59 protein-coding genes (1 of these 59 running past the window's edge) are annotated in these 57671 nt (G+C 34.0%); 18 read left to right on the top strand and 41 right to left on the bottom strand.

All coding sequences use genetic code 11. The annotated features are described in order from the left end of the window. The 11 genes from rsmD to QQZ16_RS05185 all read right to left on the bottom strand — a co-directional run. Nucleotides 1-540 carry the 5' portion of a 16S rRNA (guanine(966)-N(2))-methyltransferase RsmD gene (gene rsmD, locus QQZ16_RS05235; RefSeq protein WP_031534257.1) on the bottom strand. It extends 27 nt beyond the left edge of the window, so only the first 540 of its 567 coding nucleotides appear in the window; the start codon lies at nucleotides 538-540; its stop codon lies beyond the left edge, outside the window. A gap of 557 nt (nucleotides 541-1097) precedes the next feature. Then, entirely contained in the window at nucleotides 1098-1373 is a 276-nt protein-coding gene (locus QQZ16_RS05230; protein WP_031534255.1) for a YlbG family protein, read from the bottom strand. 154 nt (nucleotides 1374-1527) lie between these two features. Further along, on the bottom strand, nucleotides 1528-1974 hold the full coding sequence (locus tag QQZ16_RS05225; RefSeq protein ID WP_031534253.1) for a YlbF family regulator: 447 nt from the start codon (nucleotides 1972-1974) through the stop codon (nucleotides 1528-1530). Between the two features lie 76 nt (nucleotides 1975-2050). After that, entirely contained in the window at nucleotides 2051-2479 is a 429-nt protein-coding gene (locus tag QQZ16_RS05220) for a hypothetical protein (protein WP_235252614.1), read from the bottom strand. A gap of 94 nt (nucleotides 2480-2573) precedes the next feature. After that, complete coding sequence (locus QQZ16_RS05215; RefSeq protein ID WP_031534251.1) at nucleotides 2574-2813, bottom strand: YlbE-like family protein; 240 nt, start codon at nucleotides 2811-2813, stop codon at nucleotides 2574-2576. 14 nt (nucleotides 2814-2827) lie between these two features. Beyond that, the gene (locus QQZ16_RS05210; protein ID WP_031534249.1) at nucleotides 2828-3247 is read right to left on the bottom strand and encodes a YlbD family protein; all 420 of its coding nucleotides are present in this window, start codon (nucleotides 3245-3247) and stop codon (nucleotides 2828-2830) included. A gap of 228 nt (nucleotides 3248-3475) precedes the next feature. Continuing rightward, nucleotides 3476-4534, bottom strand: coding sequence for a CAP domain-containing protein (locus QQZ16_RS05205; RefSeq protein ID WP_235252615.1), 1059 nt, complete (start codon nucleotides 4532-4534; stop codon nucleotides 3476-3478). 203 nt (nucleotides 4535-4737) lie between these two features. Then, nucleotides 4738-5205, bottom strand: a complete 468-nt coding sequence (locus QQZ16_RS05200; RefSeq protein ID WP_235252612.1) for a DUF420 domain-containing protein — start codon at nucleotides 5203-5205, stop codon at nucleotides 4738-4740. Between the two features lie 123 nt (nucleotides 5206-5328). Beyond that, the gene (cyoE, locus tag QQZ16_RS05195; protein ID WP_031534243.1) at nucleotides 5329-6246 is read right to left on the bottom strand and encodes a heme o synthase; all 918 of its coding nucleotides are present in this window, start codon (nucleotides 6244-6246) and stop codon (nucleotides 5329-5331) included. A 410-nt stretch (nucleotides 6247-6656) separates the two neighbouring features. Further along, on the bottom strand, nucleotides 6657-7895 hold the full coding sequence (locus tag QQZ16_RS05190) for an FtsW/RodA/SpoVE family cell cycle protein (protein WP_031534241.1): 1239 nt from the start codon (nucleotides 7893-7895) through the stop codon (nucleotides 6657-6659). A 225-nt stretch (nucleotides 7896-8120) separates the two neighbouring features. After that, nucleotides 8121-8402 carry a YlaN family protein gene (locus tag QQZ16_RS05185; protein WP_031534239.1) on the bottom strand — a complete coding sequence of 94 codons (282 nt, stop codon included), beginning with the start codon at nucleotides 8400-8402 and terminating at the stop codon, nucleotides 8121-8123. Between the two features lie 249 nt (nucleotides 8403-8651). On the opposite strand from QQZ16_RS05185, the gene QQZ16_RS05180 reads away from it, so the two are divergent. Continuing rightward, nucleotides 8652-9140: a hypothetical protein gene (locus tag QQZ16_RS05180; RefSeq protein ID WP_031534237.1), complete on the top strand. Its 489-nt coding sequence runs from the start codon at nucleotides 8652-8654 to the stop codon at nucleotides 9138-9140. A 62-nt stretch (nucleotides 9141-9202) separates the two neighbouring features. On the opposite strand, the gene QQZ16_RS05175 is transcribed toward QQZ16_RS05180, so the two are convergent. Beyond that, entirely contained in the window at nucleotides 9203-10531 is a 1329-nt protein-coding gene (locus tag QQZ16_RS05175; protein ID WP_035415906.1) for a PhoH family protein, read from the bottom strand. Nucleotides 10532-10754: 223 nt separating this feature from the next. On the opposite strand from QQZ16_RS05175, the gene QQZ16_RS05170 reads away from it, so the two are divergent. Next, nucleotides 10755-11363 (top strand): YhcN/YlaJ family sporulation lipoprotein, encoded by a 609-nt coding sequence (locus QQZ16_RS05170; RefSeq protein ID WP_031534233.1) that lies wholly within the window; start codon nucleotides 10755-10757, stop codon nucleotides 11361-11363. Between the two features lie 81 nt (nucleotides 11364-11444). Next, entirely contained in the window at nucleotides 11445-11645 is a 201-nt protein-coding gene (locus tag QQZ16_RS05165; protein ID WP_031534230.1) for a YlaI family protein, read from the top strand. 394 nt (nucleotides 11646-12039) lie between these two features. Here the strand turns inward: QQZ16_RS05165 and typA are convergent, their stop codons facing one another. Further along, nucleotides 12040-13872, bottom strand: a complete 1833-nt coding sequence (gene typA, locus QQZ16_RS05160) for a translational GTPase TypA (protein ID WP_031534229.1) — start codon at nucleotides 13870-13872, stop codon at nucleotides 12040-12042. Between the two features lie 340 nt (nucleotides 13873-14212). Here typA and QQZ16_RS05155 point away from each other — a divergent pair, with 340 nt between their 5' ends. Next, a complete protein-coding gene (locus QQZ16_RS05155; protein WP_031534228.1) occupies nucleotides 14213-14407 on the top strand; it encodes a DUF5325 family protein in 195 nt (64 codons plus the stop codon). 4 nt (nucleotides 14408-14411) lie between these two features. Here QQZ16_RS05155 and QQZ16_RS05150 read toward each other — a convergent pair whose 3' ends face one another. Next, nucleotides 14412-15212 (bottom strand): inositol monophosphatase family protein, encoded by an 801-nt coding sequence (locus tag QQZ16_RS05150; RefSeq protein WP_031534226.1) that lies wholly within the window; start codon nucleotides 15210-15212, stop codon nucleotides 14412-14414. Between the two features lie 290 nt (nucleotides 15213-15502). Further along, nucleotides 15503-15697 (bottom strand): hypothetical protein, encoded by a 195-nt coding sequence (locus tag QQZ16_RS05145; protein WP_284561175.1) that lies wholly within the window; start codon nucleotides 15695-15697, stop codon nucleotides 15503-15505. Nucleotides 15698-15957: 260 nt separating this feature from the next. Between QQZ16_RS05145 and QQZ16_RS05140 the strand changes: the two genes are divergently transcribed. Further along, complete coding sequence (locus tag QQZ16_RS05140; RefSeq protein ID WP_031534223.1) at nucleotides 15958-16578, top strand: DUF1054 domain-containing protein; 621 nt, start codon at nucleotides 15958-15960, stop codon at nucleotides 16576-16578. Between the two features lie 159 nt (nucleotides 16579-16737). Here the strand turns inward: QQZ16_RS05140 and QQZ16_RS05135 are convergent, their stop codons facing one another. Next, entirely contained in the window at nucleotides 16738-17010 is a 273-nt protein-coding gene (locus QQZ16_RS05135; RefSeq protein ID WP_031534221.1) for a UPF0223 family protein, read from the bottom strand. Between the two features lie 380 nt (nucleotides 17011-17390). Between QQZ16_RS05135 and QQZ16_RS05130 the strand changes: the two genes are divergently transcribed. Both QQZ16_RS05130 and QQZ16_RS05125 read left to right on the top strand, forming a co-directional pair. After that, nucleotides 17391-18860, top strand: coding sequence for an aminotransferase class I/II-fold pyridoxal phosphate-dependent enzyme (locus QQZ16_RS05130; RefSeq protein ID WP_031534219.1), 1470 nt, complete (start codon nucleotides 17391-17393; stop codon nucleotides 18858-18860). 111 nt (nucleotides 18861-18971) lie between these two features. Beyond that, entirely contained in the window at nucleotides 18972-19307 is a 336-nt protein-coding gene (locus QQZ16_RS05125; protein ID WP_251627357.1) for a hypothetical protein, read from the top strand. A 208-nt stretch (nucleotides 19308-19515) separates the two neighbouring features. On the opposite strand, the gene QQZ16_RS05120 is transcribed toward QQZ16_RS05125, so the two are convergent. The 6 genes from QQZ16_RS05120 to QQZ16_RS05095 all read right to left on the bottom strand — a co-directional run bounded on the left by QQZ16_RS05120 (nucleotide 19516) and on the right by QQZ16_RS05095 (nucleotide 26271). Then, nucleotides 19516-19761 (bottom strand): hypothetical protein, encoded by a 246-nt coding sequence (locus tag QQZ16_RS05120; RefSeq protein ID WP_031534215.1) that lies wholly within the window; start codon nucleotides 19759-19761, stop codon nucleotides 19516-19518. Between the two features lie 217 nt (nucleotides 19762-19978). Next, nucleotides 19979-21388 (bottom strand): dihydrolipoyl dehydrogenase, encoded by a 1410-nt coding sequence (gene lpdA, locus QQZ16_RS05115; protein WP_031534213.1) that lies wholly within the window; start codon nucleotides 21386-21388, stop codon nucleotides 19979-19981. A gap of 3 nt (nucleotides 21389-21391) precedes the next feature. Then, on the bottom strand, nucleotides 21392-22672 hold the full coding sequence (locus QQZ16_RS05110) for a dihydrolipoamide acetyltransferase family protein (RefSeq protein ID WP_251627358.1): 1281 nt from the start codon (nucleotides 22670-22672) through the stop codon (nucleotides 21392-21394). A 90-nt stretch (nucleotides 22673-22762) separates the two neighbouring features. Further along, nucleotides 22763-23740, bottom strand: coding sequence for an alpha-ketoacid dehydrogenase subunit beta (locus QQZ16_RS05105; RefSeq protein WP_031534209.1), 978 nt, complete (start codon nucleotides 23738-23740; stop codon nucleotides 22763-22765). Nucleotides 23741-23743: 3 nt separating this feature from the next. After that, nucleotides 23744-24859, bottom strand: a complete 1116-nt coding sequence (gene pdhA, locus QQZ16_RS05100; protein WP_031534208.1) for a pyruvate dehydrogenase (acetyl-transferring) E1 component subunit alpha — start codon at nucleotides 24857-24859, stop codon at nucleotides 23744-23746. Between the two features lie 728 nt (nucleotides 24860-25587). Then, a complete protein-coding gene (locus tag QQZ16_RS05095; protein WP_031534207.1) occupies nucleotides 25588-26271 on the bottom strand; it encodes a YkyA family protein in 684 nt (227 codons plus the stop codon). A 295-nt stretch (nucleotides 26272-26566) separates the two neighbouring features. Between QQZ16_RS05095 and def the strand changes: the two genes are divergently transcribed. From def to rnjA, 3 genes are all read left to right on the top strand, one after another. Further along, on the top strand, nucleotides 26567-27121 hold the full coding sequence (gene def / locus QQZ16_RS05090; protein WP_031534205.1) for a peptide deformylase: 555 nt from the start codon (nucleotides 26567-26569) through the stop codon (nucleotides 27119-27121). A gap of 816 nt (nucleotides 27122-27937) precedes the next feature. Further along, nucleotides 27938-28150: a DNA-dependent RNA polymerase subunit epsilon gene (locus QQZ16_RS05085; RefSeq protein WP_031534203.1), complete on the top strand. Its 213-nt coding sequence runs from the start codon at nucleotides 27938-27940 to the stop codon at nucleotides 28148-28150. Continuing rightward, nucleotides 28150-29817 (top strand): ribonuclease J1, encoded by a 1668-nt coding sequence (gene rnjA / locus QQZ16_RS05080; RefSeq protein WP_031534201.1) that lies wholly within the window; start codon nucleotides 28150-28152, stop codon nucleotides 29815-29817. Before QQZ16_RS05085 ends, rnjA begins: the two co-directional genes overlap by 1 nt. A 172-nt stretch (nucleotides 29818-29989) precedes the next feature. Here the strand turns inward: rnjA and QQZ16_RS05075 are convergent, their stop codons facing one another. Continuing rightward, entirely contained in the window at nucleotides 29990-30649 is a 660-nt protein-coding gene (locus QQZ16_RS05075) for a potassium channel family protein (RefSeq protein ID WP_031534199.1), read from the bottom strand. Between the two features lie 228 nt (nucleotides 30650-30877). Continuing rightward, nucleotides 30878-31333, bottom strand: a complete 456-nt coding sequence (locus QQZ16_RS05070) for a TlpA family protein disulfide reductase (RefSeq protein WP_284561174.1) — start codon at nucleotides 31331-31333, stop codon at nucleotides 30878-30880. Between the two features lie 130 nt (nucleotides 31334-31463). Between QQZ16_RS05070 and QQZ16_RS05065 the strand changes: the two genes are divergently transcribed. Beyond that, nucleotides 31464-32315: a mechanosensitive ion channel family protein gene (locus QQZ16_RS05065; RefSeq protein ID WP_251627364.1), complete on the top strand. Its 852-nt coding sequence runs from the start codon at nucleotides 31464-31466 to the stop codon at nucleotides 32313-32315. Nucleotides 32316-32395: 80 nt separating this feature from the next. Here the strand turns inward: QQZ16_RS05065 and QQZ16_RS05060 are convergent, their stop codons facing one another. The 5 genes from QQZ16_RS05060 to QQZ16_RS05040 form a co-directional block, all read right to left on the bottom strand. Continuing rightward, nucleotides 32396-33523, bottom strand: a complete 1128-nt coding sequence (locus QQZ16_RS05060; RefSeq protein WP_031534193.1) for an N-acetyldiaminopimelate deacetylase — start codon at nucleotides 33521-33523, stop codon at nucleotides 32396-32398. Nucleotides 33524-33620: 97 nt separating this feature from the next. Continuing rightward, on the bottom strand, nucleotides 33621-34331 hold the full coding sequence (dapD, locus tag QQZ16_RS05055; RefSeq protein WP_031534191.1) for a 2,3,4,5-tetrahydropyridine-2,6-dicarboxylate N-acetyltransferase: 711 nt from the start codon (nucleotides 34329-34331) through the stop codon (nucleotides 33621-33623). A 99-nt stretch (nucleotides 34332-34430) separates the two neighbouring features. Continuing rightward, a complete protein-coding gene (locus tag QQZ16_RS05050; RefSeq protein WP_031534189.1) occupies nucleotides 34431-35324 on the bottom strand; it encodes a LysR family transcriptional regulator in 894 nt (297 codons plus the stop codon). Between the two features lie 107 nt (nucleotides 35325-35431). Then, nucleotides 35432-35878, bottom strand: a complete 447-nt coding sequence (gene cbpB / locus QQZ16_RS05045) for a cyclic-di-AMP-binding protein CbpB (protein WP_031534187.1) — start codon at nucleotides 35876-35878, stop codon at nucleotides 35432-35434. A gap of 329 nt (nucleotides 35879-36207) precedes the next feature. Next, nucleotides 36208-36444 (bottom strand): YkuJ family protein, encoded by a 237-nt coding sequence (locus QQZ16_RS05040; protein WP_016200943.1) that lies wholly within the window; start codon nucleotides 36442-36444, stop codon nucleotides 36208-36210. Nucleotides 36445-36856: 412 nt separating this feature from the next. On the opposite strand from QQZ16_RS05040, the gene QQZ16_RS05035 reads away from it, so the two are divergent. Further along, nucleotides 36857-37090, top strand: coding sequence for a glutaredoxin domain-containing protein (locus QQZ16_RS05035; protein ID WP_031534183.1), 234 nt, complete (start codon nucleotides 36857-36859; stop codon nucleotides 37088-37090). Between the two features lie 97 nt (nucleotides 37091-37187). Here the strand turns inward: QQZ16_RS05035 and QQZ16_RS05030 are convergent, their stop codons facing one another. Together QQZ16_RS05030 and QQZ16_RS05025 are read right to left on the bottom strand one after the other, a co-directional pair. Then, entirely contained in the window at nucleotides 37188-37790 is a 603-nt protein-coding gene (locus QQZ16_RS05030) for a DUF3993 domain-containing protein (protein ID WP_048717754.1), read from the bottom strand. Between the two features lie 92 nt (nucleotides 37791-37882). Beyond that, the gene (locus QQZ16_RS05025) at nucleotides 37883-39100 is read right to left on the bottom strand and encodes an EAL domain-containing protein (protein WP_031534180.1); all 1218 of its coding nucleotides are present in this window, start codon (nucleotides 39098-39100) and stop codon (nucleotides 37883-37885) included. 353 nt (nucleotides 39101-39453) lie between these two features. Here QQZ16_RS05025 and QQZ16_RS05020 point away from each other — a divergent pair, with 353 nt between their 5' ends. Beyond that, a complete protein-coding gene (locus tag QQZ16_RS05020) occupies nucleotides 39454-40173 on the top strand; it encodes a C39 family peptidase (protein WP_031534178.1) in 720 nt (239 codons plus the stop codon). Nucleotides 40174-40493: 320 nt separating this feature from the next. On the opposite strand, the gene QQZ16_RS05015 is transcribed toward QQZ16_RS05020, so the two are convergent. Next, nucleotides 40494-42593 (bottom strand): sensor domain-containing protein, encoded by a 2100-nt coding sequence (locus tag QQZ16_RS05015; RefSeq protein WP_031534176.1) that lies wholly within the window; start codon nucleotides 42591-42593, stop codon nucleotides 40494-40496. Nucleotides 42594-42883: 290 nt separating this feature from the next. On the opposite strand from QQZ16_RS05015, the gene QQZ16_RS05010 reads away from it, so the two are divergent. Beyond that, a complete protein-coding gene (locus tag QQZ16_RS05010; RefSeq protein WP_031534174.1) occupies nucleotides 42884-43351 on the top strand; it encodes a YkyB family protein in 468 nt (155 codons plus the stop codon). 154 nt (nucleotides 43352-43505) lie between these two features. Here QQZ16_RS05010 and QQZ16_RS05005 read toward each other — a convergent pair whose 3' ends face one another. The 3 genes from QQZ16_RS05005 to QQZ16_RS04995 all read right to left on the bottom strand — a co-directional run bounded on the left by QQZ16_RS05005 (nucleotide 43506) and on the right by QQZ16_RS04995 (nucleotide 46628). Continuing rightward, a complete protein-coding gene (locus QQZ16_RS05005; RefSeq protein WP_031534172.1) occupies nucleotides 43506-44411 on the bottom strand; it encodes a chemotaxis protein in 906 nt (301 codons plus the stop codon). 309 nt (nucleotides 44412-44720) lie between these two features. Further along, entirely contained in the window at nucleotides 44721-46025 is a 1305-nt protein-coding gene (locus QQZ16_RS05000; RefSeq protein WP_031534170.1) for an MFS transporter, read from the bottom strand. A gap of 78 nt (nucleotides 46026-46103) precedes the next feature. Further along, nucleotides 46104-46628, bottom strand: a complete 525-nt coding sequence (locus QQZ16_RS04995) for an RDD family protein (RefSeq protein ID WP_031534169.1) — start codon at nucleotides 46626-46628, stop codon at nucleotides 46104-46106. A gap of 287 nt (nucleotides 46629-46915) precedes the next feature. On the opposite strand from QQZ16_RS04995, the gene QQZ16_RS04990 reads away from it, so the two are divergent. Both QQZ16_RS04990 and QQZ16_RS04985 read left to right on the top strand, forming a co-directional pair. Further along, entirely contained in the window at nucleotides 46916-47089 is a 174-nt protein-coding gene (locus tag QQZ16_RS04990) for a hypothetical protein (protein ID WP_155986730.1), read from the top strand. Nucleotides 47090-47214: 125 nt separating this feature from the next. Then, nucleotides 47215-48369, top strand: a complete 1155-nt coding sequence (locus QQZ16_RS04985; RefSeq protein WP_031534168.1) for an aminotransferase A — start codon at nucleotides 47215-47217, stop codon at nucleotides 48367-48369. Between the two features lie 38 nt (nucleotides 48370-48407). On the opposite strand, the gene QQZ16_RS04980 is transcribed toward QQZ16_RS04985, so the two are convergent. From QQZ16_RS04980 to QQZ16_RS04965, 4 genes are all read right to left on the bottom strand, one after another. Then, nucleotides 48408-49283 (bottom strand): NAD(P)-dependent oxidoreductase, encoded by an 876-nt coding sequence (locus tag QQZ16_RS04980; protein ID WP_031534167.1) that lies wholly within the window; start codon nucleotides 49281-49283, stop codon nucleotides 48408-48410. Between the two features lie 180 nt (nucleotides 49284-49463). Further along, on the bottom strand, nucleotides 49464-52109 hold the full coding sequence (locus tag QQZ16_RS04975) for a cation-translocating P-type ATPase (RefSeq protein WP_031534165.1): 2646 nt from the start codon (nucleotides 52107-52109) through the stop codon (nucleotides 49464-49466). Between the two features lie 688 nt (nucleotides 52110-52797). Further along, nucleotides 52798-54519 carry a phosphoenolpyruvate--protein phosphotransferase gene (gene ptsP / locus QQZ16_RS04970; RefSeq protein WP_031534163.1) on the bottom strand — a complete coding sequence of 574 codons (1722 nt, stop codon included), beginning with the start codon at nucleotides 54517-54519 and terminating at the stop codon, nucleotides 52798-52800. Beyond that, nucleotides 54519-54785, bottom strand: a complete 267-nt coding sequence (locus QQZ16_RS04965; RefSeq protein ID WP_031534161.1) for a phosphocarrier protein HPr — start codon at nucleotides 54783-54785, stop codon at nucleotides 54519-54521. The genes ptsP and QQZ16_RS04965 overlap by 1 nt, the downstream gene beginning before the upstream one ends. An 869-nt stretch (nucleotides 54786-55654) precedes the next feature. Between QQZ16_RS04965 and QQZ16_RS04960 the strand changes: the two genes are divergently transcribed. Further along, on the top strand, nucleotides 55655-56023 hold the full coding sequence (locus QQZ16_RS04960; RefSeq protein WP_251627367.1) for a PilZ domain-containing protein: 369 nt from the start codon (nucleotides 55655-55657) through the stop codon (nucleotides 56021-56023). Between the two features lie 328 nt (nucleotides 56024-56351). On the opposite strand, the gene QQZ16_RS04955 is transcribed toward QQZ16_RS04960, so the two are convergent. After that, complete coding sequence (locus QQZ16_RS04955) at nucleotides 56352-56546, bottom strand: hypothetical protein (protein ID WP_251627368.1); 195 nt, start codon at nucleotides 56544-56546, stop codon at nucleotides 56352-56354. Between the two features lie 479 nt (nucleotides 56547-57025). Here QQZ16_RS04955 and QQZ16_RS04950 point away from each other — a divergent pair, with 479 nt between their 5' ends. Then, nucleotides 57026-57199: a YkvS family protein gene (locus QQZ16_RS04950; RefSeq protein ID WP_065429081.1), complete on the top strand. Its 174-nt coding sequence runs from the start codon at nucleotides 57026-57028 to the stop codon at nucleotides 57197-57199. A gap of 91 nt (nucleotides 57200-57290) precedes the next feature. On the opposite strand, the gene QQZ16_RS04945 is transcribed toward QQZ16_RS04950, so the two are convergent. Beyond that, nucleotides 57291-57395, bottom strand: a complete 105-nt coding sequence (locus QQZ16_RS04945; protein ID WP_251627369.1) for a DUF6254 family protein — start codon at nucleotides 57393-57395, stop codon at nucleotides 57291-57293. Nucleotides 57396-57671: the final 276 nt, after the last annotated feature.

Genomic DNA, 57671 nt, shown 5'->3' with positions numbered 1-57671 from the left:
ATAAATAGAAACTCCAATTATTCCATATTTTTCATGTCTCACTTGTTGAAGTCTATTTACTGCCACAGGTAAAGAAATATCCGAACCATGCTCACATACAATGACTCCTTCATCCTTTAACAGACCTGCTTCATCAATAAATGTTAACATATTTTCTAATTGTTGCTTTTTATATGGCGGGTCTAGGAAAATATAATCAAAGCTTTTTTCTCTTTTTTGCAATGCTTTTAAAGCACGATTCGCATCATTGCGAAATATTTCGGCTTGGCTGTCCAATTTACATGTAGAAAGATTTTCTTTAATCGTATGTATTGCTTTTCCTTCTTTATCTACAAAAATAACAAGATCTAACCCTCTACTTAAAGCTTCAATGCCAAGTCCGCCGCTTCCAGCAAATAAATCAAGGCCTTCTCCTCCTTGAAAGTAAGGACCTATCATATTAAAAATAGCCTCTTTCACTTTATCTGTAGTTGGTCTAGTCGAGTTACCAGGAACAGCCTTTAATGGAATCCCCTTATTCTTACCGGAGACAACTCTCATTTCAATCACCACAACCCTATTTTACTTAAAGTTATTTTACCTTCCCTATCCTACCATAAACCTATTAGAGAGCCAACATTTTAACGATTTATTCCTTTTATCTGTCAATTTTTATTCGTAAAAAGATAATCAAATCGGAATATTATTACCATTGCATCCTCTTTATATGGTATAGATTAAACCTAATAAATTTTGTTGCCTCTAAAAAATAATTTGTTTTTATGTATAAGTGGTCACCGTATGGGGATAATGTAAGTAACAGCATCTATTCGAGGATGTTGTTGCCAACCGCGGAGAAGACTTACGTTTCCCCATAAGTTCTTCCTCCGGTTTCTCCTCTCCCTTTACCTTCTGTTCTTATGAATAATAAGAACGTAGAAGGACCCTGCAGGCATATGCTTGCAGGCTTTTTTTGTCTTTTTCATAGAAAAAACAGTATTCAATGAAGGGCATGGCGGATTCCACCTTTCCTTTACATAAAATACTGCTTTTGTTTTTCTTCAACTACTTATAAGGGATTGTCCTTAGAATGAACATTCCAATAAAGAACAATTTTCTTAAATCCCCATTTTATAATCATATTCTTTCGCTTTATCTGGTCGCGAATTTTCAAATTCCACTTTTAAAAATGGCTTATAGGAAGGCTCTACCTTTTTAACGAAAGAATGAGCATTAATTTTTTCCATTATGCCATCCACATCACTTTGATTCGTGTAGAGCACAACATATTTTAATCTTTTGGAAATAAAATGAACATTTCCATATCTTCTTAACATTTTTGCTTGCTTTAGTGAAAATAGCCAAACAATGATTCCCTGTCGTTGCCCTAGCATAATTTAACCCCTTTAAAATACCATTATTTATCATAATAGCATAGGCAACCAAAATAGAAAAGTCGGAATCTGCTTTTACGAACGCTAGTAAGCCATAAGAAACGTCAAAATAAAAAAGCAATGATCCTAGATTTGATCATTGCCTCTTCGTATATTATGCAGAACAACTACAGCTTCCACCACTTCCACAACCACCGGCGCAACCAGAAAGTTCATCAAAAAATGGATTTCCTGTTGGTACTTTAATAAAAGTAGAAACAGAACGTCCGATAATAACACTGACATCATCTAGAAGCTTTTGCAAACCATTCTCCGCTACTTTAAATGCTGCCACATTATCATCTACATCCATATCGCGTTTTAGCTGTCTAATTTCCATCATGACTTTTTTATATTCAGGATGGTATTTTCCAAAACGCTGAACCTCTTCATAAAGCTCTTTCATTTGGTTAAAAGAATGAATTTTTTGCTGTGTTTCCTTATTTGATTGTAAATTGGCCAAACAAATACGGTATTGTTCTGCAACATCTGAGTTTAATATCATTTCTGCAATGTCTTCTGCTTCCTCTTGAATAAGAAGTATTTCAGTTGTCGCAAGCACGTATTCGCTCACCTCCAATTCTTATTCTACATGAAAGACAGAAGAAAGAAAAGGCTTGTGACTTCCTTTTTCTTCCCTACTCTTTAATCATTACTTGAAATGACTTTTTAAACTTTGTTGTTTTGCTGGCAACATCCATAACAGATAAGGTCATTGTATGTTTTCCTGTTTTTAATCCTTCAATCACAAATGCAGCAGAAGAATATTCCTTCTTCTCCCCATTTATCTCCAAAACGATTTTTCCTAATTTCCCATTGCTATCTTCTCTAAAAGAATAGTCTCTCACTTTACATTCCACAAATACTTTATTTCCTTTAACAATATGACGCACATCAAATTCCTCTTTTGCTGTAGGGGAGAAAGAGGCTTGTACATCTGCAGCCGTAGGTATGGCAGAATAAGTTGCAGCTTCTTTATTTGTCTTTACTTCTGGATCTGGAACATCATCACCACATCCGGTTAAAAGGAGAAAAGCAGGAATACAAATCATTCGGATTTTTTTCAAAGTAAACACTCCTGGTAATTTTTAATGAATTTTCATTTCGGTTAGTATTACCATTCATGCTTTTTTTACTCTAAATAATGTTTATCTTAAAAAGTTATGATTCGGCATTCATTGCTTGAAACATACTAACCATCATGGATGCCATTTGAACACCATTTGAAAATTTTTGTACGTGATCTGGAATGGTTTTCTTATAATAATGAAGAGATGCTATCTCAAAGGTTTCCAACTGATTTGGATTTCTGCTTAATTGTCTATACCATTGCGGCTGTTCTCTTATAAATTGTTGTAATTCTGGATTCTGCGCAATATATTCTTTAATGCTTTGTCTCATATCCATCCTCCTACTTAATCTTTTCTAAAAGAAAACGGCCCAGAAGGTTTTTGTTCTTTTGGCGCAGATGATCCACTAGAACCACTATTAGGAGCAAATTGTGAAATGACACCTTGAATCGTTCCTAAAGCTTGATTTAAGTTTGCTAAGTATCCCTGTATTTGATTTTGATCCATCTTTTTTAGTGTATCAACAATATTAGACATCCAGACAGTTCGATTTGCTTCTGTCTCTTCTTCCTTTTTGCTAGAAGATTCAGAAGCACCTTCTCGTAATCCGTCCCATCTTGCATCATCAGAACCTAATAAATACCAATCTTCATATAATTCTTGTAATGTCACCTTGCCACTTCTCGCTTCTTTTAATATTTTGGGATTTGCTTTCACAAATGCTTTAAATTCTTCTACAGAAGGATGAAGTTCTTTATTAGCCATCATTATTTCACCTCTAATTTGATACATCTGCCTATATTACTTTATGATGCACTTTAGAAAACGTGCAAATCCTCTGTGTCATCCTTTAAATTTTATTGCTATAAACCCGTGGCCTAATTTATTTATTTTTCCTATTGAAAAAGCAATAATCTTTTAGAAAAAACCAAACCAAAAAAGCTGACAACCAATCAAATGATTGTGGTTGTCAGCTTCTTTCATACTATTATTTCACCATTTTTCAATAAAATTCTGTGTATAGTATTTATCAAATACGCCTACTCCAAGATGAGTAAATTTCTCATTCAATAAACACTCACGATGTCCTTTACTATTTAACCAGCCTTCGATTACTGCAGGGGCATCCGCATAGCCTGCTGCAATATTCTCTCCAGCAACTTGATAAAATACGTCTCCTGCCTTTAAACGGTCCTCTAGATCTCCATACTTCTCTGATGTATGGGAGAAATCCTCGGTTTCAAACATATCTTTACTATGGCCTAATGCGACTTCAGCAGTAGGTTGATCCCATTCTACTTTATTTAATTTAAATCTTTCTCTTAACACATTTGTCATATCTAATATTTGTTTTTCATTGCCTTCTTGAATTTCTTCACTATATTCCACATTATTATCTGTATCTAATAGTTCTCCTCGATAAACTAATTCATAAGGCCTTAAATGAAGTAATGTTCGTGCATCCATGTAACGAACACTTGATAAAGTTCCATTAAATTTATCAAAGTATAGCTGTGCATAATAATCACCTATCTGAATTAATGGACGGTTATTTATTTCATCCTCCGATAATTCGAATCGGTAAGAAGAATTTTCATAATTAAAGCTAATATTTGTTTCAATTGGTGTCATCGTATATATATCCCCAACTTCTTGTCCGATTTTATAAGGATTAATATTCACAGCACTACCAATTGCATAGACAGTCACCACTTTGTCATTTAGAATTCCCACCTGAAAATACTCAGATACATTCTTATTATAAATCCACCAATCGTATTCATAGGCTGACGGATCGATTCTAGTTGGTTCACCATATTTCTCTTTTAGTTCATTGACACTTTTACCAATCAAGCTCCCTAATCCTTCTTTAGGAACTGGTAGAATTTGCGAATTCTCAGCTGCTTCATTGAGATTATCCTCCACTTTTGTAGGGTTATCTCCATTTTCAACTAGTACGTCTGGCTGTTCCTTATCATCTGTTATACTAAAATAGAATCCAATTGCTGATAATACTGCAATAATTACGACAGTTCTTAATAAGATTTTCAGAGGATTCCCCCCTCTCTAGCATTGTTTCTATCAATATATGTTGACTTCTTACTAAATAGTATAACTTAATTTAAATAATTTTAATAGAATAAGTAGTTTTTCCATTTTTAGTCCACAAAATAATAAAAAAACTGAAAACAAAGTCCTTTTATTCCAAGGAATTTGTCTTCAGTCTGAATGCTTCTATTCTCTCGAAGCATTTATTAAAATCCTAATATTGCCTTTATAACAGACGTTGTTTCTCCACCATGATAGAAAACATAGAGAAGTAAATAGACGGCTGTTCCTGTAATAGCGGTAATAAACCAGATAATGCTTGTCATTGGACCTAATTTACGATGTTTCGCATATTGTTTTTTATAGCCTGTATACAACATAATAATTCCTAACACCGCCCCGATTGTAGCTAGTGTAATATGAAATATTAAGAAGATTGTATAATAAATCTTAATATCATCTGGTCCCCCAAAAGAAGTATTGCCAATAAAAACCGTTCTTGATGCATAGATAACAAAAAAGATTACGGCAAAAATAGCTGCAAAAAGCATTACCATCTGATGTTCTTTTCTTTTTCTTTTCTTGATTAACCCCCAGCCAATAGCTACAAAAATGCCACTCAAAACGATAAATGTAGTACTTATTGTCGGCAAAATCGGTAATGTAAATTCCATTAAACTACCCACTCCATATAGTATTTACCTCTTTGTTTAACTAACTCCCCAAATTCCCTTATTTCTATTAAAACAAGTCATTATTCTCGAAGCTCGTTTTTCCCCTAAAAAAGCGATTTTTCTTTAGAATAATGTAAATACCACCATTGATACAAATAGTATTGTTAAATATTGAATGGAATAGATGAACATTGCTGTAGCCCATTTATATTCATCTTGCTTTTTACTTGCTCGAATTCCTGTAATAACCCAGCCAATATTTAGTAACGTTGCTAAAACTAAAAATGGGATACCAATTTGATATAACAAAAATGGTAGTGGAAATAATGCAACAATCCATATATACGTATGTTTCTTTGTTACTTCAAATCCTTTTACAACAGGTAACATCGGAATTCCTGCTGCTCGATACTCTTCTACTCTTCTAATCGCTAAAGAATAAAAATGCGGTGGCTGCCAAACAAACATAATTAAAAATAGGCTCCAAGCAATAACATCAAGTCCAGGATCAATTGCGGCCCATCCAATTAGTGGAGGCACTGCTCCTGAAAAACTCCCGATAACAGTATTTGATACCAATCTCCGCTTAGACCACATTGTATAAATCACAACATAGCTAAATGCTCCAACTAAAGCAATAACTGTAGCAGTGATAGTTGTTAGCAATAAAAACAAAGTACCTATTAAAAGAAATCCAAAACCTAGGACTGCAACATTTGAAGGCTTTGCTTTTCCTGTTACAGTCGGTCTTGCCTTTGTTCTTTCCATTAATGGATCAATATCACGATCAATAAAATTATTTAACACACACGACCCAGCAATAATTAGTCCTGAGCCAATCAAAGTATATAAAATGATATCAATGTGCTCTAAAAACTTTGCATCTGTAAAGACAATTGCAAGCCAGATACCTGTAAATACCGTAATTAAGTTTGAATTCACAATTCCTATTTTAATTAATGCAAGAAAGTCCTTCCAGGCACTTGTTTCGGCTTGCTTATCCGTCAATTTGGCATTTGAATATGCACGAAAATTAGCCATTGATTATGTCTCCCCCTTCTATTACATAGTAAAGAAAATACTATTTAAATAACCGTTCATTTCCATTTGTGTCATTATTCACATTTAACAACATAGTAATGTTAAAAAAGACTCTTTTGCTATTAAAACATATTTTCACAGAGATTTCTCTCTTTTTTTTGAAAAAACTTCAGTTTTCACATTATTGGAAAATTTGTCCATTTTAGATAAACACTTCGAAAGCGTTTTAGGAATAAAAGACACTCTTTTTATTATAGCTTTTTTTTACAAGGAAGCAAATTAATTAACCTTTTAAATATCAATGTTCAGATTTTAAAATATAAAAAAGATAGCACCAACTATCTGTGCTATCTTTTATGAATCTATTAATTAGGCATTTTTCGTAAAGTTTGTTACTAGGAAGCCCTTTGCTATAAAGGTCTGTTTGTTCGAACAAATGGGGAAGTAGGTTGATTCGCCTGTGGAATATCAGCAACATCTTCAACTTTTGGCTTATAAACCCTCTCATATTTTACAAACATCGAAACATTCACTAAAATCCCCATTCCAATAGATAATTGTAAAAGGGACGATCCACCATAACTTACAAAAGGTACTGGCACACCGGTTAATGGGATTAATCCAGAAATCCCGGCAATATTAATAAACGCTTGAATCCCAACCATACTCGAAATCCCTATCGCTAGTAAGCTTCCAAAAGGATCTTTGCACTTTAATCCCGTATAAATGCCCCGTAAAACAATATAGCCAAGACCTAATACTACAAAGCCTACACCAAAGATACCTAGTTCCTCCGCTATTACAGCCATAATAAAATCGGTGTGACCATCTGTTAAATAGCCAAGCTTTTGTACTCCTTGTCCCAAGCCAACTCCTTTAAGACCACCAGAGCCAATCGCAATAAGTGAATTACTCATATGATAACCAGAATCTTGCACAACATCTTCGCCAAAAGGGGAATCCATAAACACAAATATTCTCGCCATTTGCTTTTCCGTAAACACACTTTTACCAGCCAGCTGCATACAAAGTAGCAATAGGAGTATAAATCCTAATCCAATAAGCATCAGCTTCGATAAATTCTTCCAATTCATTCCTGAACAGAGAATAATTGTTGCACCAATCATCAGAATAATAACCGCTGTCCCAAAATCTGGTTGAACCATAACTAAAGCACAAACAATAACTAAATAGGCTAGTGGTGGGACAACACCCCTATTGAATTCATTAATATAAGACTGCTTTTTTGAATAGATAGCCGATAAATAAATGATTACAGATAGTTTAACAAACTCTGCCGGCTGAAGACTTGAGGTTCCAATTTTATACCAACTTTGCGCATTTCCGTAAACACTACCAAACAAAAATATTCCACCTAAGAAAAAAATAGACCCAAACACCATTGGTACTAATATTCTATTGCTTAGTAGGGCCTTGTATGGAAAAAGTGCGACAACAATGAATGCAGCACCCGCTACTATAATATTCATAATCTGCTTCTTATAATAAAAATCACTACTATCATGTCCATAATATTGGACTGCTGAAACCATGCTCGCACTATAAATCATAATTAAGCCAAATAAAATTAACAGCACCATCGCTATAATAATTGTGTAATCATACGATTTTAATATCTTCTTTATCATTCAACCGCATCCCTTATTCATTCTCCTCATTTAGAGTATTCGTTGTCTCTTATCTATTTCCTGCTGAAAAGGATAAAACTTCTATTCATTCTCTTAAAATATCGGGCGTAAACTTATATATATTTTTAACTAATCCTATTTCGTATGTACTTCCCTTATTTTAGAATAATACACCTAACCACTAAAAAAACTCAAACAATGAATGCTTTTGTTTGAGTTTACTTTTTATTTTCTTATAGAAGCTTCATGCAAATTCGATAATTCTTTTTCCAACTCATCTAAAATCTTCTTGCCAACATGCTCTTCTACTAATCCTAATCGAATAGCAAAATCTATCTCTTTAGACAATCCATACATTTGCGTATCCAATACCTCTTCATATAGAGGACATTGAGGCATTGTTAAATTATCCATCTGAACTTTAATTAGTTTTAATATCTTCTCAGCATCAGCTTTCAATAGCTCATTTGCTTTTTCTTTATGATTAATAATCATTTCAGAAGTCAATCCTATCCCCCCGTTTCCGAGCGATTATCCTATCTATAAAGTTTAAACTCAACCTAGGAAAATTGCAAGAACAATCCCCCTTAAAAAATCTAAAATTTCGTTTCTAACCTTCTAAATGACAGAAAGACAAGAAGAAGCTATACTTAAATTAATATTGTTTTTAGACTGCTAATTATAAATCAATCATGTCCTCATTAATTAGCAGAATTTTAATACAATCAACGAATAAAGAATAAGGAGGAGAATTTAATGAATACTATTATTCAAGTTACCGGATTAGTAAATTTTCCGATAACCATTGATCCGACTGTATGGATATTTGATGATCGTAAACAAACCGCTGAGTCAGTATTCGCGCCAGTCGAAGTAAAGGATGAATTAGAAGCATATACAAAAGAAGCATCCAAGCACTGGGATCAAGAGATTACAGAAGGTGCTAAAGTGCCAGAGCAATCCACAAAAACTTATAAAAAAGTAGAAATGCTAACTGGTACCTTTTATATGCCTTTAGCTCCTTTTATAAAAAATACTGAACCAAAGGAAGTAGCAAAAAATCTGTTAATCACAACAGATGAAGAAGAATATACTATTCCACTAGAAGAAATCGATTCGATTTTCTTATTATTTTGCGTAAAAGGAAAACCGCTTACAGAAGATGGTCCTGTATATATTTTTGATAATACAAAAGCCAAGAAACAAACGCCTATCAAAAATGTCAAAGCATTTAAAATTACATAATAGAGCATCCATCCACATTTACGCCATCTAGCAATTGCTAGATGGCGTAAAAAAGCTAAAGTTTATAATAAATCTGCAGCTAACTGTGCTAGAGACGATCTCTCTCCTTTGACTAATTTTACATGTCCAGCTATTGGCTGGTCTTTAAAACGTTCTACCACATAGCTTAATCCATTATTAAAAGCATCTAAATAAGGATGGTCGATTTGTTCTGGGTCTCCCATTAAAACAATTTTACTTCCTTCTCCTACCCTTGTTAAAATCGTTTTCACTTCATGCTTTGTTAAGTTTTGTGCTTCATCAATAATAATAAATTGATCAGGGATACTTCTTCCTCTAATATACGTTAATGCCTCTACTTCTATTGAGCCCATTCCTGCAAGAATTGCTTCTAATTCACCAGGTTTCTTTGTATTAAACAAATACTCGAGATTATCGAAAATCGGCTGCATCCATGGCCTTAATTTCTCTTCCTTCTCTCCAGGAAGAAAGCCTAGATCCTTCCCCATTGGTACAATAGGTCTTGCAACTAATAATTTTTTATAATCGCCAAAATCTTCTGTTTGCATCAATCCTGATGCTAATGCCAATAAAGTTTTTCCTGTTCCTGCTTTCCCTATTAGCGTAACTAACGGCATGTCTTTCTTTAATAACATTTCAATTGCCATTGTTTGCTGCACATTTCTTGGGCGAATTCCCCAAATATGCTCATGATCAAACACTAGCTTTTTCACATATTTTCTTGATGAATCAACAATTGCTAACGCAGATGACGAAGACCCTAATACATCCTTTAAGATGAGAAACTGATTAGGATAATAACTTCCATTGCCAATTTCCGTGACAGGAAGCTGTCCAATCTCATAAAAGCGATTTAATACATCAATCGTTACTTGTACATCCATAAAACCGGTATACAAATCTTCATTTTCAACAACTCGGTCACTTAAGAAGTCCTCACTCATAAGCCCAATTGCATCTGCTTTAACACGGACTAGTGTATCTTTACTTACTAAAATAACGGTTCGTCCATTTTCTTTTTTGCTTTCTTCTATTGATAAATTTTTTGCAACTGCTAATATTCGGTTATCATTCGTTTTTTCCACAAATATTTCTTGAAGCTCATGAAAAGATCGGTGATTTAGTTCAATTCTTATAGTTCCGCCATTTTCCAAAGGAATCTTATCATGCAACTTTCCTGCTTCTCTTAAATTATCGATCAATCTAGATATTTGTCTTGCGTTCCTTCCGATTTCATCCATGTACCGTTTTTTGCTGTCTACCTCTTCTAATGCTACTGCTGGAATTACTACATCATTGTCACTAAAAGAAAAAATGGAATATGGATCCTGTAACAAGACATTTGTATCCAATACGTAAATTTTACTCAAACCGATGCCCCCTGCTCTAAAACGTCATATATTGCTGCACTATCCGTGTAACGGAAAGAACCTTGGTAAAATATATGTTTTATCGCATAAAGATAGAAGATATTTCTCACAATAAAGAGAGAGGAAGTATAAAAAAACATAAAAATGCTCATTTCCACCAACAAATCAGGTGAAAATGCACACTTTTAGAAGTTATTCTTCAATATTAAAGGAGGTAATTTTTATGAAAAAAGGATATTTGTTCATTGCAATCCTTTTTCTGCTTGCTGGATGTAATAACAATAATGTAGAAAATAGCCAACAATCAGAGAATAGAGATGATACCCCTCATGTTACAAATGTAAAAAATTCTACTATCGAGGAAGTTGACCGTAAAACAGGACAGGATATTGCCAAAAGACTCGTTTCCCTTGCAACAAGTATCGAAAATGTCAATGATGCAACAGCAGTAGTCATCGGTAAATATGCCCTTGTAGGTGTGGATATTAACGCTGACTTAGATCGTTCAGAAGTCGGTTCCATCAAATATTCTGTTGCAGAAAGCTTAAAGAACGATCCTGATGGGGCAAATGCTGTCATTATTGCTGATCCTGATATGAATGCAAGACTAAAAGAAATTGGCGAAGATATACAAAATGGGAAGCCAATCCAAGGTATCTTTAATGAATTGGCCGATATTAGCGGAAGACTAATCCCTGAAGTACCTGCTGATATGATTAAAAATGAGCCAGATGGGGATATGAAAAAGCCGAATGAAAAATTGAATGAAGAAGAAGAAAAAGAACTGAAAAATGACCAAGATGAGCAATCGAATAATCGTATAAGAGATTAAAATTCGATTTTCTATACGATTTTATATATAATGTGCCTATAATCTATTTTTTTCGATCTTATAGGATTAGAGGTGCAGCTGTTGAAAGTAAAATGTGTAATATGTGATAAAATTGAAGATATAGACGAAAATTCCTTTCAGGCAAAACGACTACGAAATCGGCCGATTCATACGTATATGTGTAAAGAATGTGAAGAACGAATTGCGGAAAATACAAAGAAACGAATAGATTCTGGCAACTTTGTTCTTTATCAAAACAAAACGCAAGAAGATGATTGGTAAGTAGACAAGCAGTATCAATAAAAAGAAGATCTTTTAGCTAAGGTCTTCTTTTTTTTACATACTTCTTTTTTAACTGCTTCGTTATTTAGAGGTTATTTGTTGGAAACACGAATTTATGCTTCTATTTTTATTACGTTTGGTTTTAGATCATGGTAGCTAGTATGAGATATTCTCTGTTACCTTTCACTTTGGATTTTCTTGCTCAATGGAAAAAAGTGGGGGTTATGAACACCACTTTTCTCTTTCAACTTGCGAAATCTGGTTTTCATCTCCAATAAAAACACTATTTTTCCACCTTACTCACTCTAAATGACAATTTCCAGCGAAATCCCTACCTCCGCCCTACTCTAAACACAAAAAAGAAGCCATCAACAGATGACTCCTTTTCTTTTATTTATTCAGCAGATTTTTTCTTCTTGCCAGCTCTTTCACGTTCTGCTTTATTTAAGATTTTTTTACGTAAACGAATGGATTCTGGAGTTACTTCACAATACTCATCTTCATTTAAGTATTCTAAAGATTCTTCAAGTGTCATAATTCTTGGTTTTTTCATTGTTGCTGTTTGGTCTTTGTTTGCTGAACGGATGTTTGTTGCTTGTTTTACTTTTGTGATATTAACAGTAATGTCATTTTCACGTGTATGCTCACCAACAATCATCCCTTCATAAATTTCAGTCCCAGCTTCTACAAAGATAATTCCGCGGTCTTCTACTTGCATAATCCCATAAGTAGATGATTTTCCAGATTCCATACTTACTAATACACCTTGACGACGTCCACCAACTTGGCCTGATGCCATTGGTTGATAGCTATCGAATGTATGGTTGATGATACCATATCCGCGTGTTAATGTTAAGAATTCAGTTGTATAACCAATTAGTCCACGAGCAGGTACGTTAAAGATTAAACGAACTTGTCCGTTACCATTATTAATCATATCTAACATTTCACCTTTACGAGCACCAATTGACTCCATTACAGAACCTGTATGCTCTTCAGGAACATCAATTTGTACACGCTCGATTGGCTCACAACGAACACCATCGATTGTTCTAACAATAACTTCTGGTTTTGAAACTTGAAGCTCATAACCTTCACGACGCATATTTTCAATTAAGATAGATAAATGAAGCTCTCCACGTCCTGATACAGTCCATGCATCTGGAGAATCTGTATTTTCAACACGTAAACTTACGTCTGTTTCTAATTGAGCGCGTAATCTTTCTTCAATTTTTCTTGAAGTTAAATATTTACCTTCTTTACCTGCAAATGGAGAGTTATTAACTAAGAAAGTCATTTGAAGAGTTGGCTCATCGATACGTAAAACTGGAAGTGCATCTTGATGTTCAAAAGGACATACAGTTTCACCAACGTTAATATCTTCCATTCCTGATACTGCGATTAAATCTCCAGCGTATGCTTCTTCGATTTCTTGACGTTTCAATCCGAAGAAACCAAAGATTTTTGTTACACGGAATTGTTTAACAGTTCCATCTAATTTCATTAAAGCTACTTGTTGACCAACTTTCATCGTACCGCGGAATACACGACCGATACCAATTCTTCCAACATAGTCGTTGTAGTCTAAAAGAGCTACTTGGAATTGTAAAGGCTCTTCGCGATTATCAACTGGTGCAGGAATATGCTCTACAATTGAATCATATAATGATTGCATGTTTTCATCTTGTTTTTCAGGGTTTGTGCTGGCTGTACCATTAATAGCTGATGCATAGATAACAGGGAATTCTAATTGTTCTTCTGTTGCATCTAATTCAATAAATAAGTCAAGAACTTCATCAATTACTTCAGCAGGACGAGCAAAGTCACGGTCAATTTTGTTAACAACTACAATTGGAGTTAAGTTTTGCTCTAATGCTTTTTTCAATACGAAACGTGTTTGAGGCATACAACCTTCATATGCATCAACAACAAGTAGAACACCGTCAACCATTTTCATGATACGTTCTACTTCTCCACCAAAATCAGCATGTCCTGGTGTATCTAGGATATTAATACGTTTATCTTTATATTGAATAGCAGTATTTTTCGCTAATATTGTTATTCCACGTTCTCTTTCTAAATCATTGGAATCCATTGCACGTTCTTCCACATGCTCGTTTGTACGGAATGTGCCGGATTGTTTTAGCAGCTGGTCAACCAACGTTGTTTTACCGTGGTCAACGTGAGCAATAATAGCAATGTTACGAATATCTTCTCTAATTTTCAAAAATTTCACTCCTACCTAAATATGTCTATCTTGATTTAATTTATTTTTTTAATAATATTATAACTGAGTCATTATATCACATAATTCCGAAGAAACCTAAAAGCTTTTATAAAAAACACTGAATGAAAACGCTATTTTCGAAAAATATTTTTTAAACTAACCTTTTTATCCGATAATTATCAATTTCTTTACATTTTTTCTGTTCTTTCCAAGCCATCCCATTGTATTATAGAAGGAGAAAATAGATAAAAAACCCACATCTAGTCGCTGTGGGATCATTTAATCATTATCATACGCTATTATTTCCGATTAATATATACCATAATAAAGGAAGATAATCATGAATTTTGATAAATATCCATTTTTTTACTATAACATCTATGGAATTTCAAGTTTTATTGGTATCGGTATATGTATTGCTGAAAAAACATTAGTTGGCACACTCATTTGTTTTTTCTTAATGTGTGGGATTTGGTCACTTCGATCCCAAAAGAAAAAGAAAATGCAACAAATATTGGAAAAACAGCAGTGTTAGTCTTTTACCAGTTACCATCCTTTAAATATTTTTCGAGTATTTCCTCATGTAATCCAGGTTTAGAAGCAAAAAAAGATTGTTGTGTTAATAAATCAAGAGGCTCATTTTTTAAAGTTGTTACCTTTCCTCCAAGTTCTTCCACCATTATCTTGCCTGCTGCGTAATCCCATGGCGATAATCTTAAAGTGAGATAAGCATCCATTCGTCCAGCTGCAATATAGGCAAGTTCTAAACAAGCTGACCCGAAAGATCTCGTTCCTCTAGATTCCCTTACCAGTGGTTCTAAAATGCTCGGATCTATACGTTTATTTTTCGTAACCCATGTTGCATTTAATCCAATAATAGCCTCATCAACAGCGGTGTCCTTTAAAGGGAGTAGCTTTGTTTCGTTCATATATACCCCATTCCCCTTTTGAACATGGTATAGTTCATCTGCAACTACATCATAAATTAAGCCGATTTTCCCTATTCCATCCTCATAAATACCGATTGAAATCGCGAAATCCCGTTGCATATGGACAAAATTCATCGTTCCATCAATTGGATCAATAATCCAGACAATCCCCTTTAAATCTTCTAAAGATTCACTTACTCCCTCTTCTCCTAAAATTCGATGAGCAGGAAAAACATCATTTATTTTATTTATCAAAAACTCTTCCGTCCCCTTGTCTATTTGCGTAACTAAATCATTTTTATTAGATTTTGTTTGAATAATGAGCTCAGATGAAAAAGATTTGATGATCCTTTCCCCCGCTTCTTTTATCCATTCTTTTGCATACTTATCAATTTCAAGCCAATTTGTCATTTTCTCAACCTTCTTTACATTCTTTTTTCCAGCACTTCCTATATTTTAGCTAATATAATCTCTAAACATACTTCAAAAGAAGCTATCTTATTCTCTATAGTATCATAAAATAAGAAAATTCTATAAATTGCAGTGCTATAGAATAACTATTTAAAAAGTCGATTGCCATTAAACAAGTTTCCTTCCTATCATTCCCTAAATAATGTAGCAAGCAAAATCATGCAGCTGACTCTATAGGAATTCAAATTTCCTTCCTATAGAGTCAGCTGCATGATTATCTAATATATTCCTTATAATGCTTTAAGTCTTAGAAGTTCCTGCCTGATTTTTTCTAGTTTTTGCTTACTTAATTTTTTTTGTTTTTCATCTTTTTCATTGATTGCATCGAATAAGGTAGCCAATTCATAATCCATTTCTAGACGAAGAACAGCCCTTTTTTCCTTTTCCACTTCCATTTTCTTCGCTAAATTCATCAATTGTTTCACTGACAGTACACCCCTTTCATCGACTTGCATTTCTGTGATTTCATATATATTATGTGAAAACCAATTAGCTTGCTCCTTTTTTGTGCGATAACCTAGTGCAATCCAAATTTCTTCATAATATTATTTATGTATGCTACAATATTGGCGAAAAGCATATCAAAAGATGAATATACAAGAAAATAACTAAATAGCTTACTTGATTATATATAAACTATTTACCCGGAAACATAAGAGATAAACTCAAAAGGAGATAAGAAATAATGTCGTTCACTGGTTTTATACAAAAAGATTTTGATACATTTAAGATTGAAGGACTGGATTCAAGAATGGAAGCAATTCAAGAGAGAATTCAGCCGAAATTCCTCGAAATTGGCGCAGAGCTTACAGATGAACTTTCAGGTAAACTCGGAATGGAAATGTTCCTCCATATTGCCAAGCACGCAAGACGGACCGTGAATCCCCCAAAAGATACATGGCTTGCGATTGCAAATAATAAGCGTGGATATAAACAACATCCACATTTCCAAGTTGGCTTATTTGATGACCATCTCTTTATATGGCTAGCTTATATATACGAACTTCCAAAAAAGAAAGAAATTGCACAAGGCTTTTTAGAAAATTACGAGCTAATACAGTCATCTCTGCCGAAAGATTATTTCCTTTCCATGGATCATATGAAAAAAGAGGCTATAAAAATAGAAGAAGCCGATTTAAAAGCAGCTTTAACAAGGTTCCGCGATGTAAAAAAAGCTGAATTTTTAGTTGGTCAGCAAATCCCAGTTGGTAATCCGATTCTTTCAAATGGAGAAGCATTACTCTCCTTAATTGAACATACATATGATACATTACTTCCAATTTATAAATTATCAATGGAGTATTAAAGAGGACAAAAAAACTTGGGTATACCAAGTTTTTTTGTCTATTAAGAATCACTCTACTAGCCTTCAATAGATGCGGAAAAAAATAGCACCCTAATTAGCATCATGACTTTACAGTTAGCGAGATTGCTCTTAGAATGCTTTTTATGTATAACCCTTTTCCTATGGCATCTTTATTCTGCTATTCTCTGTAGCATCTTTCGCCTTTTTGATTGTTCGATATGTAGAATATCCACTTACTTCTTCAAATTCATCACAGACATTCTTTTCTTGCGCTTTCCCTGGGACAATTTTTTTAAATGCACGATATTGTTCCATTAATTCAGCTTTTTCTACACCTTTTTCATAGGCTTTCTCAATACATTCAAAAAACTTAACTACCGTAATGATTTCATCTGTTGACCAATCGATATCGATTGGGTATTGATAATCCATTTTTCCACATCCTATTATTTAAAGTATTTTTCAGATAAAATCTATTGTAATTTAAGTAAGTAAGAAAGTAAAACTTGTTTCTTCATACTAACTTTTTCCTTTGTTTTATAAGCTTATGCACCCAAAAAGGCATGTAAAAAAATAATTCTTTTTGCTATAGTAAAAACTAATTGTATGCAAAGAAAATAAAAAATGCTATAATTCTTTTGTTTTATGATTTTTATAATTTGAAATTAGGGTAAAACTTGTTAAGAGTAACGAAATTAAAGACAAAAGGGCGACAAATAGGTACAATAAATTTCTAGCACGTACATAAGAAATTTCAATAAAGTTCGCTAATGTTTGCATAAAAATACTTAATAAAGAGGTGTGGTAATAAATTGTCACAACACGAAACACCGTTATACCACGGATTATTGGAACATGTTAAAAAAGATCCTATACAATTTCATATACCTGGGCATAAAAAAGGGAATGGAATGGATCCAGAATTTAGAAACTTTATCGGAGAAAACGCCCTTTCGATAGACCTTATTAATATTGGTCCTCTTGATGATCTTCATTATCCAAAAGGGATGATTAAACACGCCCAGCAACTTGCTGCTGAAGCGTTTGGAGCAGATCATACTTTCTTTTCCGTTCAAGGCACAAGTGGTGCTATCATGACAATGATCATGAGTGTTTGTGGCCCAGGAGATAAAATTATTGTTCCAAGAAATGTTCATAAATCTGTTATGTCTGCGATTATATTTGCGGGAGCTATTCCAATTTTTATCCACCCAGAAGTAGATAAAAACCTTGGTATTTCTCACGGAATCACGGTTGAGTCTGTTCAGCATGCTTTAGACCTTCATCCAGATGCGAAAGGACTACTTGTTATTAATCCAACTTATTTTGGCATTTCAGCTGATTTAAAAACAATTGTGGATTTAGCTCATTCCTACAATATTCCTGTTCTAGTGGATGAAGCACATGGAGTTCATATTCACTTTCACGAGGCTCTGCCCATGTCTGCAATGCAAGCAGGTGCAGATATCGCAGCAACAAGTGTACATAAACTTGGTGGTTCTATGACACAAAGTTCGATTTTAAATATGAGAGGCGACCTAATTAGCTACAAGCGAGTCCAGTCCATTCTAAGTATGTTGACAACAACTAGCACATCCTATCTGTTGCTAGCATCATTAGATGTTGCGAGAAAGCGACTTGCAACAGAGGGAAAACAACTAATAGATAAAACGATAAATCTTGCACAATACATTCGAAGACAAATTAATGACATTGAACACTTATACTGTGTTGGAGAAGAGATTCTTGAGTCAGACTCTGCATTTGATTATGATCCGACTAAACTAATTATTTCCGTGAAGGATCTTGGCATAACAGGCCATGATACGGAAGAGTGGCTTCGTAAAAATTATCGGATAGAAGTGGAAATGTCAGATTTGTATAATATCCTGTGCATTATTACACCTGGAGATTCAGAAAAAGAGGCCAATATTTTAATTGATGCCCTAAAAGCACTTGCTGAAGAAAGAAAAGATAAAGCGTCTAAAGTGGAGGCACGAGTAATGCTGCCAAACATCCCTCTACTAGCGCTAACACCAAGAGATGCTTTCTACTCTGAGACAGAATTAATTAATTTTGATGATTCAGTTGGAAGAGTCATTGCGGAATTTATTATGGTATACCCTCCAGGAATCCCTATATTCATCCCTGGCGAAATTATTACAGAAGATAACCTTGCCTATATAAAACGAAATATGGAAGCAGGATTACCTGTTCAGGGGCCTGAGGATTACGATTTCAAAAAGCTTCGCGTTATTAAAGAGCATCGCGCGATAAGATAATAGTGCTTTAGGTAACAGGAATGCCAAATGAAGGTATTCCTGTCTTCTATTTGGATATAAAAAATGCTAAACATTTATTTCTATAGGTAAGAACAGATTGGAGTTTTCTTTTTGAAAAATTATTTGATTATGACGATTATAAGTTTACTAATTAGTCTTGCTACCCCGTTTCTCTTTAAAAATTACATAGTACAAAAACCGACGCAATTAACACAATCCTTTCGTTTTGGTGGTCCCATCCCATTTGCAGAACAACAAAAGCTGTTGCCTGCCTCATCGAATGCCTATCCATTAGAAGTTTCATTCGAATCTCCCATGCAAACGAAAACTATTTTTCATCCCGTTTCATTTATGTTTAGCTTTCTTATGTTTTTCTTATTAATACTATCGATCTTCACTGTTCTTAAAAGCTATTTTGGAAAAATACCATCAAAGCGGAGACAATAAATAGTTGCATGGTTTTTAATTCTATTTAAATAAAATGCCTTTGATTATCCAAGGGCATTTTTTGTATTGTATTACTGTTTTGTTTATAAGGAAATGGCAATGGTAACAGAGATTGCCTCTCTACTTTCTTCTTATCCAAAAAAGCAAGTCCAAATGATTCAGAGCAAAACACTTATCTAATCCTTTTTAATTGTATGTTATGTTATATTTAGACTACAGAAATAATCGTCATAATTAAATGGAAGGATCCGTAAATAGATAAACTAATCATCGTGGCTAACATCGTTTTTCTTGTTGATTTTATGATTGTATTTCCTATAATAATCGCTAAATAAAAGAACACCCCAAACATAAACACTTTATAGAGGATTAAATCATGTCTTGATAACCATTCTATGATCGAAAAGCCACTCCAAATGATTAGTTGAAATAAAATTGCCGTATAAATCTTCAAGAAAAACCACCACCCTTCCTTCCTAAAACCTAACAATTAATACTAGTATATGTATCAATCTTTTGTTTTATTTTATAATTATTTTCTTCAAAAAAACAGTAATATGGCTGGACGGAATAAAGCTGACTATATGAAAAATGGATAAAATTAATAGATTTCTTTCCTTTTTAAAGTCAAAAAAAAGCCCTCTTATAAAGAGGACTTCTTTTTTTAGCAATTAACGTAAGATATGAATTGGGTTACCAATTGCAACTTCCGCTGCTTCCATTGTTACCTCACCTAAAGTTGGGTGAGCATGGATAGTCATAGCTAAATCTTCAGCTGTCATACCAGCTTCGATTGCTAAACCTAATTCAGCGATCATATCAGATGCACTTGGACCAGCGATTTGAGCACCGATTACAAGACCATCTTCTTTACGTGTAACAAGCTTCATGAAACCTTCAGCATCATTAAGTGCTAATGCACGTCCGTTTGCTGCAAATGGGAATTTAGCAGCTTTCACTTCGATACCAGCTTCTTTAGCTGATGCTTCTGTGTGACCAACTGTAGCTAATTCTGGCTCAGAGAATACAACTGCAGGAATTCCTAAATAGTCGATTTCTGCATTATGTCCAGCAATAACTTCAGCAGCAATTTTACCTTCATAAGAAGCTTTATGAGCTAATGGAGGACCAGAAACAACATCACCGATAGCAAAGATATTGCTTACAGTTGTACGGCATTGCTTATCTGTCTTAATGATTCCGCGTTCGCCTAATTCGATACCAACTTGTTCTAATCCAAGTTCGTCTGTATTAGGTTTTCTACCAACCATTACGAATACATAATCAGCTTCAACTGATTTTTCTTCGCCTTTAACTTCATATTTAACAACAACGCCAGTGTCCGTTTCTTCTACACCTTTAGCCATTGCTTTAGTGATGATTTCAGCACCTTTTTTCTTTAAGTTACGAGTAACTAATGAAGACATTTGTTTCTCGAAACCACCAAGAATTTCATCAGCACCTTCTAGGATAGTCACTTGAGTACCAAAGTTAGCGTAAGCTCCACCTAATTCAGTACCAACATATCCTCCACCGATTACAACAATTTTCTCTGGAATTTCTTGAAGTGCAAGAGCACCAGTTGAATCAAGAACTCGCTTAGAGAATTTGAAAGTAGGGATTTCGATTGGACGAGATCCTGTTGCGATAATTGCGTTTTTAAAAGTATAAGTTTGAGATGATTTTTCATCCATTACTTTTAATGTGTTAGCATCTACGAAATATGCTTCCCCATATGCAATATCAATTTTGTTCCCTTTTAAAAGTCCTTCTACTCCACCAGTAAGTTTTTTAACAACACTGTCTTTCCAAGCTTGAACTTTTGAGAAGTCAACTTTTACATTTTCAGTTGTAATACCCATGTCTGCAGAATGTGCAGCATGCTCATAACGGTGTCCAGCAGAGATTAAAGCTTTAGAAGGAATACATCCAACGTTTAAGCAAACTCCACCTAATACGTTTTTCTCAACAATTGTAACTTTTTGTCCTAATTGTGCTGCGCGAATTGCTGCAACATATCCACCAGGACCCGCACCAATGACTATAGTATCTGTTTCAATAGGAAAATCTCCAACTACCATGTTTTACGCCTCCATTAACAATAGTTCTGGATCGTTCAATAAACGCTTAATATGATTCATTGCATTTTGAGCAGTAGCTCCGTCGATCATTCTGTGGTCAAAGCTTAAAGAAAGTGCTAATACAGGAGCAGCAACAATTTCTCCATCTTGAACGATAGCTTTTTCAGCAATACGACCAATACCTAAAATAGCAACTTCAGGATGGTTGATTACTGGAGTAAACCATTGTCCACCAGCAGAACCAATGTTAGAAATTGTGCAAGATGCACCTTTCATTTCAGCTGGAGCTAATTTACCGTCTCTTGCTTTAACAGCAAGTTCATTAATTTCGTTAGAGATGTTAAAGATACCTTTACGATCAGCATTTTTAACAACAGGAACTAATAAACCTTTTTCTGTATCAGCAGCAATACCGATATTATAGTAATGCTTATGAACGATTTCGCTTGTAGCATCATCTAATGATGTGTTTAAAGCAGGGAATTCTTTTAGTGCACTTGTTAAAGCTTTTACTACATAAGGTAAGAATGTTAATTTAATACCTTTTGCTGCAGCAACTTCTTTATATTTCTTACGATGTGCAACTAATTTAGACACTTCCACTTCATCCATCAATGTTACGTGAGGAGCAGTATGCTTAGAGTTTACCATTGCTTTAGCAATCGCTTTTCTAATTCCACTCATTTTCTCACGAGTTTCTGGGAAATCACCTTCTGGAATAGCAAGTGGCTTAGGAGCTTCCGTTGCTGTTTCAGCTGGAGCAGCTTCTGCAGCTGGTTGGCTAGCAGGTGTTGCACCACCATTTAAGTAAGCATCAATATCTTCTTTTGAAATACGTCCGTTTTTACCAGAACCAGAAACAGCTTGAATTTCTACGCCTTTATCACGAGCATATTTACGTACAGAAGGCATTGCAATAATGCGTCTGCTTGGATCAACATCTGCTTCTTGTGCTTTGCTTTCTTCAGCAGCATCAGGTTTTGCTTCTTCAGCATCAGCTGGAGCTTCATCACCATGATCGCCTTTGAATTGAAGATTTTCATATCCAGGAGCATCAAATGTAATTAAAATATCGCCTACAACTGCTACTGTTCCTTCTTCAACCTTAACTTCTTCTACAGTACCTTCAACAGGAGAAGGTATTTCTACTACTGCTTTATCATTTTGCACTTCACATAATACATCATCTTCTTGAACTTTATCGCCTGGTTTAACAAACCATTTTACGATTTCGCCTTCGTGAATACCTTCACCAATATCAGGCAATCTAAATTGAAAAGCCAATGTGACAACCTCCTAATAATCTTATGAAAAAATTTTCTTCGTTCAACTAACTTATCTTCTAATTGTTGCGTAAATATTATTCGGTATTAATTAGAAAGTTAGAACTTTTTTAGCTGTTTCAATAATATCTTTAAAGTTTGGAAGCCATACAGTTTCAGCTTGTGTAAATGCAAATACAGTATCTGGTGCAGTTACACGTAAAACTGGAGCTTCTAAGCTTAGAATTGCACGATCATTGATTTCAGCAACAACATTAGCCGCAATACCAGCTTGTTTTTGTGCTTCTTGAACAACAACTGCTCTACCTGTTTTTTCAACAGATCCAATGATTGTATCGATATCAAGTGGGCTTACAGTACGTAAGTCAACTACTTCCACTGAATATCCTTCTTTTTCTAATTCTTCTGCTGCTTTAATAGACTCTTGAACCATCGCTCCATAAGTAATGATAGAAAGGTCTTTACCTTCACGCTTTACATCCGCTTTTCCAAGAGGAATAGTGTACTCTTCTTCTGGAACTTCTTGACGGAATGAACGGTATAATTTCATATGCTCTAAGAAGATAACAGGATCGTTATCGCGAATAGCAGAAATTAACAAACCTTTAGCGTCATAAGGAGTAGATGGGATAACAACTTTAAGACCAGGTTGTTGTGCCATTAATCCTTCTAAGCTGTCCGCATGAAGTTCAGGAGTATGAACCCCACCACCAAATGGTGAACGAATAGTTACAGGTGCGTTGTAACGTCCACCTGAACGATAGCGCATACGAGCCATTTGTCCAGAAATACTGTCCATTACTTCATATACGAAACCAAAGAATTGAATTTCAGGTACTGGACGGTAACCTTGAAGTCCTAAACCGATTGCTAAACCACCAATTCCAGATTCAGCTAATGGAGTATCAAATACACGATCTTCACTGAATTCTTTTTGAAGACCTTCTGTCGCACGGAATACACCGCCGTTTACACCTACGTCTTCTCCAAATACTAATACATTTGGATCATTACGTAATTCTGTGCGTAACGCATCAGTGATTGCTTGAATCATTGTCATTTGCGCCATGGCTTACTTCGACTCCTTTGCTGCATAAATTTCATATTGTTCTTGAAGATTAACTGGTAGCTCTTCATACATGATGTTCATTAAGTCAGTTACTTTTTGTTTTGGAGCTTCGTCAGCAATTTTGATTGCTTCTTTAATTTCTTCTTTAGCACGCTCAATTACTTCGTTTTCTTTTTCTTCGTTCCAAATGCCTTTGTTTTCAAGGAATTTACGGAAGCGCACTAATGGGTCTTTCTTTTCCCACTCGCTGTCAAGATCAGCTGTACGGTAACGAGTTGGGTCATCTCCAGCCATTGTATGTGGACCATAACGGTAAGTTAAAGTTTCGATTAATGTTGGACCTTCACCATTGATTGCTCTTTCACGAGCTTCACGAACAGCAGCATAAACTGCTAAAGCGTCCATACCATCTACTTGAATTCCAGGGATCCCTGCAGCAACTGCTTTTTGAGCAATTGTTTTCGCAGCAGATTGTTTCTCAACTGGAGTAGAAATTGCAAAACGGTTATTTTGTACAACGAAAATTGCAGGAGCTTTGAATGCACCAGCAAAGTTAATTCCTTCATAGAAATCACCTTGTGAAGCACCACCATCACCTGTATACGTAATTGCAACAGATTTAGCACCACGTTTTTTCATTCCTAATGCTACACCAGCAGTTTGGATGTATTGTGCACCGATAATGATTTGTGGAGAAATTACGTTTACACCTTCAGGAATTTGATTTCCTTGGAAGTGACCACGTGAGAATAAGAATGCTTGAGATAAAGGAAGCCCGTGCCAAATAATTTGCGGAACATCACGATATCCTGGAAGAATAAAATCTTCTTTTTCTAATGCAAATTGTGAAGCTAATTGAGAAGCCTCTTGTCCTGCAGTAGGTGCATAGAAACCTAGGCGACCTTGTCTGTTTAATGAGATAGAGCGTTGATCAAGAATACGTGTATATACCATACGAGTCATTAATTCTTGTAATTGCTCATCACTTAAATCAGGCATTGCAGATTCGTTTACAACTTCGCCCTCTTCATTTAGAATCTGAAGTGTTTGAAATTGGTTTGCCACTTGTTCAAGCTGTGCTTGCACATCAAATTGTGCCTTCTTTGTTTTAGAAGCCATTAAAGCCACCCTTTCCTTTCATATTAAAAGACTTTTTTCTGTAAAAACAAATAGATGTTTACAATGTGTTTGAATGTGGTAAACATTCAGTTGGGTAACGCTTTCTATTACTTACAGCATATCACTTTAAGTAACAAAAAAAACCATACTAAAACAGTTTTCCACAAATTACGCAAGAAAAAACGTCTTATAAATTAATTCGGTTTCCGTATAGACTGTATCAATTATTAATATGTAAATATTAATACAACTGTTCAATACATTTATAAGTTTAATATACTTAAATATTATCCGTCAATCTTTAAGCTCTAAGTTTTTATTATTTTTTTACATAAAATTAATACAACTGTATTATTTATAAAACTACATCTGTATTATACAGATACCACTATTTACAACTGTTTTATAATAATTTTCCTCCTTGTCGAATAAACACATTATTGCGATTAAAGAATACAGAAGTACAGTAACAACAGTTTCTATCATTAAATGTATTTTAATTCGCAGGAATTTCCGTAAAACTTTTGCTAATTCTCACCTCCACCATTGTGCCATGTTGGTCCATCTTATAGACAGCCACGTATTTCAAAAAAAATTTATTTTCCCCTATAAAAAAAACACAGTAACAGTTTGTCCAATTCAGCAATTTTCTTGCTCCTTGACAGATTCTGTTCCTGCGGTAAATGAAAATAAAACTTGGAAGACATAAAAAAATATAAAAAAGCTACTTACTCCTCTTCCTTCTCATCACTCATCTTAATTTTTATTCCTGCTTCATTATAGAAGTCTACTTTTAGTTCATTATATTTTTTCGTCAGTTCATTAAAGGTTTGATTATTTTCATACACTTTTTCATATGTTTCATTTATTTTCTTTACTTGCTTTTCTAAATCATCCATATTCACATCTTCATCTTTAAACATTTCATATAGTTTTTTATCACTGTTAAGCCCTTCTATGTAATTAGCGTATAATTTATCATGTTCTTCATAACGGGCCATCATTGTTTTATAAAGTTCGTCTGCTTTTTCTTTTAGCTCTTTATCTTCTTTTTCTTCTAGTTCTTCTATATCAGTTGTAATTGTCTCAAACTTTTCTTGCGACTGTTTAATGCTTTCTGCTTCTTTATCCATATATTCTTTTCTCTTGGCAATAGATTCTATGGCCTCATCTGATAATTTTGTGATTTCATCCATATCTTCTAAGCCAAGACTAATTATTTCGGAATAGATGTCTTGTTCTTTCTTCTCTAAAGTCACAAGAGGCTCTTGCTGCTCTTCAAAGCCAATTTCAATTTCAACCACTTCTTCTAGTTTTTCATACATTTTCTCACTTGGAGACTGAAAATTACATCCAGCAGCAATCATTGCAAATAGCAAGATTGTACTAAACAATAGCATACTTCGTTTCATCTGTTTCCTCCTCACTTTCTTATTACTATATCGATTCTTCTGTATTTTTACAATAACGGTTGGCTTATTATTACTCCCTTTGCCTTATTACTAACCCTTTTTAATTCCGTCATAATATAGTGTTATTCAATTTAAGTAAAATGAAACGGTTTATATATTAAACATATTAGCCTGTCCTATAATATATTATGGGTATATATGATTATCTTATTGCATAAAGTACTATTCTCTTGTATTAACTTTTCATTCTTTCTCTGTTAGACTACTTTATAGATAGAACAAGGAAGTGATTATGATGATAACAATGGCAGATATTATTCGGGATGGTCATCCAACATTAAGAAGAGTAGCAGCAGAAGTTACAATGCCACCAAGTCAAGAAGATAAAGAAATTTTAAAAAGCTTACTTGAATATGTAATAAATAGTCAAGACCCTGAATTAGCGGAAAAATATGGTTTAAGAGGCGGTGTTGGATTAGCTGCACCACAAATAAATGTTTCCAAACGAATGATTGCTGTTCATGTTAAAGATGAAAATGGCAAGCAATATAGCTACGCCCTTTTCAATCCAAAAATCATTAGCCATTCGGTTGAAAAAGCCTATTTAACTACAGGAGAAGGTTGCCTATCTGTAGACGAAGCCATCCCAGGATTTGTGCCAAGATATGCAAGAATCACATTAAAAGCTATTGATTTAGATGGCAAGGAAGTAAAGCTACGACTAAAGGGCTTACCAGCTATTGTATTCCAACACGAAATTGATCATTTAAATGGTGTCATGTTCTATGATTACATTAATGAAAATGATCCTTTTCTTCCTATTGAAAATGCAATTCCTGTGGAAAGATAGAGTTAAGAACATTCCTTCTTTCCTCCTGGTTCGATCATTTAATAAATTTCTTCGAGCCTTCTTCTCCCTTCCACTCCTAAACAATTACAATAGAAAAAAATCAATCTTCTTGCTTCCCCTCTTCCATTAGAGGGGACCCATTCGCTTTCATATAAAGTTAATTATTACGAAATAAAAGCCTATTTTACAATTACCAACATTAACCATGAGAATCCTGCAATAAATTTCATATACTATTACTATAAAAGGCTGTTTTTAATAAGATTGTTGTTATCATATATAAAAAAGCCTATTAAATGAACGAACCATTCGATGTGATTTAACACATGTAAAATCACCTTCAGTTTAAAAAAAAGAAAGAATCGGAAAAAAAACAACATCTCAAAAAACTATTTTTTTACAAAAAGAAAATATAAAATGTGAAGATGACTTTACTTTGTACAAGAATGGTTTAAAATAGAATTAAGGAGATGATCCACTATGTTAAAGAAGCTAAGAAAAAAGCTCTTAAAACAGTGGAAAGATTTACTGCGTAAAAAAACAATAGCTTAAAAAAATTGAAGGGTATTCTTATGGTCCGACCTATGCCACGCTTTGTTAAATATAGTGGTTATTATACCACTATATAAACCAAGCTTAGTGGGAAGAGTCTGACCTTTTATTTTATAAAGATTTAAAAATATTTTACATAATAAAGTTGATTATCTTTCAAACAATGGATTTTGATAATAATTGCTATTAAAAGAAAAAACATGAAAAACATGTTATTTTTTTATATAATAATTTTAGATATAAATGATTAAGGAGCGAATTACCATGATATTTAAAGTATATTTTCAAGATTTAAAAACAGAGGTACCAGTAAGAGAAAACACAAGAACAATATATGTTAAAGGTGTTTCTGAAAGAGATGTTAGAACAAAATTGGCAGAAAAACCATATAATATCGAGTTTATAACTCGTGTAGAAGGTGCATTCTTAGAGTATGAACAACAAAACGAAGACTTTACAGTATTGGAGATTGAATAATGAAATTTGTAAAAAATGATCAAACTGCTGTATTTGCCCTCGGTGGACTAGGGGAAATCGGTAAAAATACTTATGGTGTCCAGTTTCAAGACGAAATTATTTTAATTGATGCTGGTATTAAATTTCCGGAGGACGAGCTTTTAGGAATTGACTATGTTATTCCCGATTATACTTTCTTGGAGAAGAATGTAGACAAAATTAAAGGCTTATTTATCACGCATGGTCACGAAGATCATATTGGTGGTATTCCTTACCTTTTAAGACAAGTTAATATCCCTGTATATGGTGGAAAATTAGCATTAGCACTTGTTCGTAATAAGTTAGAAGAGCATGGACTATTGCGTCAAACTACGATGCGTGAAATTCAAGAAGATGATGTGATTAAATTTAGAAAAACATCTGTTTCCTTCTTTCGAACAACTCATAGTATACCTGATTCCTATGGTATTGTCGTGAAAACTCCACCAGGAAACATCGTACACACTGGAGATTTTAAATTCGATTTTACGCCCGTTGGGGAGCCTGCCAACTTAACAAAAATGGCTGAGATCGGTAAAGAAGGCGTTTTATGTTTATTATCTGACAGCACAAATAGTGAAGTGCCTAATTTCACAATGTCCGAAAAAAAGGTTGGCAAAAGTATTCATGACATATTTATTAAAGCAGATGGTAGATTGATTTTCGCTACTTTCGCTTCTAATATTTATCGTTTACAGCAAGTAACAGATGCTGCCGTAGAATTCGGTCGTAAAATCGCTGTTTTCGGAAGAAGCATGGAGGCTGCCATTAATATTGGCTTAGAGCTTGGGTTTATAAAAGCTCCAAAAGAAACCTTTGTAGATCCTCAGCAAATTAATCGTTTACCGGCTAATCAAGTTGTGATTTTATGTACAGGAAGTCAAGGCGAACCTATGGCTGCTCTTTCAAGAATTGCAAATGGAACACATAGACAAATCCAAATTATTCCTGGTGACACAGTTGTTTTCTCATCTAACCCTGTACCAGGTAATACACTAAGCGTTAATAAAACAATAAACATGCTTTTTAGAGCTGGTGCTGAAGTTATTTCTGGGCCACTTAGCAATATTCATACTTCCGGTCACGGTGGACAGCAGGAGCAAATGCTAATGCTACGACTAATTAAGCCTAAATTCTTTATGCCAATCCATGGAGAATTCAGAATGCAAAAAACACATGCGCAGACTGCTGTTGACTGTGGCGTCAAGGAAGAGAACTGCTTTATCATGGATAATGGTGAAGTATTGGCACTTTCAAGTGATACAGCGCAAGTTGCTGGTAAAATCCCATCCGGAAACGTTTATATTGACGGAAGCGGAATTGGAGATATAGGCAATATTGTATTACGCGACCGCCGAATTCTTTCAGAAGAAGGCTTAGTCGTTGTAGTAGTAAGCATTAACATGACAGACTTTAGAATCGCAGCTGGACCAGATCTTATTTCAAGAGGATTTGTATACATGCGCGAGTCTGGCGATTTAATAAATGATGCACAGAACTTAATAAGCAAGCATCTAAATAAAGTAATGGAACGCAAAACAACACAATGGTCTGAAATCAAAAATGAAATTATTGATACGATTTCTCCATTCCTTTACGAAAAAACAAAACGTAGACCAATGATTCTTCCAATAATTATGGAAGTATAACGGTATATAAAAGGCGCTGTATGTTCAATTCTTGAACATACAGCGCCTTTTTTTCGGTTATGAAAGTATTTTTAAAAAACTAAATAATTATAAGTCTAGCACCATAAACCCAATATCTTTCTTTCATTTGTACTGTATTTAGGCAAGAGTCCTCGCTTTTTCTTATTAATGATTAAGACATTACCTTTTTTTCAAAACGATTAATATCTGAATCCGCACCAATAACAATCAAAATATCATTTTCTCTTATTGGTTCTGATGCCTGAGGAGAAACAATAATCTCCTTGTCTCTTTTTATAGCAACAATCGTGATTCCATATCTCGCACGAATATCTAAATCAATAATGGAACGACCATCTAATTTGTGGCTAGCCTTAATTTCCACAATACTATGTTCATCAGAAAGCTCCAAATAATCAAGGACATTATTAGAAACAATATTATGCGCAATCCTCTTCCCCATATCTCTTTCTGGATGAACTACTGCATCTGCTCCTATTTTACTCAACACCTTCTCATGATAATCATTTTGAGCCTTTACCGTTATATTTTTAACACCTAGCTCCTTTAACATTAAAGTAGTTAAAATACTCGCTTGTATATCCTCGCCTATCGCAACTATAACGTGATCAAAATTACGGATTCCAAGACTCTTTAATACCGTTTCATCTACTGCATTACCGACCACTGCATGTGAAACTAGATTTGCATATTCATTTACTTTTTCTTCACTTTTATCAATTACCATAACATCCATACCTAGTTCCGTTAATTCCCGACAAATACTGCCTCCAAATCTTCCTAGGCCAATTACCGCAAATGCTCTTTTCACTATTAAATCCTCCAACTATCGTATAAATTTTATCTCGCATCACAAGTATTATTATCTCCTATAATAAACATTCATTTTAAGCGAGAAGCAACACCTATTCATAACTATCTTATCAATGCCAGTTAAAACTCCTAAATAATGATGTTTCCCGTTATCTAATGAAACGCCATTATTATAACATTAAATGAAGCTGTATTGATATACTTTCCAGATGCCAAATTATATTCGCTAAGTTCTGTCTAATTGGCCATTTAATACTCGACTTATTCGGGTATCTAACATTTTCAAATTAATCCCGCCAGCCTGATAGTATCGTAATTTCCCAGCCTGATCAAATAAATTATAAGATGGCACATATTCATTTGAAAATGCTTTGGCTAGCTGAAATTCATGATCTACATAAATGGATTGTGTCATCTTATATTCCTCCACCGTTTTTTTCACTAATTCTATGTTCAAATCATGTTCCGACCGAGGAAAATGTACAGAGATAACAGTCAAATTTTCTTGATAAAAATCTCTGTATTGGTTTAGTTCTGACATAGCCCTTTTACAAAAATAACAGCTTATAGACCAAAAGTGAATTAAAGTTACTTTATTTCCACCTTTCTCCATTCCTTTTGTTTCTCCATTAATCCATAGTGTCGGAGCACCCCATTCGGGAAGTGGATCACCTATTTTCACAGTAGTATTTACCCTCTTTCCTTTTCTCTCTAAAAAATATTAATATAACCTCTAGTTTATCAAATACATATAAGGGAATAAAAAGAAAATACTTGGCTAGTTAATTTTTACAAAAGGAGTACAGCATTAAATGTTCTATTTAAACAATTTAAAAACCTATATACAAACCATACATTGGGGAGACTTCTTCTTAAATACTGCCCTTGTAGCAATAAAAATACTGCTTATCCTTCTTAGCTATCTTCTAATTAAAAAAATGGCTAAGCAGCTAATAAATAAATTATTCGAATCCTATATTAAAAAAAACTCTATCTCTAGAGGTAGAGCTTTTACACTGGAGAGCCTGATTAATAACCTAATTACCTATGTACTATTTTTCATTCTCATTATAACCATACTCCAATTGCTCGGTATCGATGCTACAGCAATATTGGCTGGTGCAGGAATTATAGGATTAGCAGTCGGCTTTGGAGCTCAAGGACTTGTTAGTGACCTAGTGTCAGGATTTTTTATCCTATTAGAAAAACAATTAGATGTTGGGGAACTTATAACGATTGGAGAATTTTCAGGCACAGTAGAACAAGTTGGCCTTAGAACAACCCAAATACGAGCAGCAGATGGCACTTTACACTTTATCCCGAATCGAGAAATTACACAGCTTAGTAATCATTCCCGGGGAGAAATGCAAGCTCTAGTGGATATAGATATTTCAGTCAACAATGATTTGCAGAGAACATTAGAAATACTACAGCAAGTTTGTGAACGTATTGCAGACGAAAACGACACTATAACAGATGGCCCAAATCTAATTGGTATACAAAATTTAGGTGCAAATACGATTACAATAAGAATAATTGCAAAAACAAAAAATATGGAGCAATGGGGAATGGAACGCTTGATTAGACAGGAAGCGAAAGTCGCGCTTGATGAAAATGGGATTCAATTCCCACAAGCACCCCTAGTGATTGAAAAAGAAAATTAATGCTTTAAAAAAGCTTACTGCTATTATTCCAATATAAAGCAGTAAGCTTTTTGTTTACAAATAAGCAACCGTCCGAACAATTAATTTCCTTTTTTCATTAAATACGCAGTTAAAACATTAACAGCTACTTGTAATGCGTCTTCTTTCGGATTAAGCTTGCTATGATGTAAACCATATGGAGAATCAACACCTAGCCAAAACATAAACCCTGGAATGTCCTTTAACATATAGCCAAAATCTTCGCCCGTCATTGCTTCTTTGCATTCCAACACATTTGCTTCTGTTTCGTATTCAATAAAATCCATAAACTCTCTTGTTAATGGCTCATTATTATAGACTTGATAATAACCACTACCGAAATCAATCGTACTCTCACAGTCATAGCCAATTTCAATACCATTCACCAAAGCTTGGACACGTTTCTTTACTTTATCCATTGCCTCACTTGAAAGGGTTCGCATTGTCCCTTCTAGTCTTGCATTTTCAGCAATGACATTTTGCACAGTTCCACCTGTGATTTTTCCGATGGTCACAACAGCACTATCGAGCGGATCAATATTCCTGGATACAACAGACTGAAGCTGGGAAACCAGACTACATGCTGCAACTACCATATCATTAGTAAGATGTGGGTATGCTGCATGCCCGCCTTTCCCTTTTAAATCAATAAAAAGCTCAGAAGTGTTTGCAAATAGCAAGCCCGGCTTTACTGCGATGGTGCCTACTGGATATTCAGGAGCTACGTGAAGAGCCAGGATAATATCAGGCATCCATTCTTTAAGCTCCTTACTTTCAAGCATAGGCTTTGCTCCGCCTGGTCCTTCTTCAGCAGGCTGAAAAATAAACACAACATTATCTTTAATAGGAGTTTCCATTATATTTGCAAGTAAGCCTAAAGCAATGGTCATATGAAAATCATGTCCACAAGCATGCATTTCTGTAGGGTGCTCAGATAGAAATGGTAATTCCGTTTCTTCAACAATTGGCAATCCATCAATATCTGCTCGGTAGCCAATCGTTTTCGTTGGGTTAAGTCCATGAACCTTAACAATAATCCCCGTTTTCCATGTTCTTATTTCTACTCGTTCATTTGAAAAGCTTTGAATTTTTCCGAGTAAATATTGTTGTGTTTTAAATTCCTTAAATCCAAGCTCTGGAATTTTATGCAAATCTCTGCGGATTTGGATTAAATCAATCGTATTCCCCATATAAATCCCCTTCTCTTCCTATTTTCTGATGAATGCTTTCCTTTTCTCTATTTCTAAAACAAAAGCGTGGAAACTTCTCCACGCTTTACACTGAAAATTATAGTTGACGTAGCTCTTGCATAATTTCCGTTTTTGATTTAGTTTTATCATCAATTTCTTTAACTACACGTGCAGGAGCTCCTGCAACTAATGTGTTTGCTGGGACATCTTCTAGTACAATAGAGCCTGCAGCTACTACAGATCCTTGACCAACTGTAACTCCTTCAACGATAACTGCATTTGCGCCCACTAATACATCATCTTCAATGATAACTGGTTTAGCAGAAGGTGGCTCAATAACACCTGCTAATACTGCACCTGCACCAATATGGCAGTTCTTCCCTACGGTAGCACGTCCACCCATAATAACGCCCATATCAATCATTGTACCTTCGCCAATTGCAGCACCAATATTTATAACTGCACCCATCATGATTACTGCATTGTCGCCAATATCCACTTGATCACGAATAATAGCACCTGGCTCAATACGCGCTTTAATATTTTTTAAGTCTAGTAAAGGAATTGCAGAGTTTCTACGATCATTTTCAATCACATAATCTGTAACTTTGTCCTGGTTTCCTTCGATGACACTTTGAATATCAGCCCATTCTCCGAAAACTACACCAGAATTTCCACTGATAAAGGTTTGAACATTTTCACCAAAATCAACTGCAGATAAATCGCCTTTCACGTATACCTTTACCGGTGTAGATTTTGTACTATTTTGAATAAATGAAATAATTTCATTTGCATCCATCATTTTCATAAACTAATACCTCCATTATGTATATATGCAATACTAAAAATTACTTTACCAAACAAAAGTGATGAAAACAAGCCATAAATACTAACTTTTATCTTCGATTCATCCCTTTCCCCTTTTTTCTTCTTCCAGATATTCGTGAACAATTTCTAAAAAAGCTTGTACCTGTTTTAATTGAAAAGTTGCTTCATAGCCAATTAACCAAGTTCCTCTTGTGATTGGCTCATTATAATCATTAAATAACGGAATTCGGGAAAGTGCATCATCTACTTTTTTTAAGGCAATAGAAGGAAGTATACTATAACCAATCCCATTAAAAGAAAGCTGTTTACATGTTTCAATCTGATCCACGACAATAGTATTGTTCGGAGGCAGTTGAAAATTCCGATGCCACCAAACCTGTATTTCTTCGTAATAGTTTGAATCACTTTTAAATTGGATAAACGGCCGATTCGTTAAAGCAATATCCTCAAGCTTCGCAATTTCTCGATCCACTAAATAAAGGGGGTCATCAAATAAATGAATTTTAATTCCCTTCCAATCGGATACTCCTCTTACAATACCTATATGCATACTATCCTCAGAAACAGATTTCATCATATCGCTACTCCAGCCTGTTACTAATGATACCTTTGCCTGAGGATAGCGCTCAACAAATCGTTTTAAGACCTCCGGAAGCCAGTTCTGTCCTACGATACTTGCAACAGCTATCTTTAATGTTCCATACACTTCTTCTTTGAAAGCATGAATGGATTCTTTCACTTCTTCTTCTTTCTTTAGCGTTTCCATTGCGAATTTCGTTACTAATTCGCCAGCAGCAGTAAGCGAAAGCCCTCTTTGTGACCTAATAAATAATGGTGTCCCCCAATCTTTCTCGATATTTTGCAGCCTTTGAGAAAGGGCGGGTTGTGTGACAAAAAGTCTTTCTGCTGCTTTTCTCATATTCATTTCTTGTGCAAGAACGGTTAATAATTTTAATTCAGAAATCGTTGACATGATAGTATCCTCATATAAAAAATTTGTTATCAAAAGAGGGAAAGAACTCTAATGAAGAGGTGAATAAGAGCGGCTACAGTAGGTGAAAGGAATTTAATTGTTATAGATTATTGGTGATTGTTTTGATGTAAATAATTGTTAAGTCGCTTTAATATTGCTCTTCTCGTTAAAATCCCTTCAAAATAGCCATCTTCTGTTTCTACACAAATAAAAGGATGGTCTACCAAATGTTTAATCGTATGTAATACAGAACTATTACTCTTCACTCTCGGCATTACAGTGTTCATAATTGTTTCTACTTTTATTTCTTCTAATTTTTCAAATTCAATTCTTTCTAGTCCAAGTATACTCTCCATAATAATTGGCGTACTCACCAATCCATGGAGCTTATAATGTGCATCTAATACAGGGATTGCTGAGTATCCACTTTTTGTTAAGACTAGCAGAGCGTGTTCTAAACTGTTTCCTACCTGTACATGTGCAACCCGTTCAGACGGAATTAATAAATCATTTAAAGTGATGTTTAAAAACTCTTCGCTGTGCATACTTATCATAGCCGAAAACTCCTCACAAAATATATTTATACCTCATTTTATCACAGTTTCCGGCTTAATGCTCCTTTAACCCTTACTCGTTTTTATATTCCTTACAAGTAGTTGACAATGAGGGCATTGAAAGATTACATTTTGATTAGATTGAGCTGTCAGTACATTCTCTAATTTTTCCTCACGAGAGCATTCTGGACAAATAACCGTTGGCATCATGTTTATCACCTCAACTATTAGTATGGATTCACTTGCTTTTTTCATGTAGTAAAATTAAAAGTATAAAAAAAGCTTTCTGCATTTGGGTATCCGTAAATGCAAAAAGCTTCTTAAAAATCTTACTGAATTAAATCAAAAATCTCAATTGTAATCATATCAACATTATCAAATTGATATCTTTTTGGTTTTTCTTTGTCATTATAGACTTCTAGTTCAAACGTTTCTGTTTTTGGATGAAATGTAACTTGACACTTTCTCTCCCCATTTACCTCGAAGAAACGTTGAGTTGGTTCTCCCCCAGTTGCCTGCTCTTGCAGATTCTTTAATCTTGTTAATATGCCTTGTAATTGTGACATGCTCTCTCTCCTTTCAAAACAAACCTTTTGTTAACAATAGGTTTCACTATTAGCATGTTTCTATACACTTTCTTCGTTAAATAAAGTACCATTCGCCTCTTGTGTAAAATGCCAATACTAACAGAATAAAAGATTGTCGAGAGTTTGTCCAAGTAAAACTAAAAAAAACTAGTTGTTTTTTTATTATTTATTTCATCTGAATATTCTAACATATAAAATCATAACAAAAAAACACCTTTCTTATAGCAAAATGGAAATAATCATTTGTCTAATTCCGCACATCTACAGCTCCCTCAGAATCCAAAAAGTAACCTTTCCTGTTTAAACCTATTCCTATCATTTGCTAAAATGAATTGCACGAAAAAAGCTTTCTTTGTATGATTAGAAGTAGAATGAATGTAGGAGGAACAAAATGCACCAAATCACGTTATATACCCAGCCTGACTGTCCCCCTTGCGAATATTCCAAGCTCTTTTTAAAAGAACATGGATTTGACTTTGTAATAAAAGATATTCAAAAGGATTCGCGTGCGAAAACAGAATTAATAAAGAAATACCAATCCTTTTCAACCCCAACTTTTGTGGTAGATGGAACTGTAATTTATGGTTTCGATTTGGAAAAACTTAAAATTGCTTTAAATCTTTAACAGCAAGTCACCAATGTGGCGTACACTATACGTAAAAAAGTGCGCCACACTTTCATTATAGCTAATACCTCAAAATCTAGAAAATAACTCTTACAAGCTATTTTAGCGTTTGTACATTATGATTTTTCCAATTGTTACTGATATAAGTTACTTGATTTTCTATTGCAAACAAGGGCATATAAACCAATGTACTATAGTTATTTTCTTTGTTATTTATAATGGTTCTTACCTCTTTATCTGTCAGCATATTCGTAACAATCCAATTCTCATTCACCTTTCTTATAAGCACTCCTTCATAGGCTCCTTCATATACTTTTTCTCCAAATATAATTGGTTCATAATATTCATATAGAAGAATACTATTTTCTTCTGTTTCTATAAAGGTTTGATCGGATAACTGATAAAAAGGCAGATAATATTTTCCGAATTCATTACCGTATGTATAAAATGCCCCATTTTCTCCAGTCAAGTTTTCATTAAGAAATAAATAGATTAGTTTCTCCGAAAAATAAGGTGCCAATATTTCTTGTATCTCCTCCATATCCCTCGCTTCTTTACTTAATGACACCTGTGCTCGAAATGCCTTTTCTACAAAAGCAAAGACTTCATCCCTACTTGTCAAATGGCTGGTAGCATGTGCGGAATATGGAAATATACCAAGAAGCAAAATAATCACTATAGTAAAGAAGCTTTTATTCATCCTACTCTCTCCTTCTCTATTTATTTCATTTAAACTTTACCCTTAATTTATGGCATAAAAACAAGCTGAAGAGAAAATCTCTTCAGCTTGTTTTAACTAAGTAGCAATTTCTTTCGATCAAGAAAATTATAAGATAAATCAATAAACAAATATTCCTTGGCGTTTAATGGGTATGAATAAGTTCTTACTGTTTCTCCTGTTTCGATATCACTATATAAATCAGACAATATCCCTCTTTTTTCATTCCTCATTTTTATAATATTTTCTAGGAAATATGGTCGCCAACTCCAATTTTTGTGTGCATATTCAGGCTGAATAATCCAATCACTATCGTATTTAATAATATTTGCAGATTTTTGAAATCCATCTTCATCACATACATACATTCGAAAAGCAACATCTGTTAAATCAGCAGTAAGTAATTTCAAAAGCTCTTCATAGGAAGAATATTTCTTATATTTAACAAGCAATGACTGTAATTGAACTTGAAAATCCTCTGTTAATTCAAAAATTGTTGATAGTTTTTTCTTTTCTGAAAAAATGAACTCATGAAACAAATCTCTTAATATTTCTTTTCTACAATTGCGATCAACGAAATTTGCCTCAGGATAGTGTAAATAGTATCCTTGATAAAATCTCCCACCATTTTTCCAAGCAAATTGAAGCTGATATACCATCTCAATATTTTCAAATAATAAAGTAGCACCAATTTTTCGAGCAAGCATAGATAGCGAATATAAAACATTTTGGTAAGCATGCGAGGTAGATGTAGATCGCAAAGCTAATAAATCAATTTTTAGGATATCAGGTGCTAAATCACCGAGTCTGTCTAAATAGCTACTATCACTTCCCATTTTATCAATGGCAATTTTAATGCCATATGTTCGATAATAAAGTAATAAATGATCTAAATGATAAAATTGCCCATGATAATTTCGCTCTGAAATCTCCAGAACGATTCGATCTAACTTGAAGCCTTTCCCTTCATATTCCAGCAATGTTTCTAAAAATGATTCTCCATCATCCTTCATCAAGATTTCAGCATCTCTATTGATAAAGAGCAATACATCCTCGTCAAGGGACAACGCTTTATCCAGCGCCTTCGTTAAAATAACTTGATCTACCTCAATTTTATATTCATCAGGAATTCCTTCATCAAAAAAGAAATCTCCAAGGCTTTCAACACCATCTGCTCCATTATATCTTCCTAATATTTCATAACCGATTACTCGATGTTCATCAGCGCTAAATATAGCTTGAAAATAAGGGATGACATTTTCTAAATCAGTCAAAATATCCAAAGCATCCATATTTTGATAGCCTCCCCACAAGAAAAGCAAACTCCTTTGCTTATCGCTTCCGTTATAAATCATTTCGTCCTTTTTTTGATGATATTTATTTTTAGAGAGTAAGTAGGCAAAGGTTCTTCACTTTATTCTAAGAATTAAAATAAACCTTATTATATCATATAAATCCTTAGCTAAAGAAACATTGATAGAAAATTCTTTCAATTTTTAGCTGAAACACAGTTTCATCCGATGATATCATTCCACAGGCAAGCACAATAAAAAAAGGATAAGGTGTTGGTAATAATATGTCCTTATAATTTTGTTTGAAATTTCGTATGATAAAAAATAGGAGTTGGCAAGAAAGAGGTAGTAAAATGCAGTTGTGTAAGCTATTACTGTTGCTCACTCCCTTTTTCGGGTCCGAGCAAACTTGGGAATATTTCCATATTGAAGAGAGTAAGCCAAAAGTAGAACAACTACATCAAGAATCTAGCACGAACAAAAGTGTATTGCTTGATGTTCCTTTGATAAAACAAAATCCTGAACTAAAATATGGATGTGAAGTGACCAGTTTAACGATGGTTTTGAATTACGCTGGTGTTAAAGTAAATAAAATGGAGCTTTACAAAAATATTCAGAAGGACATAGACCCATTGATTCGAAAAAATGGCAATATTATCGAATGGGGAGACCCCTCTATTGGATTCGTAGGTGATATGACTGGAAAAAAGCCTGGGTATGCTGTATTTGATAAGCCAATGGAAGATCTAGTTAACAAATACCTCCCAGAAAGAGCCGTTAACTTAACGAAATATTCTTTCCATGATTTAGAGAAACATGTTCAAAATGGTTATCCAATTGTAGTTTGGACAACAGGTGATTATCGTTTACCAGATAGATGGGAATCATGGAAACACAATGGAAAAACAATTAAAACACCATTAGACCTACACGCTGTTGTATTAGTTGGCTTCAGTAAGAATCATGTTTACTTAAATGACCCCTTATCAGGTAAAAAGAATGTTAAAGTCGATAAAAAGACTTTTATTAAATCTTGGCATGCTTTAAAGTCCAGAGCTATTAGTTATCGGTAAAAGTGTATAAAAAGGATAATAAATAGAACGTATTCATAATTTGTTTGCAACAACATTTAACGATTAGCGTTGATTGCATCCACCTATTGATAATTGTTAAAGTAAAGAAGGGATTCCGAGTGTAAATCCAAATTCCCTTATTCTTTTCCTCCAAAAAGCAATTATCTGTGCGCTGCAATCAACGTGTTTCTTTCAAATAGACTCAACCCTACATTTTTTTAAGTACTAACAAAAAGATATGCGTCCAGCTATCCTTCTAGGGTCTTCCTTTTTATTAACTCGCTTAATATAAGTTTATGTTTCCATCTTTCTATTCATGTTTAAAAATCCTTAAGAAATTGCTCCGCCTCTTCACAAGTCAATGGTCGAGAATAATAAAAGCCTTGTGCTTTTTGACAATTTGCCTCTTTTAAGAAGTCTTCTTGCTCTTTCGTTTCCACACCTTCTGCAATAACTTCTATCCCTAAATTTTGTCCTAAGTGAATAATCGTTGTCGTAATGGCAGCATCCTTTGCATTTGTAACCACATCTTTTACAAAGGATTGATCAATTTTTAATACATCAATCGGAAATTGCTTAATATAGCTTAGAGAAGAATAACCAGTTCCAAAATCATCGACAGAGATAATAACCCCTAAATCCTTTAGTTTTCGCAAAATAGGAATTGCTTCTTTAATATTCTCCATAACCCCTTCTGTAATCTCAATCTCCAGCAAGGACGGTTTAATATTAAATTTTTGAATAGAGTAACGTATCATTTCAACAAAATTGGGTTGTTGAAATTGCTTTGGTGAGATATTAACTGCTATACGCACATCCTTATGGTATAAAGTTTTCCATGTATTTATTTGCTCACATGCCTTTTCGATTACCCAGTTTCCAATAGAAATAATGAGACCTGTGTCTTCAGCAAGTGGGATAAAATCATTGGGTGCAACTAGTCCCAATGAAGGACTCTCCCATCTTAATAATGCTTCAAAACTATTAAATGTATGACTCTTTAAATCAATTTGTGGCTGATAATACAATTTTAGTTCATTTTTTTGGACTGCTTTTCGCAATTTTGTTTCTAATGATACTACATTTGTTAAATTTGAAGTCATATCAGAACGATAGAATTGATAATGTGCCTTACCTCTTTCTTTCACGCGAAAAAGTGCCTCATCCGCGTTCTTAATGATTTTCTCCATGTCATCTCCATCATATGGATACATACTAATTCCGATGCTCGGGCTAATATAGTATTCATGAGAGTTTAAGTAGAAGGAATTTGCAAAACTTGAGATAATACGTTGAACTAAGCTTGCTGTTTCTTGTCTATTTGTATTGGACAGGAGAATATTAAATTCATCTCCTCCCTGTCGATATACATGGCATTTATGATTTTTAAATTCTAATAATCGTTCCGCAACTTTTATGAGAATTTGATCTCCGACAATATGACCAAATGTATCATTGATATATTTAAACCGATCTAAATCAATCGTCATTAAGGCAAACGTAACTTTCTCTGTTTCAGCCTTCTTAATCTCCAGATTTAAATCTTCAACAAGGGCTCTTCTATTATAAAGACCCGTTAGCTGATCATGAAAGGACATATAGCGAATTTTTTCTGCCGTTTCCGCACGTTCAGAAATATCCCTTAAGATAACATAAATACCTCTAATGGTATCATTCACTTTAATGGGAACAAATTTTGTATGAATGGACAGTTTTTTTCCATTTTTGCTTTTTAACTTACAATCTAGCGATTGGGATGTTTCCGTTAATTTGCATTTTCTAAAGCTATCGTAAAATAAGGTATTACCCTCATCTATGAGTTCATACAGTGAAAACAGTGGCAGTTTTACATCACTAAAGTCAATTAACTTTAATCCAGTTGGATTCACTTCTTGAATAACCCCATCTAAGCTAACCGTGAATACGGCATCTAAATTATTTTGAACTAATGAACGATATTTCTGTTCGCTTTCATGCAACAATCGTTTTTCTTTAATGGACTCTGTAATATCTCTTGTGATGGATACAATATACTTTACTTCATTCTGTTCATCTATAATAGGCGTCAAAACAGATTCCGCATAAATGATATCGCCATTATCTGTCAGTATTTGATCTGTATAAATATGATTCTTCTTTGTTTCACATACAATCGTATATTCCTGTTGTAATCTATCAGCTATTTTCTTAGAAGAGACATCTTGAAACCCTTTCCCTATGAAATCAATTGGTAATTGAGAAAATAAAAAGGCAGCCTCATTGACAAAGATATACCGAAAAGTATTGTCTTTTTCTGCTTTCATAATAAATACCATATCTTTTATATACATAAAAATAATTTCAAAAATAATATTTTCTATATTTGATTTAGATTGTGCTATCATTTTCTTACTTGCATTATTCTTGTTAAATTCGTTCATCCATCTCATTCCTAACATGCAGCGATATATTATTTTGTTTCGAATAAGATTAACTCTATTAACAATCGCTATCCAATCTAATTTTCTTTTACTACTTTTATCGGCATATATATGAAAGTTTGTACTTAAATAGATAAAAAATTTAGTTTATTCGTATAAAAGGGCTAATCCTAGATTATTATTCTAATTTTAAAGAAATAACGGAAAAGATATTCTCTTTTTATTTCCTTTTCTCTCGTAAAAATAGTATAATAACTTGTACAATTTAGTAAGAAAGGAGCATTAACCGATTGAATAAGCAGCAAAAATATCCACCACCAATACAACCTACTGTTGAAAATCTTCTCCAAGCAATTTCTGTTGTAAATCGTCATGCAAAAACTGCTCCAAACCCAAAGTTTTTATATAAATTGAAGCATGACAGTTTACATAAGCTATTAGCAGAAGGCAAAGCAAAAAAAATGGGTCTACACTTCTCAAACAATCCAAAATATAGCCAACAACAATCAGATCTATTAATTGCATGTAAAAACTATACTTTTCATCTACCTCCAACTAAAAAGGATTTTGAGGAATTGCCACATTTAGGATCTCTCAATCAAAGTGTTCGAAATCCCAAATCAACTCTATCCTTAACACAATCAAAAAAGCTTTTATCCGTTTACACTGGTTTAAAAGAAGATTCGCCACCTAATCAAACATTCCGCAAAAAGCAATACCAAAAACCAGTATTTAAAAAGCTCGGTGAAAGCTATTAATTTTTGCTCTTTCTCAACTATTTGCAAAGGGGCTAATCCCTCTAATCAACTTATCTCTTTAACAAAGAAAAGCTGCCAAGCTATTTTGCTCTTAAGGTCAAAATAGCTTGGCAGCTTTCATTAAATCACATACTTTTCTTTTAAAACATAAGTATTATAAAATGATGTCGTCGATAATTTGAATTAATTCGTTAATCTCTGGTTTACTTACTTGGGCATTTGCTCCAACAACCTGCCCCTTATGTCTTAAACCCTCTGTAATTAATGACGAAAATATAACGACAGGTAACTTAGATAAGTTTGTATTATCTTTAACTAGCTTTGTTAGATGATGCCCGTCCATTTGTGGCATTTCAATATCTGTAATCATTAACTGGGCAACCTCGTCTATAGAAGTACCATTCTCCACATTTTTTGTTAAATAAGCTAATGCTTCACGACCATTTTCAAAAAATGTAATGTATTGAAAGCCTGCAGCGCTCAACGTATCTTCCAGTAATTTTCTTAGAAGGGCAGAATCTTCCACAACAATTAGTTTCTTATCACTTCTTGCTCTTTCCCCTAATTTTTTCACTTGTTGTACATTAATTCCGGATTCAGGATTAATATCTACCACTATTTTTTCAAAATCCAGCAGTAAAATCATCTCTCCGTTTAATTTAACTACACCAATTATTTGGCTTTCTGATCCATAATAAGTCTCAGATGGTTTCTCAATATTTTCCCATGATATCCGGTGGATTTGTGTAACATTATGAACATGGAAAACAATTTTTGTTTTATTGAATTCAGAAACAATATATTTATCTTTTTCAGGAGTATCAGAAGGAGCATATCCTAATACGTTTGCAAGATTAACTACTGTTAATACTTCTCCTCTTAGTTCCATTATTCCTTCTACATAGGGATGGGCATGTGGTATTGGAGTAATCGGTACTGGATTAATAATTTCCTTCACCTTAATAACATTTATACCAAAATTGTTCTTTCCAACACTAAATTCCACAATTTCAAGCTCATTTGTTCCAGATTCTAAAAGTATTCCTTTGTCGTTTTTCATTTATTTCTGTCCTTTCGTGGTTCTAAAAATTCGTTCATTTATGAAATCCACTTTTCAGTTATTTACCTATTCTTTATATCGGACTATTTATCTATTCTTAAAGTAAGTTTATTCAATTTTCTCCAATTAGAAACTATCTTTGCTCGCTAACAATATCCTCTTTTTTAATCCATCTAGCCAACAATTACTATACCTAATACAGTTATATTAAAAAAGACTGTTCCTAAAGGCAACAATCAAGCAGCTTTTTCCATTGGTTTCACCATTTACGGAATATCTGCTTTCGTTAGCCTTCTTGAACAGCCTAGCCTACCATTCTTCTTTTACGCGTGCATGGATTACTAATCCAATAATAGTTAAAATAATTAACGAGCCTAGCGCCATCCTGCTCGCTATATTTCCTAAATCAGCAAATATGAGTGTAATCGTACCATATACAAATGGACCGATAATGGAAGATACCTTACCAGAAAAGGCAAATAGTCCAAAGAACTGGCCTCTCTTCTCTTCTGGAGTAATATCAACAATATATGTTCTTGTCGTTACCCACATACTCCCTAGAGCAACTCCAAAAAGACTCCCAGCAATCCAAAATGCCCCTTGATTCCAAGCAAATGTTGCAATAATCAAAGCGATAACTAATAATATCCCTACATATCGTACAGCTCGATATGCTCCAACTTTTTTTGCAATATATCCAAAGATAAAGGATCCAATGATGCTTGCAATAGTTGACACAAGATATAGAATAATGAATTTACCTGAACTTATTTCAATAACTGTATTTGCATAATCTGCCATCATAGCAATTGTAGTTGCTAAGGCATCATTAAGAAAAAAATAGGCAAGCATAAAAGTAAAAATCTTTCGATAATTCCTCATCTGCTTAAAGGTTTCCACTATTTCACCATAGCCTGAGAAAATAGATTGCTTTTGGACATTTTCTTTTGGTTTGTCTTTAATGAAAAAAAATAATGGCAAGGATAAGAGCAAAAAGAGAATCCCAGTTGGTATAAATGATTGATTAAAAGCCCCGTCATCTATAAATAAATAAACAGATAATCCAATAAGTGTTCCGATATAACCTACTGCGACACCAAATCCGGAAATTAACGGGATTTGTTCCTTGCTACCTAAATCAGAAATCATTGAATCATAAAATACTAAGCTAGAATGATACGTAAATTTCGATAGTACAAAAAAAAGAACCACGAAACCTAAGGACAATGGTATTCCAAGTATCGTTTGTGAAAACTCAATAGACGAAAAGATCCCCATTGCAATTGTTCCTAGCACTGTTAATAGTGTCAGGATTACAATATATTTCTTCTTTTTTCCTGTTCTGTCCATAATTACTCCAAATAACGGTGTAAAGATAACTAATAAAATGCTTGCAAGGGCATTTGCATACGAAATAAACGTGGATGCTATTTGTTGCTGTACCTCACCTGAACCAATCATTCCCTTTAAATAGAAGGGGAAAAAGACTGTATTAATATTAGACGAAAAAATGGTATTAGCAGCATCATATAATGCCCAAGAAAGAATGGGCAAGGAAAAATACAACGCCCATCCTTTTTTTTCCATTTGAACTTTATTTGTTACTGACTCCATCCATCAAGCTCTCCTCTCCAAAAAGCAAGTATGACATTTTATTTACTGTTCGTTGTCCCCGATAGGAAATAAAACGCATTATTTTCTCACCACAAGAGAACCAACAATTAAATCATGTAATGCTTGTTTTTTCTCTGTAAAAGCAGCCAAAATAAAACCAATCAAAAGGATTCCCGATAAAAGACTTGATACTACATATCTTCCTAGGCTTCTCCAAAAAGATAATCTATTCCCATTTTTATCTGTTACCTTTAACCCTAAAAGTTTTTTCCCAATTGTCGCTTGCCATTTTGATGAATGAAGTAGCGAATAATAAAAAAGACTAATAAGCAAACATATACCCATTGTTCCAAAAAATGCGGTCATCATCGGTCCTATTATCGATAACATTTCTGCATCAGATAATGTGTCTACACTTGCTGGATCCATTAATAGCTCTTCCGGGATTTCCATTGAATTTACAAACAAAGCAAAAATGACATTTGAAAGAATTAATAAGGGAATCCCGATAATAATACTATCGATTACCCATGCTCCAAAGCGAATCCAAAATCCTGCATATTCAGGTTGTTCGTTTTTTTCTATATGTATTGTTGTTACCATTTAATTTCCCCCTCCTATTCTTATGATAAATGGAATTTATTATCTAAACAACCTTTTTTATGTAATAGGTGAAAGGTTTACAATTTTTATACAATTAATGAATTCCTTTGTTTCCTTCCTTCTTTAAATATTCATAAAATGTTTATATTTTTTTTACTATTTCGTGAAAAGTATAACAAAGACCTAGACGATTTAGTGCAATTGGAATAATCTAAAAGTGTAAGCAAGTGAAGGAGAGAATGAAAAGATAATTGCTAAAATATATTTAAAGAGAGGACGAGTACACAATGAAGGGTACTGCAATTCTTTTTCATGAAGACTTATCTGTAACTTTTTTAGAAAATATTGACTTAGAAGCATGGAAAAAACACGAAGAAACTGTACAAATAACGGAAAAATTAGAGAATCATGAGCAATTATTCCTAATGGAAGAAGACGTTGATTGGGATTATGGTTACTAATTCACGATAAATAGATAGAGCTGTGATTGATTTTTTTGTCACTGCTCTTTTTTATTTTGTCTATGGTTTTCAATAATCTCCGCTTTTGATATCATAATAGAATACATTATGATGGGAGACTTAATATGGAACATTTAATCAATAAAAAAGTTAAAAATATTGAGATTTCTGGCATTAGGAAGTTCTCTAATATGGTCGCTGGAAAGGAAGGGATGATTTCTTTAACGATTGGTCAGCCAGATTTTCCGACACCTCTTCATATTAAAGAAGCTGCTAAAACGTCTATTGACGAAAATTTCACTTCCTACACACATAATGCTGGGGAGCTAGAATTACGGAAAGCAGCATCACAGTTCGTACATAATAAATATAATCTTTCTTATGATCCTTCTAATGAAGTGCTTGTTACAGTTGGAGCTAGTGAAGCAATAGATGTTACCTTTCGAACCATTCTCGATAAAGGAGTCGAAGTAATACTCCCTGGTCCTGTATATCCTGGATATGAGCCAATTATCCGTTTATGTGATGCTATTCCAGTATATGCAGACATTCGTGATACCTCCTTTCGTTTTACAGCTGACGTAATAAAAAAATACATCACAGAAAAAACTAGATGTATTGTCTTGCCATACCCATCCAATCCTACAGGAGTCAGCTTATCGAAAGAAGAATTAATGGAAATTGCTGCTCTTATTAAGGGTAAAGACATCTTTATTTTAGCAGATGAAATATATAGTGAATTACTCTATGATCAAAAGCATGTATCTATTGCTGAGTTTCTCCGTGAACAAACCATTGTCATTAACGGACTATCTAAATCCCATAGTATGACCGGCTGGAGAATTGGACTATTATTTGCACCAGCATATCTTAGTCAGCAAATTATTAAAGTACATCAATATAATGTAACTTGCGCCTCCTCTGTCTCTCAGAGAGCTGCACTAGAGGCGTTAACAGTTGGTATAAATGATGCCGAGCCAATGAGAGATGACTATCGAATGCGAAGAGAATATGTATATAATCGCTTAACTTCTATCGGATTGGACGTAGTAATGCCAGATGGTGCTTTTTACTTTTTCATAAAAGTACCGACAACAAAGTTGAATTCCTTTGACTTTTGTCTCGATTTAGTTGATAAAGTAAATTTAGCGGTTGTTCCTGGCAGTGCTTTTTCTGCATTAGGAGAAGGATATTTCCGGATTTCATTTGCCTATTCAATGGAAACATTAGAAGAAGCATGTAATCGATTAGAGAAATATATGACAACGTATATGAATTAGAAGCAAAGAGCTTCCACAGATGTGGAAGCTCTTTATTATCAATCCCAATATTTAAATAAAGCTTGTGTGCCGCTTTCTTCTTCTCCTTTAGCAGATAAATGGCTATATAATGTTTCTGCAAGAGATAGACCAGGTGTTTCCATATTCATTTCTTCTGCTTCTTTAAGAGCAATCCGCATGTCTTTAATAAAATGCTTTATATAGAAACCTGGTTCAAAATCGCCTTTTATCATTCTTGGCGCAAGATTACTTAAAGAGAAGCTTCCTGCTGCACCAGTTGATATGCTTTCTAGAACTTTCTCTGGATCTAATCCTGCCTTCTTTGCATAAACAATTGCTTCTGAAACGCCAATCATGGTAGAGGCTATAGCAATTTGATTACACATTTTTGTATGCTGACCAGAGCCTGCAGGTCCTTGATAAACGATATTTGTGCCTAATATCTCAAAGATGGACTGAAGTTCTTTATACACCTCTTCGTCCCCACCAACCATAATAGATAATTTTGCATCTCTTGCTCCTACATCTCCACCGCTAACTGGCGCATCCACAGCATAAATATTTTTCTTTTTTGCTTCTTCATATATTTTCTTCGCAAGGCTAGGAGTAGATGTTGTCATATCGATTAAATAGGTATTTTCACTTGCATTGTTAACTAATCCATTCTCCCCCAAATAGACTTCTTCTACATCTTTTGGATAACCAATAATCGTAATAATTACATTCGCCTTTAAAGCCATCTCGTATGGACTGTCTACCCATTCTGCACCTTCTTCTACAAGGTCGCTTGCTTTTTCTTTCGTGCGATTATGTACAATAACAGGATAACCTGCCTGTAATAAATGTCTTGCCATACTTTTCCCCATTACTCCTGTACCGATAAAGCCAATGGTAGTAGTTTCTTTTGCCAACATGCTATTCCTCTCCTTTATACAATGTTCCAATTTTATTTAAACATTGTTTTTCTTTATAGTAACATGAAAACATTTATAAATGTCTAAATTCTCTTCTAAAGTCGTACTCACAATGACTGAAAAACTACCCATTATACAAATCTTTACACCGATTTTATATAAAGGGTAGTTTTTTTCAACTTATTTACGTAATATCCTCACTATAAGGACTTTCATTATTTCCATTGCAATTACAGCAGCGATTGCTAAGCCAGTTGCTATTAACCATTCATTCATGCCAAACGAAGCTGGAATAGCAAAGACTTCTCTAGCGAATGGCAAGATAGTAATCAAATATAACAAGAAGCATATTCCAACAGCACCTAATACATATTTATTGGAAAATAACCCAACACCAAAAATCGTTTGTGTACTAGATCTTGCAGCAAAAGTCTGCAAAGAACGTGAAAGAATTAAGGTGGTGAAAGCCATAGCGACTCCTAATTCATCCGAATGTTGTAATCCAATATAATGGGAGATAATAACTGCTATACCAATTAATACTCCTCTTACAACGACTGCTCGAAGTGTTCCGCCGGCAAAGATTCCCTCATTAACATCCCTTGGTTTGCGCTTCATTACGCCTGGCTCTGATTTTTCCATGCCAAGGGCAATCGCTGGTAAGGAATCATTCACTAAATTAATAAATAACAGCTGTAATGCTGTAAAAGGATTAGCCCAACCTGCTATTACCGCAAATAATATAGCAATAATTGCTCCAAAATTCCCTGCAAATAAATAACCAATTGATTTTTTTATATTATCAAAAACAGTTCTTCCTACACCAACAGCATTAACAATTGATACAAAATTATCATCTGTTAAGATCATATCTGCTGAATCTTTGGCCACATCGGTTCCACTTCCCATTGCAATACCGATATCAGCCTGTTTTAAAGCTGGCGCATCATTGACACCATCTCCTGTCATAGCAACAATTCGATTTTTCTTTTGCCACGCTCGAACAATTCGAATTTTATTCTCAGGAGACACACGAGCATAAACAGATATATCCTCCAATTTATGGTCTAATTCTGCTTCCGATAAAGCATCTAACTCTTGACCAGTTAAGGCAATATCGTTCTCTTCCATTAAACCGATTTTGCGACCAATTGCCTGGGCAGTTGTTTTATGATCCCCAGTAATCATCACAGTACGTATACCTGCATTCTTTGTTTGTTCAATTGATCCATATACTGCCTCTCGGGGAGGATCCATCATGGCACTTAACCCTACTAGGATAATATCTGCTTCCTCTTCTTCCGTAATCGTCATTTTATCTTTCGGCATGATTTTATATCCATATGCTAGTACTCGTAATGCTTGACGGGAGAAATCTTCATTTGCTTCCTGAAATTTGTTTAACCATTCATTTGTAAAAGGTTCTTCTTTTTCATTGACTAGCACTTTCGTAGCCCGACTGAACATTACATCTGGGCCACCCTTTATAAGCATAAGCCGTTGATTATCAATCGTATGGACGGTAGACATTAACTTTCGATCTGAATCAAACGGTAGTTCTGCTTCTCTTGGATATCTTAAACGAATTTCTTCATAGCTTCTTTTTCCATCATTATAGAAATTAATCAAAGCAACTTCCGTTGGATCTCCTACTTCCCTATTTTCTTTATTAATATAAGAATCATTACATAAAACCGCTATATTTAAGAGTAATCTTTCTGATTGATTCCAATGGGCGGGATCTTCTGGGAGATGCTCTCTTTCTCCTTCTGGAATGAAGTAATCTGTTACGGTCATTTTATTTTGTGTCAATGTCCCTGTCTTATCTGTGCAAATCACACTTGTAGAACCCAATGTTTCTACTGCAGGCAATTTACGAATTATAGCACTTTGTTTAGCCATTTTATTTGTTCCAACAGACAGAACAATCGTAACAATGGAGGATAGAGCCTCCGGAATAGCGGCCACCGCCACTGCAACTGCAAATAATAATGCATTCAAAATAGACGTGGTGACATCTACCGTTTCATCTCCCAACCATATTCTTAATGCTTGGATGGCAAAAATAAGAATAGATAAAAGAAGAATTCCTACTCCTAATTTCTTACTAAATTCTGCAAGCTTCTGTTGTAATGGTGTCTGTTTTTCTTCAGCAGTATTTAGCATATCTGCAATTTTACCTATTTCCGTTTTTTCTCCAGTACCTGTTACTACAAAAGTACCTCGTCCATAAACAACCAGCGAACTACTATAGACCATATTAATACGGTCACCAAGCGCAGATTCTTCTAATATAACCTTATCTTGTTTCTCAATCGCTTCTGATTCCCCTGTTAACATCCCCTCATTCACTTTTAAGGAACCACTTTCTACAATTCGTCCATCAGCTGGAACATAGTCACCAGCTTCTAGGAAAACAATATCACCTGGAACTAGCTCACGGGCTGGAATTGTACTATTCGTGTTATCTCGTCTCACCTTAGCCTCTGGTGCACTCATATTTCGCAAGGCATCTAATGAACTTTCTGCTTTTTTTGTTTGAATAACACTAATAACCGAGTTAAGCAATAGTACTAAAAATATGATTAAGGATTCGACAAATTTACCCATTATCAATTGGATAATGATTACTACTAATAACACAATAACCATCGGATCTTTAAACGTTTCTAAAAAGAGCTTCCATGTTGGCACTTTTTCTTTATCTTGGAGCTCATTATATCCTTCTTTTTCCAAAAGTGACTTTACTTTGTCTGATGATAAACCTTGTGCAGATGACTGTAACTCTTTTAATACGACGTCTTTTTCCTTTTGATAAAAATCCATGTGACTTTATTCAACTCCTTATTGTTCTGTCCTGACTTTTTTTGCACTTAACATAAACGAAAAAGCAATTCTTTGTACATATGTATAATAAAAAATCCTTTTTTAAACCACTTCCCATTATTTATTCTCCATAAACCTGTCCAATAATATGGAAAAACTATTTTCGTAAAGTTTGTTATACGATAACAGCTAAAAGTACTTTACATCCTTGCGAGAAAATAGAGCCTACTCGGTATAACTCAGTGGCCACTGAAAAAGTGAATTACCTGGTGAATGGTAGTTACCAAACCATTCTAACTTAGTGTAGGTTTTTGTTTTCCGAGGCTTATTATTCACTTTCAAATAAATAAAACCTCATTTTATTTGGAAAACTAGACTTTTTCAGTGCCCTGATAACTCATGAGTGAGGGCATTTACCTCAAACCACTCGGACCCTTTAAAAATAGTCGAGTTGATTTCCCACCTATTTTCCTTACTCATTATAGTCATAGAGTTTAAGAATGAATATACGAATATTTTACCTCTATCCTTTGCTTTTCATGTATGAATCTTTATAACCACATAAAAAACTGACTAGAATCATCTAGTCAGTTCAAATAAGGGGAAAATGAGAATAGCGTTAAGCTAACTTGTAAAAGAGCTTATGCTATTTTTATTTATACCCACTATTTTTAAGGATAAACCTATTTTATTCAGAAAGTTTTGCTGCAGCTTTAACTGCTTCCATAACTTCTTCTGTTGTAGACATTTGTAATGCTTTTTCTGCTAATTCTTCCATTTCCTTTTTAGAAAGGTTTAGAATTTGTGATCTTGCTTTTAAGATAGATGTAGCACTCATAGAGAATTCATCTAGGCCTAATCCTAATAATAAAGGAATTGCTGTTTCATCTCCTGCCATCTCTCCACACATACCTGCCCATTTACCTTCTTTATGCGCTGCATCGATAACCATTTTAACAAGACGTAAAATAGAAGGATTGTATGGTTGGTAAAGATAAGAAACACGCTCATTCATACGGTCTGCAGCCATTGTGTATTGGATTAAGTCATTTGTACCAATACTGAAGAAGTCAACTTCTTTAGCAAATTGATCTGCAAGAACTGCAGTAGAAGGAATTTCAACCATGATACCTAATTCAATTTTTTCTGCTACTTGAACGCCTTCACTTGTTAAGTTAGCTTTTTCTTCTTCTAAAAGAGCTTTTGCTTGGCGGAACTCATTTAATGTAGCAATCATTGGGAACATGATTTTTAGATTTCCATATGAGCTTGCACGTAATAATGCTCTTAATTGCGTACGGAAAATATCTTGCTCCTCTAGACATAAACGAATTGCACGGAAACCTAAGAACGGGTTCATTTCTTTTGGTAAATCTAAATATGGAAGCTCTTTATCTCCACCAATATCTAATGTGCGAACTACAACTGGCTTCCCTTTCATTCCTTCAAGGACAGCTTTGTAAGATTCAAACTGTTCATCTTCTGTAGGGAGCTGATCTCTACCCATGTAAAGGAATTCAGTACGGTATAAACCAACTGCTTCCCCACCGTTATTAATAACACCTTCTAAATCATTTGGTGTACCAATATTTGCTGCAAGCTCTACATGAACACCATCAGAGCTAACTGTTTGTTCATTCACAAGTTTTGCCCATTCTGCTTTTTGTTGTTCATATTGTTCTGCAGTCTTTTTATAGCTTTCTACCATTTCAGGTGTTGGATTAATATGGATTTCTCCTTTTAATCCATCAACAATTACTAAATCGCCATTATTAATTTCATCTGTAGCCTTTTTAGTACCGACAACAGCAGGAATTTCTAAAGAGCGAGCCATGATTGCTGAATGAGAAGTTCTACCGCCAATATCAGTTGTGAATCCTTTAACAAATTGACGGTTAAGCTGTGCAGTATCAGATGGTGTTAAATCTTCTGCGACTACCACTACTTCTTCAGAAATCATACTTGGGTTTGCTAAATGTACGCCTAAAAGATGAGACATTACACGCTTTGTAACGTCACGAATGTCAGCAGCTCTTTCTTGCATATATTCATTATCCATCGATTCAAACATAGTAATAAACATATCTGTTGTTTCTTTTAATGCATATTCTGCATTCACTAGGTCTGTTTTAATTTTATCTTCAATAGGTGCAATTAATTCTGGATCACTTAATACTAATAAATGTGCTTCAAAAATCGCAGCTTTATCCGCACCAAGCTCTTTATTAGCTTTTTCCCGAATAGCTTCTAATTCTGATTTTGCTTTCGTTAAAGCATCTTGAAAACGAGAAATTTCATTTTCAGCATTTTCTACACTAGTCTTTTCAAATGAAAGATCTGGTTCAACTAAACGATAAGCTTTTGCAATGGCTATTCCACTAGATGCAGCAATTCCTTGTAAAAAACTCATTATTCTGCTAAACCTTCTTTATTTAACGTTTCTTGTAATCCATTAATAGCTTCTTGCTCGTCATTACCTTCTGCGATAATTTTAATTTCAGCACCTTGAGCAATTCCTAATGACATAACACCCATAATCGATTTAAGATTTACTTTTTTCTCTTTGTATTCTAATTGAATATCTGAATCAAATTTGCTAGCTGCTTGTACTAAAAGTGTTGCTGGTCTAGCATGAATTCCTGTATCTGCAATAACTTTAAATTGTTTTTCTACCATAATAAAATCATTCTCCTTTATCGATTAAGTTATAAGATGTAACCATATAGATAAACTTTTCAAACTTAAACAACCTTAATATAAATTAACAATTGTTTATCATTAATAATATATAATTTTTATATTACAATTGTAAACTGAAAGCTATGTATTTTGTCGAAAAATATCGCTGTCTATGCACACAAACTTTCTTCACAACCATTTATAGCATCTTCTAAGAAGAAGAGAACATGTAATGACCTGTTCAAAATAGGCAGGCAATTTAAGTTTTTGAAAAAGACATCTCAAATGAAAGAATAGCATTTCTTTCTTATATAGACAATCAAAATTTATTAAACGACAAAAATTTGTTCACTTTATGGCGAAAATTAGCATTTTTTATTTGATAAACCTACACTTGGTGTAAAGTTACTGCCTGTTTAGTAAAATCCCCTAATTATCAACTTTTATACAATTAAAAATGGTGACTGTCCACTTAAAAAGATTATTGTAATTGAATGGGACATCTTATGAAAACAGTTAAAATGTGAACAAAGCTCTGTAACAAATCCTTCAAACATTTGTATAGAAAACTTTTATTAGTCGAAAAATATATTGCAATCTCTCGTTAAACAAGCTTTAATATTATTGAACTTTCAAATATGAATAGTTAATCTAATAAAATTAACCGTTTCAGTGGTATGCGTCATTTATCCACTGATTGTTAGTTGGAACGATTCAGCTTTGTATGGACAGTTGATTCCCATCTATTTTCCTCGAATACCATAAGCTTACGGTTAAGATATAAAGCTAGCGTATTCGTCAAGTTCACGCGATTTAACATGATAAATATAATTTTTATTGGAGAAAAAAATAAAGGGAGGGAGAATATGAGATACAAACGTAATGAAGCTTTTCGTTACCAATTGAATGATTCTCTTGACGCTATATTTACACTAAAGGTTGAGGAAGACACACTTTCTAGTAAAGGGCATGCTCTTATCTATAATATAAGTCCCAATGGATTAAGATTTCGGACAGAATATGACTTACCTGTTGGTGATTCGCGCTTATTATTACAACTTCAGTTCATTTTAAATGGAAACGAGATAATTATGCCTGGCCATATAACCTGGAAGAAAAAAATCGGGATTCTATTTGAATATGGTTTTGAAGGAAAGGAAAATAATGAAGCAAAACAGAAGATAATCAACGGCTTAAAAGAACTTTCTCGAATAGATAATAAAGATACGCTTTAAAAGAGTGCGTATTTATTACACACATCTAAATATTCTTCCACTTCACTCGACCACTGAACTTTTGCAGTGGTCTCCTTTTTTTGTTGGGGTACTTTCCGTCCTTGCTAATCTCCTCAACAAGTTGATCTATATTTTTTACTCCCCAAAGTTAACATTTCACCTGTTTAAAATCTTTTAAATAAACTCATTTTCTATGTTAATTTGGATAGAAAGGAATAAAAAGATTTCCATCAGTGGAGTTGCCTTAAAACTCCACCGATGAATAATTAGCAAACAGTTTTTCAGTGTCCGTCGTTTAAAATGGATCTAAAGCTAAGTGCCCTATTTTTCAACTTCTTGGCTCGTCCATATATTTATATGTAACATCTCCGCCAATTTCTGCAATTCCTTTAAAATGCTTAAAGTCTTCTCTCTTTACCAATTCTGATCGAAAAGTGAGAAATTCCTCTTTTTTAACTCGATAACTTTCTATTTCTTTATTCTTTAACTGTTCTAATATTTTTTCTGCCAATTCCTTATTCATGCCACTCACCAATTACCCTTTCTATCTTTTTTTCAGTCCATATTTTAATTTATTGTAATATTTTAAGCAAAGAATTCTACACTTTTCCTTTTTTAATATTATTTTTTGATATTATTATGGATATTTTTTTTAATTATGTTATAATATCATCTAATATTAGGATAGTGTAACCATTAGTGATAGTCAAAAAAATAGGATAATGAAGTCCAAATTACTTCCTTCACTTTCTTTTATATTAAAAATACATAATTTTTCGATAAACAGCATTTCCCTTTATTTCATCATGCTAGGTAGAACTTACCTTCAAGCAGCAACGAAAAAAGACTATTTCAAAAAAGTAAATGATACACATTTTATTTGCAGTTTCATAGTATATATTTATTAAGATTACTATACTGCTATTTTTTACGAATAAGTTCTAATAGTGCAAACTATAATCAGAATTTATATAAAATTTGGAATGATAAGGAGAGATTTGAGTGAAAAGAGCTGAGGTTGGAAATATAATTGAATTTAGAGGGTTACAAGGAATTGTTGAAAAAGTAAATGAAAATTCAGTTATTGTAGACTTAACTTATATGAATAACTATCGTGATTTAGAATTAGAGCAAAGAACAGTTGTTAACCACAAAAACTATCGTATCATTAAATAATGTTCAAAAAAGAAGTCTATATAGGGATTGCCTCCTTTTATTGACTTCTTTTTTGTATGCGCTTTATTTCTTCCTTATAATAAGGAAGAAACTATTCTTCCGCCAATTCTTTTTTTGTCTTTACTTTTCCATGTGGCTTTTGTTTCTGCTTACGTACAGTCCATTCTCTTTCTTTTTCTCTATGTGCTTTTGACATCTTCTTCACCTCCATCCTTCGTTATATAATAAACATTATCAACTTTTTTATCCCTATTAATAGTTACAAACTTATCCCATTTTCCAAGTGAATTTCCGCTCCAATATTCCATGCGCTTAAAAGAAAGTATGAGTAAAATGTTTGTGGGAGAATAAATATCCTTTTTGTCTAGTTGGGGGACGCGTCCTCCAACTAGACAAAAAGGCCACCAAGCGAGAGCGCGGTAGCTGGAAAAAATTAAGCATTAAAAAAGAGAGCTTCCTTTTGTAAAGTAGA

It is taken from the genome of Bacillus sp. T2.9-1, assembly GCF_950097965.1.
In the GTDB taxonomy this organism is placed as follows: Bacteria; Bacillota; Bacilli; order Bacillales; family Cytobacillaceae; genus Niallia; species Niallia hominis.
Note: the sequence above shows the minus strand (reverse complement) of the source record. Positions and strands in the feature narration are given on the sequence as shown.

Coding starts and splice junctions, on each gene's coding strand:
- QQZ16_RS05155 (WP_031534228.1), top strand. CDS start 14,213: ATGAATTTTGATAAATATCCATTTTTTTACTATAACATCTATGGAATT.
- QQZ16_RS05215 (WP_031534251.1), bottom strand. CDS start 2,813: ATGAGACAAAGCATTAAAGAATATATTGCGCAGAATCCAGAATTACAA.
- QQZ16_RS05230 (WP_031534255.1), bottom strand. CDS start 1,373: ATGCTAGGGCAACGACAGGGAATCATTGTTTGGCTATTTTCACTAAAG.
- QQZ16_RS05040 (WP_016200943.1), bottom strand. CDS start 36,444: ATGTCACAATTACAAGGCATATTAACAAGATTAAAGAATCTGCAAGAG.
- QQZ16_RS05005 (WP_031534172.1), bottom strand. CDS start 44,411: ATGAAAAACGACAAAGGAATACTTTTAGAATCTGGAACAAATGAGCTT.
- QQZ16_RS05180 (WP_031534237.1), top strand. CDS start 8,652: ATGAATACTATTATTCAAGTTACCGGATTAGTAAATTTTCCGATAACC.
- QQZ16_RS05000 (WP_031534170.1), bottom strand. CDS start 46,025: ATGGAGTCAGTAACAAATAAAGTTCAAATGGAAAAAAAAGGATGGGCG.
- pdhA (WP_031534208.1), bottom strand. CDS start 24,859: ATGGCTTCTAAAACAAAGAAGGCACAATTTGATGTGCAAGCACAGCTT.
- rnjA (WP_031534201.1), top strand. CDS start 28,150: ATGAAATTTGTAAAAAATGATCAAACTGCTGTATTTGCCCTCGGTGGA.
- QQZ16_RS05015 (WP_031534176.1), bottom strand. CDS start 42,593: ATGAACGAATTTAACAAGAATAATGCAAGTAAGAAAATGATAGCACAA.
- QQZ16_RS05140 (WP_031534223.1), top strand. CDS start 15,958: ATGTCGTTCACTGGTTTTATACAAAAAGATTTTGATACATTTAAGATT.
- QQZ16_RS04980 (WP_031534167.1), bottom strand. CDS start 49,283: ATGTTGGCAAAAGAAACTACTACCATTGGCTTTATCGGTACAGGAGTA.
- QQZ16_RS05035 (WP_031534183.1), top strand. CDS start 36,857: ATGCACCAAATCACGTTATATACCCAGCCTGACTGTCCCCCTTGCGAA.
- QQZ16_RS04945 (WP_251627369.1), bottom strand. CDS start 57,395: ATGTCAAAAGCACATAGAGAAAAAGAAAGAGAATGGACTGTACGTAAG.
- QQZ16_RS04965 (WP_031534161.1), bottom strand. CDS start 54,785: ATGGTAGAAAAACAATTTAAAGTTATTGCAGATACAGGAATTCATGCT.
- QQZ16_RS05050 (WP_031534189.1), bottom strand. CDS start 35,324: ATGTCAACGATTTCTGAATTAAAATTATTAACCGTTCTTGCACAAGAA.
- QQZ16_RS05135 (WP_031534221.1), bottom strand. CDS start 17,010: ATGGATTATCAATACCCAATCGATATCGATTGGTCAACAGATGAAATC.
- QQZ16_RS05170 (WP_031534233.1), top strand. CDS start 10,755: ATGAAAAAAGGATATTTGTTCATTGCAATCCTTTTTCTGCTTGCTGGA.
- QQZ16_RS04990 (WP_155986730.1), top strand. CDS start 46,916: ATGAAGGGTACTGCAATTCTTTTTCATGAAGACTTATCTGTAACTTTT.
- QQZ16_RS05085 (WP_031534203.1), top strand. CDS start 27,938: ATGATATTTAAAGTATATTTTCAAGATTTAAAAACAGAGGTACCAGTA.
- QQZ16_RS05060 (WP_031534193.1), bottom strand. CDS start 33,523: ATGGGGAATACGATTGATTTAATCCAAATCCGCAGAGATTTGCATAAA.
- QQZ16_RS05065 (WP_251627364.1), top strand. CDS start 31,464: ATGTTCTATTTAAACAATTTAAAAACCTATATACAAACCATACATTGG.
- lpdA (WP_031534213.1), bottom strand. CDS start 21,388: ATGGTAGTTGGAGATTTTCCTATTGAAACAGATACTATAGTCATTGGT.
- ptsP (WP_031534163.1), bottom strand. CDS start 54,519: ATGAGTTTTTTACAAGGAATTGCTGCATCTAGTGGAATAGCCATTGCA.
- QQZ16_RS05200 (WP_235252612.1), bottom strand. CDS start 5,205: ATGGAATTTACATTACCGATTTTGCCGACAATAAGTACTACATTTATC.
- QQZ16_RS05030 (WP_048717754.1), bottom strand. CDS start 37,790: ATGAATAAAAGCTTCTTTACTATAGTGATTATTTTGCTTCTTGGTATA.
- QQZ16_RS04955 (WP_251627368.1), bottom strand. CDS start 56,546: ATGAATAAGGAATTGGCAGAAAAAATATTAGAACAGTTAAAGAATAAA.
- QQZ16_RS04985 (WP_031534168.1), top strand. CDS start 47,215: ATGGAACATTTAATCAATAAAAAAGTTAAAAATATTGAGATTTCTGGC.
- QQZ16_RS04995 (WP_031534169.1), bottom strand. CDS start 46,628: ATGGTAACAACAATACATATAGAAAAAAACGAACAACCTGAATATGCA.
- cyoE (WP_031534243.1), bottom strand. CDS start 6,246: ATGGCTAATTTTCGTGCATATTCAAATGCCAAATTGACGGATAAGCAA.
- QQZ16_RS05190 (WP_031534241.1), bottom strand. CDS start 7,895: ATGATAAAGAAGATATTAAAATCGTATGATTACACAATTATTATAGCG.
- dapD (WP_031534191.1), bottom strand. CDS start 34,331: ATGAAAATGATGGATGCAAATGAAATTATTTCATTTATTCAAAATAGT.
- QQZ16_RS05020 (WP_031534178.1), top strand. CDS start 39,454: ATGCAGTTGTGTAAGCTATTACTGTTGCTCACTCCCTTTTTCGGGTCC.
- QQZ16_RS05025 (WP_031534180.1), bottom strand. CDS start 39,100: ATGGATGCTTTGGATATTTTGACTGATTTAGAAAATGTCATCCCTTAT.
- QQZ16_RS05210 (WP_031534249.1), bottom strand. CDS start 3,247: ATGGCTAATAAAGAACTTCATCCTTCTGTAGAAGAATTTAAAGCATTT.
- QQZ16_RS04975 (WP_031534165.1), bottom strand. CDS start 52,109: ATGGATTTTTATCAAAAGGAAAAAGACGTCGTATTAAAAGAGTTACAG.
- QQZ16_RS05105 (WP_031534209.1), bottom strand. CDS start 23,740: ATGGCGCAAATGACAATGATTCAAGCAATCACTGATGCGTTACGCACA.
- def (WP_031534205.1), top strand. CDS start 26,567: ATGATAACAATGGCAGATATTATTCGGGATGGTCATCCAACATTAAGA.
- QQZ16_RS05095 (WP_031534207.1), bottom strand. CDS start 26,271: ATGAAACGAAGTATGCTATTGTTTAGTACAATCTTGCTATTTGCAATG.
- QQZ16_RS05150 (WP_031534226.1), bottom strand. CDS start 15,212: ATGACAAATTGGCTTGAAATTGATAAGTATGCAAAAGAATGGATAAAA.
- cbpB (WP_031534187.1), bottom strand. CDS start 35,878: ATGATAAGTATGCACAGCGAAGAGTTTTTAAACATCACTTTAAATGAT.
- QQZ16_RS04960 (WP_251627367.1), top strand. CDS start 55,655: ATGAGATACAAACGTAATGAAGCTTTTCGTTACCAATTGAATGATTCT.